General features: G+C 62.5%; 56 protein-coding genes and 1 tRNA gene (2 of these 57 running past the window's edge). 16 read left to right on the top strand and 41 right to left on the bottom strand.

All coding sequences use genetic code 11. From position 1 onward, the window contains the following. Together BLW55_RS11935 and BLW55_RS11930 are read left to right on the top strand one after the other, a co-directional pair. Nucleotides 1-134, top strand: partial view of a hypothetical protein gene (locus BLW55_RS11935; protein WP_007009074.1) — the 3' portion only. It extends 91 nt beyond the left edge of the window; the window shows 134 of its 225 coding nt (coding positions 92-225); the start codon falls outside the window, past its left edge; the stop codon is at nt 132-134. Between the two features lie 10 nt (nt 135-144). Then, complete coding sequence (locus BLW55_RS11930; protein WP_090328950.1) at nt 145-588, top strand: DUF1801 domain-containing protein; 444 nt, start codon at nt 145-147, stop codon at nt 586-588. Nucleotides 589-768: 180 nt separating this feature from the next. Here the strand turns inward: BLW55_RS11930 and BLW55_RS11925 are convergent, their stop codons facing one another. The 3 genes from BLW55_RS11925 to gshB form a co-directional block, all read right to left on the bottom strand. Next, nucleotides 769-1392, bottom strand: coding sequence for a LysE family translocator (locus tag BLW55_RS11925; protein ID WP_090329980.1), 624 nt, complete (start codon nt 1390-1392; stop codon nt 769-771). 185 nt (nt 1393-1577) lie between these two features. Then, nucleotides 1578-3113 carry a YifB family Mg chelatase-like AAA ATPase gene (locus tag BLW55_RS11920; RefSeq protein WP_090328949.1) on the bottom strand — a complete coding sequence of 512 codons (1536 nt, stop codon included), beginning with the start codon at nt 3111-3113 and terminating at the stop codon, nt 1578-1580. 389 nt (nt 3114-3502) lie between these two features. Further along, nucleotides 3503-4450 carry a glutathione synthase gene (gshB, locus tag BLW55_RS11915; RefSeq protein WP_090328948.1) on the bottom strand — a complete coding sequence of 316 codons (948 nt, stop codon included), beginning with the start codon at nt 4448-4450 and terminating at the stop codon, nt 3503-3505. Between the two features lie 385 nt (nt 4451-4835). Here gshB and BLW55_RS11910 point away from each other — a divergent pair, with 385 nt between their 5' ends. Then, on the top strand, nt 4836-6191 hold the full coding sequence (locus tag BLW55_RS11910) for a putative bifunctional diguanylate cyclase/phosphodiesterase (RefSeq protein ID WP_090328947.1): 1356 nt from the start codon (nt 4836-4838) through the stop codon (nt 6189-6191). A 19-nt stretch (nt 6192-6210) separates the two neighbouring features. Here BLW55_RS11910 and BLW55_RS11905 read toward each other — a convergent pair whose 3' ends face one another. Next, nucleotides 6211-6567 carry a septal ring lytic transglycosylase RlpA family protein gene (locus BLW55_RS11905; RefSeq protein WP_090328946.1) on the bottom strand — a complete coding sequence of 119 codons (357 nt, stop codon included), beginning with the start codon at nt 6565-6567 and terminating at the stop codon, nt 6211-6213. Nucleotides 6568-6695: 128 nt separating this feature from the next. Here BLW55_RS11905 and BLW55_RS11900 point away from each other — a divergent pair, with 128 nt between their 5' ends. Further along, the gene (locus tag BLW55_RS11900; RefSeq protein WP_090328945.1) at nt 6696-7475 is read left to right on the top strand and encodes a GGDEF domain-containing protein; all 780 of its coding nucleotides are present in this window, start codon (nt 6696-6698) and stop codon (nt 7473-7475) included. A gap of 83 nt (nt 7476-7558) precedes the next feature. Here the strand turns inward: BLW55_RS11900 and BLW55_RS11895 are convergent. From BLW55_RS11895 to BLW55_RS11855, 9 genes are all read right to left on the bottom strand, one after another. Then, nucleotides 7559-7643, bottom strand: a tRNA-Leu gene (locus BLW55_RS11895). Between the two features lie 141 nt (nt 7644-7784). Then, nucleotides 7785-8405, bottom strand: coding sequence for a 2,3-bisphosphoglycerate-dependent phosphoglycerate mutase (locus BLW55_RS11890; RefSeq protein WP_007009082.1), 621 nt, complete (start codon nt 8403-8405; stop codon nt 7785-7787). Nucleotides 8406-8437: 32 nt separating this feature from the next. Then, nucleotides 8438-9250, bottom strand: a complete 813-nt coding sequence (gene dapB / locus BLW55_RS11885; RefSeq protein WP_090328944.1) for a 4-hydroxy-tetrahydrodipicolinate reductase — start codon at nt 9248-9250, stop codon at nt 8438-8440. Further along, nucleotides 9247-11064, bottom strand: coding sequence for an ABC transporter ATP-binding protein (locus BLW55_RS11880; protein ID WP_090328943.1), 1818 nt, complete (start codon nt 11062-11064; stop codon nt 9247-9249). Before BLW55_RS11880 ends, dapB begins: the two co-directional genes overlap by 4 nt. A 118-nt stretch (nt 11065-11182) precedes the next feature. Further along, a complete protein-coding gene (locus BLW55_RS11875; protein WP_007009086.1) occupies nt 11183-12211 on the bottom strand; it encodes a glucokinase in 1029 nt (342 codons plus the stop codon). Between the two features lie 126 nt (nt 12212-12337). After that, a complete protein-coding gene (gene mepA, locus BLW55_RS11870; RefSeq protein ID WP_040665226.1) occupies nt 12338-13381 on the bottom strand; it encodes a penicillin-insensitive murein endopeptidase in 1044 nt (347 codons plus the stop codon). Nucleotides 13382-13455: 74 nt separating this feature from the next. Further along, a complete protein-coding gene (locus BLW55_RS11865; RefSeq protein ID WP_177175067.1) occupies nt 13456-14340 on the bottom strand; it encodes an SDR family oxidoreductase in 885 nt (294 codons plus the stop codon). Beyond that, nucleotides 14337-15467: a tRNA epoxyqueuosine(34) reductase QueG gene (queG, locus tag BLW55_RS11860; RefSeq protein ID WP_090328941.1), complete on the bottom strand. Its 1131-nt coding sequence runs from the start codon at nt 15465-15467 to the stop codon at nt 14337-14339. Before queG ends, BLW55_RS11865 begins: the two co-directional genes overlap by 4 nt. Beyond that, a complete protein-coding gene (locus BLW55_RS11855; RefSeq protein ID WP_007009090.1) occupies nt 15467-16159 on the bottom strand; it encodes a glutathione S-transferase family protein in 693 nt (230 codons plus the stop codon). The genes queG and BLW55_RS11855 overlap by 1 nt, the downstream gene beginning before the upstream one ends. A 139-nt stretch (nt 16160-16298) precedes the next feature. Here BLW55_RS11855 and BLW55_RS11850 point away from each other — a divergent pair, with 139 nt between their 5' ends. Beyond that, nucleotides 16299-17105 (top strand): undecaprenyl-diphosphate phosphatase, encoded by an 807-nt coding sequence (locus BLW55_RS11850; RefSeq protein WP_090328940.1) that lies wholly within the window; start codon nt 16299-16301, stop codon nt 17103-17105. A 252-nt stretch (nt 17106-17357) separates the two neighbouring features. Here the strand turns inward: BLW55_RS11850 and trxA are convergent, their stop codons facing one another. The 12 genes from trxA to BLW55_RS11790 all read right to left on the bottom strand — a co-directional run bounded on the left by trxA (nt 17358) and on the right by BLW55_RS11790 (nt 34995). Beyond that, complete coding sequence (trxA, locus tag BLW55_RS11845) at nt 17358-17681, bottom strand: thioredoxin (protein ID WP_007009092.1); 324 nt, start codon at nt 17679-17681, stop codon at nt 17358-17360. A 74-nt stretch (nt 17682-17755) separates the two neighbouring features. Next, nucleotides 17756-21280: a double-strand break repair helicase AddA gene (gene addA, locus BLW55_RS11840; protein WP_090328939.1), complete on the bottom strand. Its 3525-nt coding sequence runs from the start codon at nt 21278-21280 to the stop codon at nt 17756-17758. Beyond that, nucleotides 21277-24402: a double-strand break repair protein AddB gene (addB, locus tag BLW55_RS11835; protein WP_090328938.1), complete on the bottom strand. Its 3126-nt coding sequence runs from the start codon at nt 24400-24402 to the stop codon at nt 21277-21279. The genes addA and addB overlap by 4 nt, the downstream gene beginning before the upstream one ends. Next, on the bottom strand, nt 24392-25129 hold the full coding sequence (locus BLW55_RS11830) for a nucleotidyltransferase family protein (RefSeq protein ID WP_090328937.1): 738 nt from the start codon (nt 25127-25129) through the stop codon (nt 24392-24394). Before BLW55_RS11830 ends, addB begins: the two co-directional genes overlap by 11 nt. Beyond that, a complete protein-coding gene (tsaE, locus tag BLW55_RS11825; protein WP_090328936.1) occupies nt 25126-26634 on the bottom strand; it encodes a tRNA (adenosine(37)-N6)-threonylcarbamoyltransferase complex ATPase subunit type 1 TsaE in 1509 nt (502 codons plus the stop codon). Before tsaE ends, BLW55_RS11830 begins: the two co-directional genes overlap by 4 nt. A gap of 9 nt (nt 26635-26643) precedes the next feature. Continuing rightward, nucleotides 26644-29178 carry a sensor histidine kinase gene (locus tag BLW55_RS11820; protein ID WP_177175130.1) on the bottom strand — a complete coding sequence of 845 codons (2535 nt, stop codon included), beginning with the start codon at nt 29176-29178 and terminating at the stop codon, nt 26644-26646. Nucleotides 29179-29381: 203 nt separating this feature from the next. Further along, nucleotides 29382-30782 (bottom strand): adenosylhomocysteinase, encoded by a 1401-nt coding sequence (ahcY, locus tag BLW55_RS11815; RefSeq protein WP_007009098.1) that lies wholly within the window; start codon nt 30780-30782, stop codon nt 29382-29384. A 146-nt stretch (nt 30783-30928) separates the two neighbouring features. After that, complete coding sequence (locus tag BLW55_RS11810) at nt 30929-31249, bottom strand: HPr family phosphocarrier protein (protein ID WP_177175066.1); 321 nt, start codon at nt 31247-31249, stop codon at nt 30929-30931. Continuing rightward, complete coding sequence (locus BLW55_RS11805; protein ID WP_007009100.1) at nt 31246-31647, bottom strand: PTS sugar transporter subunit IIA; 402 nt, start codon at nt 31645-31647, stop codon at nt 31246-31248. Before BLW55_RS11805 ends, BLW55_RS11810 begins: the two co-directional genes overlap by 4 nt. A gap of 247 nt (nt 31648-31894) precedes the next feature. After that, nucleotides 31895-32353, bottom strand: a complete 459-nt coding sequence (locus BLW55_RS11800) for an HPr kinase/phosphorylase (RefSeq protein ID WP_007009101.1) — start codon at nt 32351-32353, stop codon at nt 31895-31897. Nucleotides 32354-32358: 5 nt separating this feature from the next. Further along, on the bottom strand, nt 32359-34131 hold the full coding sequence (locus BLW55_RS11795; RefSeq protein ID WP_007009102.1) for a stimulus-sensing domain-containing protein: 1773 nt from the start codon (nt 34129-34131) through the stop codon (nt 32359-32361). Nucleotides 34132-34293: 162 nt separating this feature from the next. Then, the gene (locus BLW55_RS11790; protein WP_090329978.1) at nt 34294-34995 is read right to left on the bottom strand and encodes a response regulator transcription factor; all 702 of its coding nucleotides are present in this window, start codon (nt 34993-34995) and stop codon (nt 34294-34296) included. 301 nt (nt 34996-35296) lie between these two features. On the opposite strand from BLW55_RS11790, the gene BLW55_RS11785 reads away from it, so the two are divergent. The 4 genes from BLW55_RS11785 to BLW55_RS11770 all read left to right on the top strand — a co-directional run bounded on the left by BLW55_RS11785 (nt 35297) and on the right by BLW55_RS11770 (nt 38880). After that, nucleotides 35297-36907, top strand: a complete 1611-nt coding sequence (locus BLW55_RS11785) for a phosphoenolpyruvate carboxykinase (RefSeq protein WP_090329977.1) — start codon at nt 35297-35299, stop codon at nt 36905-36907. A gap of 84 nt (nt 36908-36991) precedes the next feature. Continuing rightward, a complete protein-coding gene (gene arfB, locus BLW55_RS11780) occupies nt 36992-37426 on the top strand; it encodes an alternative ribosome rescue aminoacyl-tRNA hydrolase ArfB (protein ID WP_007009104.1) in 435 nt (144 codons plus the stop codon). A 118-nt stretch (nt 37427-37544) separates the two neighbouring features. After that, complete coding sequence (gene lysM, locus BLW55_RS11775) at nt 37545-38000, top strand: peptidoglycan-binding protein LysM (protein WP_090328934.1); 456 nt, start codon at nt 37545-37547, stop codon at nt 37998-38000. A gap of 265 nt (nt 38001-38265) precedes the next feature. Further along, nucleotides 38266-38880 (top strand): alpha-ketoglutarate-dependent dioxygenase AlkB family protein, encoded by a 615-nt coding sequence (locus tag BLW55_RS11770; protein ID WP_025029299.1) that lies wholly within the window; start codon nt 38266-38268, stop codon nt 38878-38880. Here the strand turns inward: BLW55_RS11770 and coaA are convergent. From coaA to hisF, 3 genes are all read right to left on the bottom strand, one after another. After that, nucleotides 38867-39826 (bottom strand): type I pantothenate kinase, encoded by a 960-nt coding sequence (gene coaA / locus BLW55_RS11765; RefSeq protein ID WP_244509167.1) that lies wholly within the window; start codon nt 39824-39826, stop codon nt 38867-38869. The genes BLW55_RS11770 and coaA overlap by 14 nt on opposite strands. A gap of 87 nt (nt 39827-39913) precedes the next feature. Then, entirely contained in the window at nt 39914-40234 is a 321-nt protein-coding gene (locus tag BLW55_RS11760; protein WP_090328933.1) for a phosphoribosyl-ATP diphosphatase, read from the bottom strand. Further along, nucleotides 40231-41031 (bottom strand): imidazole glycerol phosphate synthase subunit HisF, encoded by an 801-nt coding sequence (hisF, locus tag BLW55_RS11755; RefSeq protein ID WP_090328932.1) that lies wholly within the window; start codon nt 41029-41031, stop codon nt 40231-40233. Before hisF ends, BLW55_RS11760 begins: the two co-directional genes overlap by 4 nt. 44 nt (nt 41032-41075) lie before the next feature. On the opposite strand from hisF, the gene BLW55_RS21100 reads away from it, so the two are divergent. Continuing rightward, nucleotides 41076-41822, top strand: coding sequence for a DUF3800 domain-containing protein (locus BLW55_RS21100; protein WP_090328931.1), 747 nt, complete (start codon nt 41076-41078; stop codon nt 41820-41822). 164 nt (nt 41823-41986) lie between these two features. Here the strand turns inward: BLW55_RS21100 and hisA are convergent, their stop codons facing one another. Genes hisA through hisB form a run of 5 tightly spaced genes read right to left on the bottom strand, consistent with a single transcriptional unit; the run spans nt 41987 to nt 44772 of the window. After that, nucleotides 41987-42718, bottom strand: coding sequence for a 1-(5-phosphoribosyl)-5-[(5-phosphoribosylamino)methylideneamino]imidazole-4-carboxamide isomerase (hisA, locus tag BLW55_RS11745; RefSeq protein ID WP_090328930.1), 732 nt, complete (start codon nt 42716-42718; stop codon nt 41987-41989). A 3-nt stretch (nt 42719-42721) separates the two neighbouring features. Continuing rightward, on the bottom strand, nt 42722-43021 hold the full coding sequence (locus BLW55_RS11740; RefSeq protein WP_090328929.1) for a DUF1330 domain-containing protein: 300 nt from the start codon (nt 43019-43021) through the stop codon (nt 42722-42724). Next, on the bottom strand, nt 43021-43671 hold the full coding sequence (gene hisH / locus BLW55_RS11735) for an imidazole glycerol phosphate synthase subunit HisH (protein WP_090328928.1): 651 nt from the start codon (nt 43669-43671) through the stop codon (nt 43021-43023). Before hisH ends, BLW55_RS11740 begins: the two co-directional genes overlap by 1 nt. 2 nt (nt 43672-43673) lie before the next feature. After that, nucleotides 43674-44159 (bottom strand): DUF2628 domain-containing protein, encoded by a 486-nt coding sequence (locus BLW55_RS11730; RefSeq protein WP_090328927.1) that lies wholly within the window; start codon nt 44157-44159, stop codon nt 43674-43676. Between the two features lie 4 nt (nt 44160-44163). Beyond that, nucleotides 44164-44772, bottom strand: a complete 609-nt coding sequence (gene hisB, locus BLW55_RS11725) for an imidazoleglycerol-phosphate dehydratase HisB (protein ID WP_007009115.1) — start codon at nt 44770-44772, stop codon at nt 44164-44166. Between the two features lie 168 nt (nt 44773-44940). On the opposite strand from hisB, the gene hslV reads away from it, so the two are divergent. The 4 genes from hslV (at nt 44941) to BLW55_RS11705 (ending at nt 48500) form a co-directional block, all read left to right on the top strand. Then, nucleotides 44941-45489: an ATP-dependent protease subunit HslV gene (hslV, locus tag BLW55_RS11720; protein WP_007009116.1), complete on the top strand. Its 549-nt coding sequence runs from the start codon at nt 44941-44943 to the stop codon at nt 45487-45489. Then, a complete protein-coding gene (locus BLW55_RS11715) occupies nt 45479-46018 on the top strand; it encodes a GNAT family N-acetyltransferase (RefSeq protein WP_025029306.1) in 540 nt (179 codons plus the stop codon). Before hslV ends, BLW55_RS11715 begins: the two co-directional genes overlap by 11 nt. Next, nucleotides 46015-47325 carry an ATP-dependent protease ATPase subunit HslU gene (gene hslU, locus BLW55_RS11710; protein WP_025029307.1) on the top strand — a complete coding sequence of 437 codons (1311 nt, stop codon included), beginning with the start codon at nt 46015-46017 and terminating at the stop codon, nt 47323-47325. The genes BLW55_RS11715 and hslU overlap by 4 nt, the downstream gene beginning before the upstream one ends. A 197-nt stretch (nt 47326-47522) precedes the next feature. Continuing rightward, nucleotides 47523-48500, top strand: a complete 978-nt coding sequence (locus BLW55_RS11705; RefSeq protein WP_090328926.1) for a DUF1402 family protein — start codon at nt 47523-47525, stop codon at nt 48498-48500. Between the two features lie 20 nt (nt 48501-48520). On the opposite strand, the gene BLW55_RS11700 is transcribed toward BLW55_RS11705, so the two are convergent. From BLW55_RS11700 to BLW55_RS11685, 4 genes are read right to left on the bottom strand one after another with little or no spacing between them, the layout of a single operon-like run. Beyond that, on the bottom strand, nt 48521-48901 hold the full coding sequence (locus BLW55_RS11700) for a helix-turn-helix domain-containing protein (RefSeq protein ID WP_007009120.1): 381 nt from the start codon (nt 48899-48901) through the stop codon (nt 48521-48523). Next, entirely contained in the window at nt 48898-49464 is a 567-nt protein-coding gene (locus BLW55_RS11695; RefSeq protein ID WP_007009121.1) for a Smr/MutS family protein, read from the bottom strand. The genes BLW55_RS11700 and BLW55_RS11695 overlap by 4 nt, the downstream gene beginning before the upstream one ends. A gap of 3 nt (nt 49465-49467) precedes the next feature. After that, a complete protein-coding gene (mltA, locus tag BLW55_RS11690; protein ID WP_090328925.1) occupies nt 49468-50601 on the bottom strand; it encodes a murein transglycosylase A in 1134 nt (377 codons plus the stop codon). Nucleotides 50602-50604: 3 nt separating this feature from the next. Continuing rightward, nucleotides 50605-51312, bottom strand: coding sequence for a Tim44/TimA family putative adaptor protein (locus tag BLW55_RS11685; protein ID WP_007009125.1), 708 nt, complete (start codon nt 51310-51312; stop codon nt 50605-50607). Nucleotides 51313-51519: 207 nt separating this feature from the next. Here BLW55_RS11685 and BLW55_RS11680 point away from each other — a divergent pair, with 207 nt between their 5' ends. Beyond that, a complete protein-coding gene (locus BLW55_RS11680; protein ID WP_007009126.1) occupies nt 51520-52020 on the top strand; it encodes an FxsA family protein in 501 nt (166 codons plus the stop codon). A gap of 208 nt (nt 52021-52228) precedes the next feature. Beyond that, nucleotides 52229-52726 carry a protein-export chaperone SecB gene (gene secB, locus BLW55_RS11675; RefSeq protein ID WP_007009127.1) on the top strand — a complete coding sequence of 166 codons (498 nt, stop codon included), beginning with the start codon at nt 52229-52231 and terminating at the stop codon, nt 52724-52726. A 93-nt stretch (nt 52727-52819) separates the two neighbouring features. On the opposite strand, the gene dnaQ is transcribed toward secB, so the two are convergent. From dnaQ to BLW55_RS11655, 4 genes are all read right to left on the bottom strand, one after another. Continuing rightward, nucleotides 52820-53521, bottom strand: a complete 702-nt coding sequence (dnaQ, locus tag BLW55_RS11670; protein ID WP_090328924.1) for a DNA polymerase III subunit epsilon — start codon at nt 53519-53521, stop codon at nt 52820-52822. A 66-nt stretch (nt 53522-53587) separates the two neighbouring features. Further along, nucleotides 53588-54190 carry a dephospho-CoA kinase gene (gene coaE, locus BLW55_RS11665; protein WP_090328923.1) on the bottom strand — a complete coding sequence of 201 codons (603 nt, stop codon included), beginning with the start codon at nt 54188-54190 and terminating at the stop codon, nt 53588-53590. Further along, entirely contained in the window at nt 54187-55020 is an 834-nt protein-coding gene (locus BLW55_RS11660) for a shikimate dehydrogenase (protein WP_090328922.1), read from the bottom strand. The genes coaE and BLW55_RS11660 overlap by 4 nt, the downstream gene beginning before the upstream one ends. Beyond that, nucleotides 55013-55191, bottom strand: partial view of a Maf-like protein gene (locus tag BLW55_RS11655; protein ID WP_090328921.1) — the 3' end only. Its footprint extends 427 nt past the window's final position; only the last 179 of its 606 coding nucleotides appear in the window; the start codon falls outside the window, past its right edge — the gene reads right to left on this strand; the stop codon is at nt 55013-55015. The genes BLW55_RS11660 and BLW55_RS11655 overlap by 8 nt, the downstream gene beginning before the upstream one ends.

Below are 55191 nucleotides of genomic sequence, written 5' to 3'. Positions count from 1 at the left end.
GCGGCCAGGAACCGCCCGTCTGGGTTTACTTTCTGGCCGGTGGTCCGCTTATCCTGCTGCTGATCACCGGACTTTATCTTTTTGCGCTTCCCTATGTGACGCGCCGCCGCGCGCATGGAAGAGCGAGCGCATAGGAGGCAGCAAATGCCTGCGAAGCCTTCCGGGAAAGCACAGGGCAAGAAGGAACCGCCACGCCTCCTCTCCGGCGGAAACCCGCAGATACCCAAGGGCGATGGGGATGCGCCCGTTCAGGCCTACATCGCGGCGATGCCAGGCTGGAAACGTGAGGCCGGTCGCCTGATCGACCGGTTGATCGTGCGCGAGCTTCCCCAGGTTCGCAAGGCGGTGAAGTGGAACTCACCGCTCTATGGGATCGAGGGCCAGGGCTGGTTTCTCGGGCTGCACTGCTACACGCGCTATATCAAAATGGCGTTCTTTCACGGCGTCGCGCTTGAACCGCTGCCGCCCGTGGCATCCAAAGACGCCAACACGCGCTATTTTCATCTTCATGAGGATGAAGTGCTCGACGAAGCCCGCTTCGCCTCATGGGTGCGGCAGGCATCCGCCCTGCCCGGCTGGGTGCCCTAGATCGCCGTGCGTCCATCCGGACGCACGGCGATCTAAGCTATGAATGGAGCATCGGAATAGCCCGAAAACCAGTTTCCACTTTTCGGTCCGATGCTCTGGAACAGTTCACCGTTTCATGATCCAACCCCGACGCCCTGGCGCGGTGCATTAATTAGCCAGCTTTATTCCTCGTCAGAGCCATCATCTTTCCTGCAGGGCAAGCCGTGCGCCGAGAGCCAGATAGATGGTGCCGACGACGCGCCCCTGCCAGCGTGCGACCGCAGGGTTGCGCCGCAGCCACGCACCGACCGAGCCGGCGCCGATCGCAATCAGCGAGGTGAAGGCCGCGCTCATCACGACAAAGACAAATCCCAGTGTCGCGAGCTGGAGGACGGCCGAGCCTCCCGGCTGAACGAACTGCGGCAGAAAGGCAAGGAAGAACAAAGCCGTCTTCGGGTTGAGCACCTCGGCAAACAGTGCCTGCCGAAAGGCCGGCGCCGCCGTCAGCGGCCGCACGACGGGCAGATCAAACCGATCCGTCTTCTCCAGAAAAGCGCTGATGCCGAGGTAGATCAGATAAGCGACACCGATATACTTGACGATGGTGAAGGCCAGCGCCGAGGTCATGAGGATCGCGGACAGACCGACTGTCGCCATGATCGTGTGAACAAGATCGCCCGCCGCGATGCCGAGCCCCGTGGCGATGCCGATCCGCCGACCGCCGCTGGCGGCACGGGCAAGTGTCATCAGCACTGCAGGACCGGGGATCAGAAACAGTCCCAGGACAACGAGTACGTAGGTCAACAGGGTTCCGGTCTCGACCATTTCATCCTCTCTGTGAAGCGCCATGCGCCCTTGCGGGCACTTGAAAGACGTTCAATCTCTGCACTCTTCCCCATCGATGCGGACGCCAGATGATCCCATCTGACCGCAAAATGCTCCAGAGCCACCAGCGCAACTATGCGGTGCTTTTCAGGTTGCAGCAACCTCGAACCCGGCGCACAAGAGATTCAGGCAATCTCCGCCCTTGCCTGCCCGGCCACGCGATAGGAAATCGCTTCGGCGATATGCGGTCGCGCAACGGCATCGGCACCGTCGAGATCCGCCAGCGTGCGCGCGACCTTGAGCACGCGATGATAGGCGCGGGCAGAGAAGCCAAGTTTCTCGCTCGCCTGACGGATCAGGGCCGTGCAATCGGCATCGAGAGAAACGACGCCTTCGATGAGTGCTGCGGAACAGGATGCATTCGTGGTCCACGCCGGCAGGCCATGCGCCGCGTAGCGTGCCTGCTGCTTTTGCCGGGCAAAGGCGACACGCTTGGCCACGGCAGCGCTCGTTTCAGCCCGCCCTGCCCCGCCGATGAGATCTCCGGCAGAAACCGCCGGAACATCGATGCGAAGATCGATGCGGTCGAGCAGCGGACCTGAAATGCGCGCCTGATAATCCGTCACGCAGCGCGGCCCGCGCCGGCAACGATGGCCGGGCTCCCCCGCCATGCCGCAGCGACACGGGTTCATGGCAGCGACAAGCTGGATGCGCGCCGGGTAGCTGACCCGGTGATTGGCACGGGCGATCACGCATTCGGCGGTCTCGAGTGGCTGGCGCAGGGAATCGAGAACCTGCGGGGAGAACTCCGGCAATTCATCGAGAAACAGAACGCCATGATGGGACAGCGAGGCCTCACCGGGCCGGGCCTTCAACCCGCCGCCCACGATGGCCGCCATGGATGCGGAATGGTGCGGCGCGCGAAAGGGGCGACGGTCCGACAGTTTCCCATCCGCCAGTTCGCCGGCGATGGAGGCGATCATCGAAACCTCCAGAAGCTCGCGCGGCGAGAGCGGCGGCAGGATGGACGGCAGGCGCTGCGCCAGCATGGACTTGCCGGCGCCCGGTGGCCCGACCATCAGAAGATTGTGACCACCGGCAGCCGCCACTTCGAGCGTTCGCTTGGCGGCTTCCTGCCCGCGAATATCGGCAAGGTCCGGCACCGTGGACGGTGGCGGATAGAGCGCCGGCTCCGGCCGGCTCATGACCTGGCTACCCCGGAAATGATTGGCCAGCGCGATGAGGCTGCGCGGGGCGAGAATATCTATATCCGCGCCGGCCCATGCCGCTTCCGCGCCACAGGCGTGAGGACAGATCAGGCCGCGTTCCATGGCGTTTGCGCCAATGGCAGCCGGCAAAACACCATTGACCGCAGCAACCGTGCCATCGAGCGACAGCTCGCCGAGGACGACGTAGCCCGCCAGCGCATCTGAAGGGACAGCGCCGAGCGCCGCCATGAGGCCGAGGGCAATGGGGAGATCATAATGGCTTCCCTCCTTCGGCAGATCGGCGGGGGCGAGATTGACCGTCACCTTCTTCGGCGGCATGGACAGGCCGGAGGCATGAAGTGCGGCCTGCACCCGCTCCCGGCTTTCCGCCACCGCCTTGTCGGCGAGCCCGACGATCTGCATTCCCATCTTGCCGGGGGCAACCATGACCTGCACGTCGACGGGAACGGCCTCCACCCCCTGAAAGGCCACAGTGCGGACATGCGAAACCATGTGTTATCCCCCCAGCCACGCCCGAACCGGCTGTTTCTGGATCGCCATGCGCCCATTCGGGCGCAAAAGGGCGATCCAGGTCTTTGAAAGGGCATCGGAACAACCCGAAAACCGGCGCCCACTTTTCGGTCCGATGCCATAGACGCGGGCATCGGATAGTCCGAAAACCGGTATCCACTTTTCGGTCCGATGCCCCGGCATCCACAAGACGCAGGCAGGCCTGCATCCCGGCAAGACGCATCAGAAATACAGCCAGAACAAGAAATCTCATCGCCCTGCAACTTCATTGAAGCAGGTTCCAGCGATCAGATCAAGAACGTTTCGGGAACAGGGATGCGCATGGGTTGTTTTCAGGTTGCAGGCGGTTGTGCCGGCGGAACAGGGCCATATCAGCCGCCGGCCCGACGCGCCTCAACGGCCTCCCAGAACAGGGCGGCAATGTCGGCTCCGCCGAACCTCTTCACCTCCCGGATGCCCGTTGGCGAGGTCACGTTGATTTCCGTCAGCCAGTCGCCGATGACATCGATGCCGACCAGGGTGAAGCCGCGTTCGCGCAGGGACGGGCCGATGCGCGCGCAGATCTCGCGCTCGCAGTCGGTCAGTTCCGCATGTTCCGCTCGGCCGCCGACATGCATGTTGGAGCGGGAATCATGCTCGGCGGGAACCCGGTTGATGGCACCGACGGGCTCGCCCTCGATGAGGATGATGCGCTTGTCGCCACCCCGCACCTCTTTCAGATAGCGCTGCACGATGAAAGGCTCGCGGAAGGCGCCCATGAACATTTCCAGCAGCGAGGCGAGATTGCGGTCGCCCTCCCTCAAATGGAAGATGCCCGCACCGCCATTGCCGTAGAGCGGCTTGACGATGATGTCGCCATGCTTTTTCCGGAAATCGTCGACCTCGCGCGTGTCGCGCGTGATGAGGGTTTCGGGCATCAGGTCCGCAAACTCGGTGACGAAGATCTTTTCGGGACTGTTTCGCACCCAGGACGGATCGTTGACAACCAGTGTCTTCGGGTGGATGCGGTCGAGGATGTGGGTGGTGGTGATGTAATTCATGTCGAAGGGCGGGTCCTGGCGCAGAAGCACCACGTCCATCTCCGACAGATCGAGCCGCTGCGGCGCGCCCAGCGTGAAGTGATTGCCCTCTTCGTCCCGCACTTCCAGCGTCTCGGCCCAGGCAATGACCTTTCCATCGACCATGGAGAGCCTGTCCGGCGTGTAATGCCAGAGCGCATGGTCCCTCGCCTGCGCTTCCAGAGCGAGCGCAAAGCTCGTGTCGCCGGCAATCGAGACGGTGGAAATGTGGTCCATCTGGACCGCGACTTTAAGGGACATGGAATAAACTCCGGAGGGAAACTGGCAGCTCACTTCCAACATTCGCATCCCATCCGCTTCGACGGCGAGAGCAAAGGCCGGAAACTACGGTGCCACTGGCCGCTTTATATTTCCTGGGTCGGGACCCTGATGGAATTTATGAATTCGACATTCGATCTCAAGGTGGGACCACGCAAATATCGGTGTCAAATTCACTCCAATGGCGGCAGCAGATGACGGCGCGAGCGCGCCCGTGTCAAGCCGGTGGAGCGGTCCGCGCGCGGTGCCGCGCCGGATCGGCGACAATCAGGTGCGCTTTATCCGAATATTGGATACGATTCCTAAACAATTTAGGTCCATGGTTCGGCGCATGTGATCAAAAAATCGCCAGAGCAACGGAGTTTCGATGCAGCCGGCGCCCGCACAAGAACGGACGATAACGGCGGACCAGTCCGACTTTGCCTTCACCGATGCGTTGACGGGCCTTGGAAACATGCGTCGGTTCTTTGACAAGATAAACCGACTGATCGAAGAACGCGCCGACGACCCCGCCCCCTTTGCCATTGGCGTTCTCGACCTTGACGGTTTCAAGCCGATCAACGACCTCTTCGGCCGCGCTGCCGGCGACGAAATCCTGCAACAGGTTGCCATGCGGCTTCGGGCGGCGATGGATGCGCACTCCACCGTGACGCGGATCGGTGCCGACGAGTTTGCGTTTCTGTTTCCTCTCGTCTTCAGCGAGGAGGCGGCGCGCGAGAAAACCAGGCTCCTGATCGAAATCCTTTCCGCCCCCTATGATGTGGGGCAGCGCACGGCCAGGCTTTCGGCTTCGGCCGGCTGCTCGCTCTATTATTCGGAAGAGGAAACGAGCGAGGTTCTGCTCAACAAGGCGGAAACCGCGCTCTACCAGGCCAAGCGCACCGGCCGCGGGGCCGTGGTGGTCTACACACGCGAAATGGAAGAAGCCGCCAAGCGCGTGACCCATATCGAACAGGCGCTGAGACGTGCCGTGGCCGCAGGCGAGGTGGAGCCGCATTTCCAGCCGATCGTGGACCTGAACACACGCCATACGGTGGGTTTCGAGACGCTCGCCCGCTGGACAGACAGGGATCTCGGGCCGGTTTCCCCCGGCATCTTCATTCCCATCGCCGAAGAACGCGGCATTATCGGCCAGCTTTCGCAGCTCGTTCTGCGCAAGGCCACGGAGGCCGCGCGCGACTGGCCCAAGGACCTGTTCCTGTCGTTCAATCTCTCGCCATCGCAGCTCGTCGACCACAATACCGGCCTGCAGATCCTCTCCATTCTGGAACGGACGGGCTTCGACCCGCGCCGGCTGGAGATCGAGATCACCGAAACCGGCCTGATGAACGACCCCGCCTCGGCGCGCCGCATCGTGGAAGATCTGCGCCGTGTCGGCATCCGCGTATCGCTGGATGATTTCGGCACCGGCCAGTCCAGCCTCGGGCGGCTGCGCGAGTTCCATTTCGACAAGCTGAAGATCGACCGAGCCTTCGTGGCGTCGATCCTCGACGACAGGCCGTCGGAACACATCATCCGGGCCATTCTTGCCATGTGCGAAGGGCTGGGCATGGATGTTGTCGCAGAAGGCATCGAGGCCGAAGCACAGGCCGACCGGCTGGTGCAGTTTGGCTGCGCGGGCGGGCAGGGCTATCTCTTCGGCCGCCCCTGCAACGCCGATGCGACGCTTGGCTATCTTCGCCAGAACAACGAGGCGCCGGCGCAGCGCAAAGCCGTCATCTGACCGGGTCGCGCGCAGGGCGTCACTGTGTCTTGAGACAAACCCTGGTATGCCCGGCCCGGATGAAGCCGAGCCTTGCGGCGGCGGCTTTCGACAGATCCAGTATCCTGCCACGCACGAAGGGGCCGCGATCGTTGATCCGCACCACCACGCTGCGGCCATTGTGCTTGTTGGTCACACGCAGCTTCGTGCCGAAGGGAAGGGTGCGATGCGCCGCTGTCATCGCCGCGGGGTTCATTCGCTCGCCGGAAGCGGTCATGGAGGTCAGCGCGTACCATGATGCGCTACCGCACTGCGCGAAGGCCGGCGCAGAAAGCACGGTGACGAACAGGGCGGCTGCGGGCGCGATCTTCGCGCCGCGGGAAAGTCGCTTGTGCATTTTTTCGTCCTGGATTGTCGTTGCCGGGGGCCTAACGGCCAAATGAGGCGAGGACGGGGCACTTTCCCCAACGGCAGATTCTAACGCCCTTAACGTTGGGGTAAGGGGCGGCTGATATCCGGCAGATCATGAAACTGGTTGTCCTCAAAGCTGTCATTGCAACGCTGTTGTCCATCATCGCCTCTCTGGCGATATGCTGGATTGCCATCCATCTGACCGGCGGCTCCATGAACTGGTTTGCGGCGCTGCTGAGCGCGCTCTGCCCGCTGCTCATCGCTTTTCCTGCCAGCATGTACACATTTTACCAGAACCACAGGATCGCGCTGGCGCATCAGGAGCTGGAGGCGACCCATCGCGAGCTCGCCGGCGTCTATCGCAGACTTGCCGCGGCGGCGCGCATCGACGAGATGACAGGGCTGCTCAATCGCAGCACGTTCATCGCGGAACTGAACCAGGCCGGGCAGCGGGGCGCCGGTGGCGTTCTGCTCGTCATTGACGCGGACGACTTCAAAGGGATCAACGACACCCACGGGCATCTGACCGGGGACCGCGCACTGGCAACCATCGCAGATGTCATCCGGGACGTGTTTTGCGGAGGCGGTCTTGCCGGCCGCATCGGCGGCGAGGAATTCGGCGTGTTTCTCGAAGCGGCCACACTTTCAAAAGGCGAAGCGCTTGCCGAACGGCTGCGGCGCGGCGTCGAGCGCATCGAGCTTCACACGGAACGGAACGGGCTCGCCCGGCTCAGCGTGAGCATCGGAATCGCCTTTGTCGAGGAAGCCGCAGACTTTTCCACCCTGATGGCGACCGCCGACGAGCAGCTCTATGTGGCGAAGCGGCGCGGCCGAAACCAGGTTTCCGTACCGGAGATGCAGAGCGCGACCGTGCAGCTGCGCACGGCTTCGTGAAGCGGCCATCCTGATCGACATACAAAAAACGCTGCGGGAGCAAACGCGCAGCGCCGGGAAATGCTCGTATCGAACTGGAAGAATGGTGCCCAGGAGAGGACTCGAACCTCCACGCCTCGCGGCACACGGACCTGAACCGTGCGCGTCTACCAATTCCGCCACCTGGGCAGGTGTGCGATGCCGATGTAAGGGCCAAGCCGGTCCGTGTCAACGCGGATTCTTGCTGTTTGTCAGGAAAATGACAAAAGCCCCGCGCGGGCCTCGCGCAAAAGCGGGCGGGGGCGCATTTGGACGCCCCCGGAAAGGCGTTCAGTCGTCCAGAACCTCTTTCGAGGCTACGGTCGAATCGGCGTTGAGCTTGTAGACGATGGGAACGCCGGTGGCGATTTCCATCTTCACGATCTCCTCGCCCGAAAGGCCGTCGAGCGCCATCACGAGAGAGCGCAGCGAATTGCCGTGCGCGGCCACCAGAACCGTCTCGCCGCGCAGCACATGCGGCAAAATCTCATGCAGGAAGTAGGGCCACACGCGCGCGCCCGTGTCCTTCAGGCTCTCGCCGCCGGGGGGCGGGGTGTCGTAGGAACGGCGCCAGATATGCACCTGCTCCTCGCCCCATTTTTCGCGCGCATCGTCCTTGTTGAGGCCCGATAGGTCGCCATAGTCGCGCTCGTTGAGCGCCTGGTCGCGGATGGTTTCCAGATCCTCCATCCCGAGCTCCTTCAGGATGTGATCATTGGTGACCTGCGCGCGGGAGAGGACCGACGTGTAGGCGATGTCCGGCTTGAAGCCGCGCGCCTTCAGCCGGCGGCCGGCATCCTTTGCCTCTTCGTGCCCCTTTTCGGTGAGGCCCGGATCGCGCCAGCCGGTGAACAGGTTCTTCAGGTTCCATTCGCTCTGGCCGTGGCGAACGAGAATAAGGGTGCCGGACATGGTGCGTTCCTTGTTGCTTCGTGGTGGAAGGTTCAGTTGAGCCCGAGCACATCGAGCATGGAATAGAGGCCGGGCTTGCGACCATGCGCCCAAAGGGCCGCCTTCGCCGCGCCATGGGCGAAGATGCCGCGATCCTCTGCCTGATGCGACAGCGTGATGCGCTCGCCGGAACCGGCGAGAATGACGGAATGCTCGCCAACGACCGAACCGCCGCGCAGCGTGGCAAAGCCTATCGTGCCCTCCTCGCGCGGGCCGGTATGGCCGTCGCGTACGCGCACACTTCGTTCCGCCAGCGCGATCTCACGGCCCTTTGCAGCGGCCTCCCCCAGAAGCAGCGCGGTGCCAGAGGGGGCATCGACCTTGTGACGGTGGTGCATTTCCAGCACCTCGATATCGAAATCGGACGCCTCCAGCGCGCGGGCGGCCTTTTCGACCAGCACGGCAAGCAGGTTCACGCCAAGGCTCATATTGCCCGACTTGACGATGGTGGCGTGATGCGCGGCGGCCCTGATTTTCGCCTCGTGTTCCGGAGCAAGACCGGTGGTGCCGATTACGTGGACGATCTGCGCCTGCGCGGCGTAGCCGGCAAACTCAACGCTGGAGTCCGGCGAGGTGAAGTCCAGCACGCCATCGGCCTTTGCGAAGGCGGCGAGCGGGTCGTCGGTGATGGAGACATTGATCGTGCCGATGCCGGCAAGCTCGCCCGCATCGCGCCCCAGGAAGGAGGAACCAGGCCGTTCCACGGCTGCGGCGACGCGCAGCCCGTCCATCGTGTGCACGGTGCGGATCAGCGTCTGGCCCATGCGACCAGCCGCCCCAACGATGACAAGCCCCATATCGCTCATGTGTTCTGCTCCTGCGGCTCGGCTGTGGTGTTGGCGAGCAGGTTCTCGCCCTTCTGGCTCTGCATGCGGTGGAAACGCGCATAGATGCCGTGCGGTTTGGCAAGAAGGCTCTCATGCGTGCCTTCTTCCACCAGATGGCCTTCTTCAAGCACGACGATGCGGTCGGAATTGACAACGGTGGAAAGCCGGTGCGCGATGACGAGCGTGGTGCGGGTTTCCATAATGCCTTCCAGCGCCTGCTGGACACGCGCCTCAGACTCGTTGTCGAGCGCGGACGTCGCCTCGTCCAGCAGCAGGATCGGCGCGTCGCGCACAATGGCGCGGGCAATGGAAATGCGCTGGCGCTGGCCTCCGGAGAGGTTTGCGCCGTTCTCGCCCACCAGAGTGTCGTAACCCTCTGCCTGCTGGCGGATGAAATCGTCGGCGAAGGCAAGCCTTGCCGCTTCCTCGACCTCGGCATCGGTCGCATCGGGGCGGCCATAGCGGATGTTGTCGCGAATCGTGCCTTCAAAGAGATAGGGCTGCTGCGACACATAGGCGATGGCATTGCGCAGCGAGCTCTTGGTGACGGTGGATATGTCCTGCCCGTCGATTTCGATCCTGCCGCCATCGAGATCGTAAAAGCGCTGGAGAAGCGCGAAGAGCGTGGACTTGCCGGCGCCGGACGGGCCGACAATGGCCGTGGTCTCGCCTGCCCTGGCGACAAAGCTGATGCCGTGCAGCACCGGCAGATCGTCACCATAGGAGAAGGCCACTTTGTCGAAGGTGACAGTGCCCTTTTTTACGGCCAGCGTGCCGGCATCCGCCGCATCGCGCTGCTGGGGCTCGGTGTCGAGAATCTCGTAGATCATGCGGGCATTGACCAGCGCGCGTTCGAGATTGACCTGCACGCGGGCGAGCTTGCGCACCGGATCGTAGGCCAGAAGAAGCGCGGTGATGAAGGCGAAGACGGAACCCGGCGGCTGCGCGCTGACGGAGGCGCGCCACGCCGCATAGCCGATCACGCCGGCAATCGCGAGGCCGGCCAGAAGCTCGGTGATCGGCCCAAGGCGCTCGGAGACACGGGCGATCTTGTTGGAACGGTCCTCTGCATAGGAGATCAGCCCGGACATCTTGCCCGAAAGCTGGTCTTCCATGGTGAAGGCCTTGATGATGGCGATGCCCTGCACCGATTCCTGCATTGCGCCCAGAAGACGCGAGTTCACATCGACCGCCTCGCGGGTGACGCGGCGCAGCCGGCGCATCAGATAGTTGACCGAATAGATGAGCGGCGGGCCGATGACCAGCGCGATGACGGAGAGCAGGGGATCCTGCATCACCATGACGGCGACGAGGCCGATGAGCGTGACGAGATCGCGGGCGATGGAGGCGACCGTCATGTTGAGCAGGTCGCGGATGCCGGTCACGTTCTGACTGATCTGGGCGGCGAGCTGGCCAGAACGGGTGGTCGTAAAATAGTCGATGCCGAGCCGCATCAGATGGTCGAACATGCGCTGCTGATAGCGGGCGACGATATTGTTGCCGATCTTTGCCAGCATGACCGACTGGCCATAGGTGGCGAAGCCGCGAATGGCGAAGGCGGCAACAATGGCGCCGCAAATCCAGCCAACCAGCTCCCAGCGCTGGCGATAGAAGACCTCGTCGATGATGTCGCGCATGATCCACGCGCTGAAGGCGGTGGTGGCGGCAATGGCCAGCATGCAGGCAATCGCGATCAGATAGTGGCCGATATAGTCGCGGCCGTTTTCCGCGAAGATGCGGCGAATGACCGGGAGAACCTCTCCCACATCCGCCTTGTTCTTTCCAAGCTTCAAAACATCCGTTCCTGTTCAGCCGGGCGACCGGGCGTTGAGCAGCCGCGCTTTCCAGCAACAGGCTATGCCCGTTCGACTGCGCTCATGCAACGGTGAATCCGGCTCTGGCCGGCGCTTTTCATGCGGCCTTCCAGCGCCGCCCCTGGGTTTCGATGCCGAAACGGACCGGTGTGCGCGCATAGGCGGCGAGGCCGACAAGGGCAGCTTTTGGATGGGTGATGACATAAACGGGGATGTCTTTCACCAGAGCGCTGTGGGGCGCCTTGTCTTCGAATGCCGCCCGGAAATGGCCATTCTTGAGCGTTGGAACGATCTTCTGCGCAATGCCGCCACTCAGATAGACACCGCCGCGCGCCATGAAAATGAGCGCCATGTCACCAGCCAGCCGCCCCAGATAGGTGACGAAGAGATCGAGTGTTTCGACGGCTACGGGATCGGACCCGTCGAGCCCGGCGCTGCTGATCTCCGCCGGCGTCTCGTGAACGGGTTTGTTGCCGTCGGCTGCGTTGATCGCGCGGTAAAGATTGACCATGCCGCGCCCGCACAGGATCTGCTCGGCGGCGACACGGCCCTCGATCCGCTCCAGATGCGGGAAGATTTCCAGATCGCGCTCGGTGCGCGGGCCCAGATCCACATGCCCGCCTTCGCCCGGCACGGGAAACCAGGTGTGCTGCGCGTGAACAAGCCCGGCCATGCCGAGCCCCGTTCCGGGCCCAAGCACCACGCGGCTGCCCGTGGGCTGCGATGTGCCGGGGCAGACCATCTCCAGATTGTCGTCGTCGAGCGCCACCACAGCCAGCGCCTGCGCCTCGAAATCATTGATGACGACGATGTCGCTAAAGCCCATCGTCTCCATCATCTTCCGGGGGCGCACCACCCAGTCGCAATTCGTGAGGTCGATCTCGTCGCCCTCCACCGGACCAGCCACCGCCAGCACCGCCGATTGCGGGATGATGGAGGTGCGGTCGAGGATGGCGCTCTGGATCGCTTCGTCGATAGTGGCGTAGTCCGCAGTCTGCACCACGGGAAAGGCTTTGGGCTCGGCGTTGGAGTCCACCAGGATGGCGAAGCGCGCATTGGTGCCGCCGATGTCGCCGATCAGGACGGGAAATCGCAGGGCTGTATCGTTCTCATTCTTGAAATGCATGGCACAGACTCTGACGATTTGCCGCTCCAAAGACCAGGTTAAAGCGGATTAAATCGGTTGAAGACGGAAGGCAAGCGCATCGGCGGCAAAAAGTCGATGCGCCCACCACTTCAACGCCGGGCGGTTTTACTGAAATCCGGGCCGGCTGCTCGGCCTCGGCACCTGAGCCGGCGGCATCGCGGACAGGACATTTGCAGGGCTGACCGCCTGATAGCCGAGTGCCGGCAGATCCGCTGCGGCGGCCTGCGGAACACCGCCCTGGCCGGCGACAGTGACGGCGGCTTCCGAAGCGGGATTCGGCGCATTGAGCACGGCGCGGCACGCGGAGGGCAGGGCCGCCATGGTCATCACGTCGCGGGCTTTCGGCTTGGCCGGGCCCTTTGCCGGCTTCCACGGCTCGTCGGTAAACCACCAGGCAAGTGAATCATCGCACCCCTCGCTGCGCGGTGGCGGGCTTTGCGGCTTGCAGCCGGTGGAGCCGGCGGGGCAGCCAATGCGGACATGAAAATGATAGTGATGGCCCCAGAAGGGACGCACCTTGCTCAGCCATGAGCGATCGCCGCGCACCGTGTCGCAGAGCTTTTTCTTGATGCCGGGATGCACCAGAATGCGCTCCACCTCCGGATAGTTCGCCGCACGCCGCAGGACCCCCTCATGAGCCGGGGTCCATTTGCGGTCATCCACGTAGAGCGAATCCTTTTTCAGCATCGAGATGGCGCTGATGCGTTCGCGGTCGGCCACGCTCATGCGCTGCGCCGGCATCGGCGTGAACCAGATGTCGGCGTCAAGGCCGATCTGGTGCGAGGCGTGACCCGTGAGCATGGGGCCGCCACGCGGCTGCGAAATATCTCCGACGAGAAGGCCGCGCCAGCCATCCTGCGCGGCTTCCCGCGACAGGCGCTCGATCAGGGAGATGAGGACCGGGTGCCCCCAGCGACGATTGCGCGAGAGGCGCATGGCCTGCCAGTGCGGCCCGTCGCGCGCGATGGCGACACCGCCGGAAAAACACCCCTTCGAATAGAAGCCATAGGCTGCCGGCCTGGTGGCGGCGGGGAGCTTTTTGGCTCCGAACAGCTCCTTGGCGAGAGGTTCGGCCTGAACGGCGGCAACCGTGGTGGAAAGTCCCAGCAGGGCCATGGCCACCAGTTTCAGAGTCCGTTGGAATCGCATCGCTTCCTCGTTGTGAGCCTACCCCCGCGATTATCGAATCATAGCATAGCTTGCGATTCGCTTACCGCTGTCGTTTACGATTCTTCTGCGCGCCAGCTTTCATCCGCCCACATGGTTTCGAGCGCTGCGCGATAATCCGGATGCCGCATCCGGTAGCCCGTGCTTTTGAGGCGCGCATTCGAGACACGTTTGCATTCGCCGTAAAACGACCGACCCATGGGGGAGAGACCGGCATCTTCGAAGGCAACTTCAGGCGGGGCGGCCTGTCCGGCCAGTGCGGCCGCATATGCCACCACGTCCTGCGGGGGCGAGGGAGCATCATCGGTCACATTGAAAATGCCCGTTTCGAAACAGCGCGCGAGATGGGCCGTCGCGCCCGCGATGTCGTCGACATGAATGCGGTTGAACACCTGGCCCGGCTTGACGATGCGCCGCGCCTTGCCGGCCTCGAGATTGCAGAAGGGGTTGCGGCCCGGACCGTAGATGCCGGACAGACGGATGATGGCTACGGGAAGGCCGAGCTCCTCGCCAAGCTGAAGCCAGTCGTTCTCCGCAACGAGCCTCTGCTTTGAGCGATCCGAGACCGGATCGCAGGGCGCTGTTTCATCCACCCAGGCACCGCCGTGATCGCCGTAAACGCCAACGGTGGAGAGATAGCCGATCCATTTGAGCGCGGGCATGGCGCCGGAAATGATCTCACGGGCGGCGATCAATACGGGATCGCCCGCCGCATCCGGTGCGACGCTGACGATGAGATGCGTGGTGGTGGCCAGCGCTTCCTTCGCATCGGGAGAAACGGTGTCCTGAAACAGAAAGGGCACAATGCCTGCGTGCTTCAGTCTTTCGGCCTTCCCTGCGCTGCGCGTGGTGCCGGCCACCAGGGCGGCTTCGCCGGCGACCTCACGGGCGATGGCCCGGCCCGAATAGCCTGCGCCAAAGATGAAAAATTTATTGGTCATGATCGCCCGTCCCATTCAGTCTGCACCTGTGCGTCCGTTTCCTGCGGGCGCAGCCGGGTTTCGATTGCCCGGAAGGCCTTGTCGTCCAGAAGTCGGGAAAGCGCCCAGACGGCCGCGCCGCGCACGAGCGGCGCATCATCTTCGGCGAGGCGCCTGCACGGGTCAACCAGGCTGGCTTCGCCGGAATTGCCCGCCGCAATCAGCACATTTCGGATGAAACGGTCGCGGCCAATGCGCTTGACCGGTGAGCCGGAAAACAATGCGCGAAAACCGGCATCGTCCAGTTCCAGAAGCGCGGACAGCGGCGGTTCCTTCAGATCCTCGCGCGCCTGAAGCTTCGCCTCGGCGGCGCCTTGAGCAAACTTGTTCCACGGGCAGGCGGCGAGGCAGTCGTCACAGCCATAGATGCGATTTCCCATGGGCACGCGGAACTCACGCGGGATCGGCCCCTTGTTTTCGATGGTGAGGTAGGAGATGCAGCGCCGTGCGTCGATCTGATAGGGGGCCGGAAAGGCCCTGGTCGGGCAGATGTCGAGGCAGGCGCGGCAGGACCCGCAATGGTCGTGCTCGGGCGCATCCGGGGCAAGCTCTGCGGTGGTGAAGACGGAACCGAGAAACAGCCAGGAACCGTATTCGCGGCTCACCAGGTTTGTGTGTTTGCCCTGCCAGCCGAGGCCGGCCTCGCGGGCCAACGGTTTTTCCATCACCGGCGCGGTGTCGACAAAAACTTTCACATCCTCGCCGGTGCGGGCGGCGAGTTTGCCGGCAAGCTGTTTCAGCCGGCCTTTGATGACATCGTGGTAATCGCGGTTGCGCGCATAAACGGAGATTGCCGCCCGGTCCCGACGCTCCAGAATCTCCAGCGGGTTTTCGTCCGGGCCGTAGTTCATGCCCAGCATGATGACAGAGCGCGCCTGCGGCCACAGATCGCGCGGATGGGCGCGGCGGTCCGCCGTTTCCTCCATCCATTGCATGCTGCCGTGCCGGCCTTCCTTCAGAAAATGGCCAAGCTCGACCGCGCGCGAGGGCGCGCGCTCCGCCGAGGCCACGGCCACGGCATCGAAGCCCAGCGCGCGCGCCTCCTTTTCGACGAACGCGCGAAGCCTGTCGGCCTGCGCGCTTTTCATCAGAAATCCAAATCCGCGTAATGGGAAACGGGGGAAAGCCCGCGCACGCGGTCAGCCAGAATGGAGCGGAAAGAGGGGCGCGATTTCATGCGGGTGTACCAGTCGCGCGCTGCCGGATAGTCGCGCCACTCGATCTCGCCCAGATAGTCGAGCACCGAGAGCGTGGCCGCGGCAGCGAGATCCGCATAGGAAAGCCTTTTGCCGGCCATCCAGTCGCGCGTGCCGGCAAGCCAGTTCGTGTATTTCATGTGCTGGCGCACATTGGTTCGCGCGGCGCGGATGGCTGCCGAATCCGGCGAACCGCCACCTTCCGACCCCGCCATCTGCGGCTTCAGGGCCCTCTCACGCACCAGATGCCGGGTAACATCGGCATCGGCCTTGAGAAGATACCATTCGACAAGCCGGCGAATTTCCGCGCGGTCGACGGAATCCTCGGCCATCAGACGTTTGTCGCGTTTCAGCGCGCCACGCGTCTCATCGAGATATTCCGCGATAACGGTTGCACCGACAATGGGATGGTCGCCCTCGGCAAGCAGGACGGGGATCGTGCCCGCCGGATTGAGCGTGAGAAACTCCTCGCGGCGCGCCCAGGGGCGCTCCTCAATCAGGGCGAGTTCCTCGCCATATTCGCCAAAGGAAAGCCGCACGAAACGGCAGGAAGCATAGAGGGGATGGTGAAAGAGCGTCAGCATGCGTCTGCTTCTAGAGGAAGGCTCTGGCCATTTCATGGCCGTGACGGTAATCCTTCGATTACCTGATTCTGCGAGTTCTTCCCTCAGCTATAGGGGGAGACGTATCTGCTGACAAGCAAGCCTTGATTGAGGAGCGAACATGACGGATCAGACCATCGTGGGGGCGCTCCTCCTTGGCATTCTCGAAGGACTAACGGAGTTCATCCCTGTCTCCTCGACCGGGCACATCCTGCTCGCCGGCCATTTCCTCGGTTTTGAATCCACCGGCAAGGCCTTTGAGGTTCTGATTCAGCTGGGCGCCATTCTGGCGATCCTCAGCGTCTATGCCGCACGGCTCTGGCAGATGCTGATCGACCTGCCGCGCGACCCGGCAACGCGGCGCTTCGTGATCGGCATTCTGATCGCTTTTTTGCCGGCTGCGGTGATTGGCGTTCTGGCCTACAAGATCATCAAGACCGTGTTCTTTGAAACACCGCTTCTGATCTGCGTGATGCTCATTCTGGGCGGCTTCGTGCTCTTGTGGGTGGATCGCCGGGCAACGAAACCGCGCTATCACGACATCACGAAGTTCCCGCTCTCCATGTATCTTGGCATCGGTCTGTTCCAGTGCCTTTCAATGATCCCGGGCACCTCGCGCTCCGGTGCGACGATCGTCGGCGGGCTGCTTATGGGAGCGGACAAGCGGTCGGCGGCGGAGTTTTCCTTCTTCCTCGCCATGCCGACCATGACCGGCGCCTTCGCCTATGACCTCTACAAGAATTACGATCTCCTCACGGCAGCGGATGTGAAGATCATCGCCATCGGTTTCATCGCCGCCTTCTTCGCCGCGCTTATGGTCGTGCGCTGGCTGCTGGGATATGTGTCGCGGCGCGGGTATGCGCTGTTTGGCTGGTGGCGGCTGCTCGTGGGCAGCATCGGGCTGATCGCCCTGCTTGTGTGGGGATGAGGACCGAATGCAGTACCGTGGTGCGTGGTTCGACAAGCTCACCATGAGGGATGTAGAGCCTTGCAGAAATGCCTGTCTCCACGGTGTTTCAGCTGGTCTGGTGTTGCAGTCATACACCCTCCCTCATGGTGAGCTTGTCGAACCACGCACCCCATCAATGCCATGGTGGCGCGTCCACACGAACACAGACTCACCCAGCCAACAAAAAACCCGGCGCGAGGCCGGGTTTTTCATGTCTGTGCAGCCGGCGTATTAAGCAACGGCACCGTTGATCCAGGCCGAAAGCGCCGTCTTGGGTGCGGCGCCGACCTTCATGTCGGCCACTTCGCCACCCTTGAACATCATGAGCGTCGGGATCGAGCGAACGCCATACTGCGCGGCGAGTTCCGGGTTCTCGTCAATGTTCACCTTGGCGATCTTGACCTTGCCACCCAGCTCGGCGGCGATCTCGTCCAGCGCGGGCGCGATCATCTTGCACGGGCCACACCACTCGGCCCAGAAGTCGACAACCACGGGCTCGGATGCCTGCAGCACGTCGGACTGGAAATTGTTCTTGTCCGCCTTCACGGTGGCCATGGGAATTCTCCTTATCGGCAAATCGGTCACACCACATGTGGTGGTGGCGCGGGGTCGCGTCAAGCTCTGTTGTGTCACGCCCGCGTGAGTCGTTCAAGCGCGTCTGCCAGACGTTCGGCGGGAACCGGCAGCAGCACTGGCGTTTCCGTGAACAGAAGCGCAGCCTCGATCCTGCGACCGGGATAAAGCGGTTTCAGAAGCTCCGCATAGAGCGCAAGCTGCGCCACATAGGCTGCGGGTGCTTCTTCCAGCGATTTTGGCGCGGGCCGGTTGGTCTTGTAATCGACGATCAGCACGGCATCGTCGGTGACGGCCAAGCGGTCGATCTTGCCGGAGACGGCGTGGCGGCGTTTGCCAAGCGCGAGCTCGCCCATGACGGAAACTTCGGCGCGGGACCCGGGCGCGAAGATGGGCGCGAAGCGCGTGTCCTCAAGGATCGCGCGCACCGAACGCCAGACAGCCTGCCGCTCTTCGCTGCTCCAGGTGCCGCCCACACGATCGAGATAGCGGCCCGTTGCGGCCTCACGCTCTTCCTGCGGGCATTCGGGCAACAATTGCAAAAGCTTGTGAACCGCCAGACCGCGCTGGATGGCAAAGCCCGGCTTGCGCGCCTCGTCGAGAACCGGGGAGAGGGGAGAGGGGACCGGCTCGTAATCAGCTTCGATCAGGGCGCCAGCACGCGACGGCGAGAGCGGGCGCGGCAGGTCGACCGGCATGGGCGGCAGCGTGAGCAGGGCTTCGGGAAGCGCGGTTTCGGAACGGGTTTCTGCGGGCCGCTCCGCTTCGGGCTTTACCGCCGGAGCATCGCTCACACGATAGCGATAGACCGGTGCGCAGATGGCGGGGCTCGTCCGCTCCTCCACCCGATCGGCCCCGGAAAGTGCGGCGCGCACCACGTTGAGCCAAGTGAGACCCTGCGGCTCGCGCTGACCGTGATAGCCGCAGACGATGAGGCGGTCCTCGGCCCGCGTCATGCCCACATAGAGAAGGCGGCGATATTCTTCCTCCGCCTTGATCTTTGCATCGGCTTCAAAGGTGGAGGCCACCGTGTTGAAAACATCCTTGCCGGCGCGCCAGAGGAAACCCTTGCCCTGCCAACCTTCGCCGCGCGGCGCGAAGGGCATCAGCTTGGGCAGATGCTGCGAGACGAAGGGCGCGCTGCCCGGATCGACCAGAAACACCACCGGCGCTTCGAGCCCTTTGGCGGCGTGCACCGTCATGATGCGCAGCTCGTCTCGCGTCTGGTCCATCTCGCGCTTGATTTCCGGCGCCTGCCCTTCAAGCGCCGAAAGCAGCGCTTCGAGCCCGTTCAGCCCCGCGCGCTCGCCGGCCAGCGCAAAGGACAGGAACTCGTCGAGAATGTCGTTTGCCTCATGGCCGAGCCGGGCAACGAAAAGCCGACGCGCGCCCTCCCGCTCGCGGGTGCCCGTGAGAAGGCTGGCATAAAACTCGAAAGCCGGCTTGAACGCCGCTTCGTTCTGCCAGTTCTGCAGGGTCTCGACCATGCCGGCCACGGCCGGATCTTCCAGCGCCTGCGCGCGCATGGCATCGAACAGCGGCACGGCGCGCCCGCGGTTCCAGGCAAGGCGGAAGAGGCGTTCCTCATCCATGCCGAAGAGGGGGCTTTTCAGCACCGCTGCCAGCGAGAGGTCGTCATGCGGCTGGAGCAGGAAGCGGCCAAGCGCGATCAGATCCTGCACGGCGATGTGTGCCGTGAGCCGCAGGCGGTCCGCACCGGCCACATCGATATGACGGTTTTTCAGGCTGCGCGAGAGCGCGTGCACGAAGCGGTCGCGCTTGCGCACGAGCACCAGAACATCGCCCGCCGTGAGGCGTTTGCCCGTGCCTTCGATGATCTCGCCATTGCGGATCCAGTCCTCGACGGTTTGCGCGATGGTTTCAGCCAGCCGCACGGCGGGCGCGGAGGCGTGGTCGATGGCTTCCGTCCAGTCCTCCGGCTCGTCCACCGCGACCGGCGCGATGGGCGACCAGACTTCCACATAGCCGGGCTGGCCCGCGCGAACGGCCAGATGCTCGATCGGCTCGGGGTCATGCGTCAGCCCCTGCGCCACATCGGCTTTCGAGAACACGAGATCGGCGGCGCGCAGCACATCCTCCGTAGAGCGGAAGGAATAGCGCAGGCGCAGCCGCTCGAAACGGCGCTCGACCTCGCGCACCTTTTTTTCAAACGCGCGGCCGCTTTCGCCGAAGGCAGCCGGCTCCGCACCCTGAAACGAATAGATGGACTGCTTTTCGTCGCCCACGGCGAAGATGGTGCGCAGGAGGCCCTCGCGCGCACTTTCGCCGGCAAAGAACTCTTCCGCCAAAAGGCGCACGATCTGCCACTGCTCGGGGCTCGTGTCCTGCGCTTCGTCTATCAGCACATGGTCGATGCCCTTGTCGAGCTTGTACTGCACCCATGGCCCGGCATCGGTACGGTCCAGAAGCCGGATGGTGCGCATGATGAGATCGTTGAAATCGAGAAAGCCGCGCGCGCGTTTCAGACGCTCATAGCGGGCGATCATGCCATCGGCGATGACAAGGGCCGCACGCGTTGCCTCCAGCATGCGGAAGAGCGCCACGCGGTCGGCGGCATTGCTGATTGCCTCCGCCGCCTCGCCATAGCGCTCTACAATGTCGGGCAGGGCAGTGCGCAGCGCCTTTTTGAACGTGGTCTCGCCATAGACGCCGCCATCGGCCTTCAAAAAGCCCTTGCGCAGATGGTCGAGCCGGCGCAGCGGGTCCGCCTCCTCGAAGGCGCGGCTGGCATCGGGCACGATGCTCTTCAGAACCGTTTTGGCGTCGACGGCCTCCGCCTCGGCCACGAAGGCACGAAACGCGCCGGCATCGAAGCCCGGAAGCGGCCAGATGGAGGCGGCAATCGATGCTGCCGTGTCACCGGCTGCGAAATCGAATTCCTCGAAAAGGGCGCTGTAGGGCACCGGGTCGTTGCCGATTTCATCAATGAAGGCGCGCAAGCCATCGCGGCGGGCGATGATCTCGGACAGGAGCTCCTGCAAGCCGCTCTCGCCGCCGCGCTCCAGCACCTCGGCAAAGGCTTCGGCCAGCGCGCCATCCTCGCCGGCGGCACCGGAGAGGAGATCGCGCCGCGCCTCGGCAAGCAGGGCCTCCTCCATCTGCGTGTCGAGCAGCTCGAAATGGCCGGCAATATTTGCCTCCAGCGGGAACTGGTGCAGGATCGCCTCGCAGAAGGCGTGGATCGTCTGGATTTTCAGACCGCCCGGCGTTTCCAGCGCGCGGGCGAAAAGCCGCCGCGCGCGGGCGAGCTTTTCACGGTTGGGCGCCTTGCCTTCCATCTTTGCGATCACATCGGACAGCGCTTCGTCGGGCAGGAGGCTCCAGCCGGCGAGATCGCGGAACACGCGGTTGGCCATGTTGGCGGCGGCAGCGCGCGTGTAGGTGAGGCAGAGGATTTTCGAAGGATCGGCACCCTGCAAGAGAAGCCGGATCACGCGCTGGGCAAGGACGTGGGTCTTGCCGGAGCCGGCATTGGCCGAGACCCAGGCCGATGTGGCGGGGTCGGCTGCAAGCGACTGCGCCTTGACCGTGTCCTCGGGGATCACGGGAAACTTTTTCATTCGTCCCCTCCGCCTTCGCCCGCATCGCCGCCGGCAGACCATTCGAGCACGCGCGCCAGATGGTCGTAATCGCCATCCACATCGCCCTCGCGGAAGGGCAGGACACGCGAGCGATAGCCCGTCTCGGGCTTGTGATAATGGGCGAGAAGTTGACCCAGCCGTTCCCATGCCTCTTCGGCCATGCCGGGCGCGGTCTTGTCGCTGTCCTTCATGCGCAGGATGGATTCAGGCACCACCTCGCCATTGGCCTTGAGCCGCACATAGGCGAGGTCGCCGGGCTCGGCGGGACCGATATCGGCGAAGGCACCGCGCTGAAGCAGCGCCGCTTCCAGCGCAAGCTGTGGCGAGAGAAGCGTGTGCGCCTGCCGGCGCGACGGCGAGGCGCCGGTCTTGTAGTCGAGGATTTCGGCGCTGCCATCGGCGCGGATGTCGATGCGGTCGGCCCGGCCTGAAAGGGTGAGCCCGAGCTTCGCCACCTCGGTGGCCGAGGCGCGAATTTCTGCATGGCGCCTTGCGATGCCCTCGGCGCGACCGCGCTCCCACTCGATGACAGAAGCCGCCGTGCGCTCGAAGCGCGGCCACCAGACCGTTGCCACATCCTGCGGGAGACCGGCTTCGGCAAAAAGCTCGCGGCCAATGGCGATCAGCCTGTCGAGCGCGTCGGGGGCCGTCGGGTCTTCCACCTCCTTGATGAAGCGCTCTAGAACATCGTGGAAGAGATTGCCGCGTTCGGCGGCACCCGGATCGCGGATCAGCGGGTCGAGCGCGACAAGCGCCAGAATGCGTTTGGCATAGACGGCATAGGGGTCGCGCCGCAACGTCTCGATCTCGGTGATGGAGAAGCGCGTGGGACGCGCCTCGACCGGCGGCGCAGGCTCGGGCCGGGGGGCGAAATCTTCGTCCGGCCTGTCGTCCAGAAGGCGTGCCCAGGCGATCAGCTCCCGGCCGCGGGCGCGCATGGTTTCGGCGACATCTTTGCCGGCAAATGCCGTGAGGCGCTGCAGCCAGCGCGAAGCGACAGCCGGCGCATCGCCGGCGCGGGCGGCGCGCGTCAGCACCACATTCTTTGTGCCCATCGCCATCATGAAATCATGCGCGGCCTGGCCGATGCGGCGCTCCGGCGGCTCCAGCGAAAGCTCGGCCTTCATCAGGCGCGACATGAAGCGGTCGGAGGAGGGAATGGCAGGCCAGGTGCCCTCGTTCATGCCGCCCAGAACCATCGTGTCGACATGCAGAAGCCGCGCTTCGAGCGTGCCCCAGATGGCCACGCGCCTGTCGGCGCCCATGGTGGGTTTGACCACCTCGGTGGCGATGAGCGCGGCAAAGACCGCCGGCCATTCGCCCGCATCGAAGGGCAGGGTGGTTTGCGAACCCACCAGACCGCGCAGGAAGGCAGCCATGGCCTGTCCGCGCTCGCCGTCATAGTAATTTGTCAGACTGCCATCTTCGGAACGGCCCAGCGCTTCCAGTACTTCCACCGTTGCGCGCGCCATTTCAGGCATGCCGATGCCAGATTGCCCGCGAAGCGCAGCCAGTGGGCGCAGCGCCTCGACCAGGGCACCGAGCACGGCGCGCGCTTCGGCCAGTGCGGCATCGTTGACACGCGGGAACCAGAAGGGTTTGCGTGTGTCGCGCTCAATCGCTTCCCAGCGTGTTTCAAAGAGCGCATCGAGCGTGGCGATGTCTGGCCGGCCCGTGCCACCGCGCAGCGCCACGAGCTCGATGGTCTCGGCGGCGCGGCGCACGCTGGCGCGTTTCAGCCCGAGCCGCAGCATTGGGTGCTTGAGCAATGCCACCATGGCGATGGGCTCGCCGGGGCGGAACACGGTTTCGAGCAGCAGTCGCGCGAACGTTGCCGGCGGCGTGTCGGTGAGCGGTGTGCCGCCGGAATCATCCGCCTCGATACCGAAGCGACGCAGCTCCACCGCGACACGCCGCGCCAGACCGCGATCGGGTGTGACGAGTGCCGCCGTTGCGTTCTCGTCGGTCAAGGCCAGGCGCAGCGCAACGGCTATCGACAGCGCTTCCTCACGCTCGTTTGCGGTCTCGACCAAAGTCACGCCGGAAAGTGCATCCCCTTCTGTCGCATCGGCTGCAAGCGCCTGATTTTCCAGCCAGGCATCCGTGGTTTCGGCAGGGCGCAGGGTTTCGCTGACCAGTGCACGGCGCAGGGCAAGCGGTGGGGCAGGCTCGCCAAGCTCGACCACCTCTTCGCGCGTGATGCCGATGGCCGAAAGCAGTTTCTTCAGCCCTGCCTGCGGATGGCCGAAGGCGGACGGCTCGTCTGCATCGCCCACCGCCTCCCAGGCCCGTGCGTCGAGCCGCGTGTCGAGGCCCGGTAAAACCACGGCACCGTTTTCCAACCCGGCGATTGTCGCCAGAAGCCGCGCTGTCGCCGGAATGGAGCCGGTGGAGCCGGCGGCGATGACCGGGCCCTTGTGTGCGTGGGCCTTGAGGCGTGCCGCTTCTGCCGCCAGCATGGCATTGCGGTGTGCGGCGGGGTTGGAACGGTCGAGCTCTTCGAGCAGCTTTGGCCAATGGGCGGTGACGATCTGCAGGAATTCGAGCGTCACCTGCCACCAATGCGCCAGCGCATCGGGCGCGAGGCTGGCGAGTTTCGTCCAGTCGGCTTCCTCGGTTTCGATCTCGTCCATCAAACCGGCGAGATCACGCGCGAGCCAGATGGAATCCGACGCCGAAGCCGGCACCACGACGCCTTCCTCGAAGAGAGCGGCCACGTGGCCGGGCAGCCGCGCCTTCCACGCCTGCACCAGCGGTGCCAGCAACAGGATGCGATCCAGCGCCTCTATCGGCGGGGCGTGATCGAGCGCGGAGGCACCTTCCGTATCGAACAGTGCCGCCTCCTCATCGAACTCGCCCAGCGGGCGAATGACGGGGAGGATGGCCGATTGTCCATCGAGCTTTCGCAGAAGGACATCGCGCAGGGCGCGGGCGGCACGGCGGGTTGGCAGATAGATGGTGACATCGGCCAGCGTCAGCGGATCGCCCGTGTGCCGAAAACCCGACACGAGCCTGCCTTCAAACAGGGCTTCGACAAGCGTCTCCAGAAAGCCGACGCCGGGGGGAATAGAAAAGACGCACCGCTTCTCTTTAGCCGGCATCGCTTTTCTCGGCGTGCTTTGCCACCACCGCTTCGGCGGGCGTGATGGCATCCGGCGTGCCGACGGTGATCCACGCGCCATCCATTCTCATGCCGAAAAGCCGGCCTTTGGCTTCGGCAGCATCGAAATAGGCGTTGAGAGACTGCGGCTCGTTGCCGGCACCGGCAAAGATGCGCGGGTGGAGGACGATCGCGCCGGCATAGATGACGCCGCCCTCCACACCGCGATCACGGGTGAGGCGGCCTTGTGCATCCATGCTGTAATCGGTCGAGCCGGAATGGCCCGTGGCCTGTTCGGTGTCTGCAACCATGAGGAGAATATCCATGGTGTCGGCATCCCAGGCAAGGGCCATGCGCTCGAGATTGGACGTGCCAGCCTCGAGCCAGAACGTATCGGCATTGAGAATGAAGAAGGGCGCGTTTCCCAGATGCGGCAGGGCGCGAATGATGCCACCGGCCGAATCCAGAAGCTGTGCGCGCTCATCGGAAATGACGATCTTCGGCGCGGTGCGACCCGCCAGATGCGCTTCCATCTGGTCAGCGAGGTAATGCACATTCACCACGGCCGTCTCGACCCCGACACGCTCCAGCATGTCGAGCGCCCGGTCGATCAGCGTGCGTCCGGCGATCTTCACCAGCGGTTTGGGCATGGTGTCGGTGATAGGCCGCATGCGCTTGCCGAGCCCGGCCGCCAGCACCATCGCCATTGTCGGGACCGTTCCGCTCATGCCTCGTCTCCGCTCAGGAACCCGGCTTCTTCGTAGAACACGCGCAGCTCATCCAGCACAGGATGACGCATTGCGCGGCGGAGATAGGCGCGGATGCGCGGCAGGTGCTTGATGTAGAAAGGCTTATGGTCGCGCTGCTCCAGCCGCACGAAGGTGCCAAGCAGCTTTGAATTGCGTTGCGTGGCGCAGATCGCATAGGCCTCGTCGAACGCTTCGCGATCGAACGGTCCCTGTTCGGCGCGGGCGGCGCAATAGGCTTCCACGACGGCGCGTTCCAGCGCTTCGGACATGGTCACGCGGGCATCGAGCGCAAGCGAGGCGACGTCATAGGCCGCTGGCCCACACACCGCATCCTGTAAATCGATCAGCCCCAGCCGGTCGAACCCTTCGCGCTCGGCCCGCCAGATCAGGTTTGGCGAATGAAAATCGCGCAGGACGAGATTTTTTTCGAAATGCTCAAGGCGCGCGAAGAGCCGGTTCCAGTGCTCCATATAGCCCGCGCGTTCCGCATCGTTTGCGGGGCGCCCGGCCATGAAGGGCATGTACCAGTCGGTCAGGAGACTCACCTCAATGCCGAGCGCCTCGCGATCATAAGGCGGCAGTTCGTGAATGAGCTGATCGTTGACGGGCATCTCTTTTGGCCATGCGTCGCGGTGAAGGGCGGCGAGGAGACGCGCAGCCTCCACATAGCGCTCAGTGACCGGCTCGCCTTCGGGCGAAAGAAACGGTGTCTCGCCGAGATGTTCGGTCAGGAGAAGCCCGGTTTCCAGATCCTGCGCATAGACCTGATAGGCCGCGAAACCGCGCGCGCGAATGGCATTTGCTGTGGCCACGGAAGCGGCGACCGACTGCGCCAGATGCGCGACCTGGCTATAGGGCCGCCCGCAGGCAAGCAGCGGCTCGTCGCGCCGCTCGGGCGCGTTCATCAGGATACGGCGGGCGCCAAGCCGCGTGGTCAGGGTCTCATAGGCACGCAGCGAGGCATCGCCCAGAAGGAAGGCGCGATGGGCGCGCAGTTCTCCAGCGTTGTTGAGGAAATCACGGATGGCGAAGCTGCGCTCCAGCCGAAGCATGGCTTCCTCCGGCCCGGAGATCACCGCAAGCCGGCCTTCACCACTGTCGTGAAGCTCAAGGCGGATCGCACCGGCGAGCCGGTCGCCTGCACGTTCCGGCCACTCCACGAGCGCAACACCCTCTTCGGTCGCCTCGAAAAGTCCAAGCTCTTCCAGCTCGTCGGGCTCACCCAGCCGGTAGAGATCGAAATGATGAACGGGAATACGCGCTTCGTAGCTCTGCACCAGCGTGAAGGTGGGGCTTGGAACATCGAGTTCCGCATCGCCGGCGAGGGCGCGGATGATGGAGCGGGCAAGGGTTGTCTTGCCGGCACCGAGATCGCCCTTCAGGGCCAGAACATCGCCGGGCCGCAACGCCACGGCGATATCCTCGCCGAAAAGCGTGGTTGCGTCTTCATCCGGCAGGAAGCGTTCCAGAACGCGTGCTGTCATACGGTTTGGCTACTCTGCGGCGACCCGCGCCTGTGTCGGCGCGGAGGGGAAACGGCAGGTTACCGTGGTTCCGCGCCCTTCGCCCGTGTCGATGTGAACCGAGCCTCCATGCAGCTCGACGAAACTCTTGACGATGGAGAGGCCAAGCCCCGCACCACGCCTGCGCCCGCCATTAACATGCGGCTCGAAGCGTTTGAAGATCGTTTCGAGCACATCAGGCGCCATGCCGGGTCCGTCATCGTGGACGCAGAATTCGACCGCATCGTCATATTGGCGCGCGGAGAGGCGGATCGTGCCGTTCTCGGGTGCGTAATTGGCTGCGTTGGAGAGCAGGTTGAACAGAACCTGCCGCACACGGTTTTCGTCCGCATGGAAGACGAGCGTGGCATCGTCCATCTGCACATCGAGGCGAATCTGGTGCTCGCGCAGACGTTCCGAGATCAACCCGGCCGCGGTCTCGACCATGTCGCCGACCCGCACCTCGCCGATCTCCAGTTCCATGATGCCGGCATCGACCGTCGCCAGATCGAGAATGTCGTTCACCACGGTGAGAAGCACGGAAGAAGACGACCCGATGTGGTCCACATATTCGCGCTGCTTCTGATTCAGCGGTCCCGTCTCCGGCAGGTTCAGGAGTTCGGTAAAGCCGATGATGTTGGTCAGAGGCGAACGCAGCTCGTAGGAGACGTGCTGGACAAAATCGTTCTTCAGCTTGTCGGCCTTCTGCAGCGCGTCGTTCTTTTCCTTCAGGGCGCGTTCCACGTTCACGCTGTCGGTCATGTCGACAAAGGTGATCATCACCTGGCCGTTGGGCAGCGGGATTGTGGCGTGGCTCAATACCGAGCCATTCGAAAGCTCCACCTGGCCATGCTGGCTGCGCCGCTCGTCATCGAAACCCGTGACGGAGGCAACGAAGCTGCGCCATGGGCTGTCCGTGGGGCTGTCCTTGGCGAGCGGATCGCACACCGCGCGGATATCGGCAATATGCGCTTCGGGCGTGACGAGCTGATCCGGCAGGTTCCAGATGCGCTGGAACGCCGGATTGGACAGGCGCAGGCGTCCATCCGGGCCGAACACCGCAACACCTTCGGTGAGGTTGTCGAGCGTTTCGCCTTGCACCCGCATCGCCGCATTGTAGCGGCTTTCCAGATCGAATTTCTCCGTCAGGTTCTCGAAGACCCAGGTCACGCCGCCCTTGGGCTGCGGATTGGCGATCACGCGGATGGTGCGTCCGTCGGGTAGGTGCCACCAGTGTTCCTGCGGCTTCATGCTGCGATAGGCGGACAGGAGCCCTTCCTTCCAGCGCCGCCACTCGGGCTGTTCGGCCAACGTGCCTTCGCTGCGCAGCCGGTCGAGCAGCAGGGCATTGTCGGGTCTGCTTTCCAGGAACGGGGTGTCGAGATCCCACAGTTTCTGGAACGACTGGTTGAAGAAGCGCAGCTTCTGGTTCTCGTCGAAGATCGCCACCGCCGTGGTGAGCTGGTCGAGCGTGTCGGAGTGGCTCTGGACCGTGCTCTCAAACTCCCGGCGGATCGTTTCCACTTCGCTGACATCCGCCGCGATGCCCGCAGACCCATGCAGGCCTGCATAGTCCGTGACCGCAAAAACCCGCCGCTCGCCCTGAACGACCGCCGAAAGCGATTGCCGGAAAACCTCATTGGCTTCCCGATGCCGGTTTGTGATTTCCTCGCGCGCCGACATGGGCAGGAATTCGAGCTGTTCGCGCAGAACCGCATCGCCGGTGGGCGCATCCACCGCGCCCGTGAACGCACGGTTCACCCATGCGAGCTGGCCGGCCCTGTCGCGTAGCCAGAACGGCATGTCGAGCGCGTCGATCAACCCGAGGAGCGTCGCACGTTCCGACAGAAGATTGCCCTGCTCGAGCTGAAGCCGCGCATGCTCTTCACGCACGCCGGCGAGCGAAACGAAGCGCAGAACCGTATGCTGGGCGGATTTTCGTCCCTGTGCCTCAAGCATCGTGCCGGAACGGGTTTCGATGGTCAGATCGAAATTCTCGCCGGTTTCGCGCAGCGTGGCGAGTGCGCGGTCAAGCGCCGAAGCCGAGCGCGGCATCATCCAGCGCCCGAAGGCGAGAAATGCCGAGCGTTCGTCCGGGGCGCCGCAGCCGGGTGGAAGGTCGCCGACAATCGCCGGCCTGTCCGATCCGCCGTCCCAGACAACGGCCCGCTGATCCCTGAGGTTGAGAAGGGCCTCGGAGCGGCCAAGAGCGCCGCTCAGCTCGGCGATGCGCGCGCGCAGTTCGAGATTTTCAGAAGCGATCCGGCCGCGCTGCCGGATCAGCCAGATGGCGGAAAGAAAGGCGGCGCCCATGACACCTGCAAAGACCGCGAGCTGGATGACATCGACAGCCGTGACGGAAATGCCTGGTGCAAGCTGTGCAGTGGTCTGCGCGGCCGCCACGGATGGCACTGCCACGCTCGTCGTCAGCGTCAGAAACCGCACCAGTCCCCGCATGATGCCCGCTTTGCGCTGTCGGCCCCAAGGGCCCGAAGATCCGCCGCTCAGCGGGTCCAGCCCCGGCATGTCCTGTTCCTTCTCCGCCGCATGATCTGGCAAGACCGCCCCTTCCTTTCGCCAGGCTCACAGCCCGGAAGGTCAGCCGCCTCGCGAATCACAGCACTGTACCGCGTGAGCGAATCGCCGTGAAGAAGGACGCGTGACAAAAATAATACCGGGCCAAAAGTCAATGGCCCGGTATCAATATCTTGTGTCTTGGTTAATTCTGCTTAATAGCGGTAGTGTTCCGGCTTGAACGGTCCCTGCGGCGTGACGCCGATATAAGAGGCCTGTTCTTCCGACAGGGTGGTCAGTTGAGCGCCCAGCTTGTCGAGATGCAGGCGCGCGACCTTCTCGTCGAGATGCTTGGGCAGGACATAGACCTCGTTCTTGTACTCCTCACCACGCACGAAAAGCTCGATCTGCGCCAGAACCTGGTTGGTGAAGGAAGCAGACATCACGAAGCTCGGGTGGCCCGTAGCGTTGCCGAGATTGAGGAGACGCCCTTCGGACAGCAGGATCATCCGCTTGTTGTCCGGGAAGGTGATCATGTCCACCTGCGGCTTGATGTTCGTCCATTTGAGATTGCGCAGCGCGGCGACCTGAATCTCATTGTCGAAATGGCCGATATTGCCGACGATCGCCATGTCTTTCATCTTGCGCATGTGATCGAGGGTGATGACATCCTTGTTGCCCGTGGTGGTGATCACGATATCGGCAGCCGGGGCGGCATCGTCCAGCGTAACGACCTCAAACCCGTCCATGGCAGCCTGCAGGGCGCAGATCGGATCGACTTCGGTCACCTTAACGCGGGCACCGGCACCGGCGAGCGACTGGGCCGAGCCCTTGCCTACATCGCCATAGCCGCAGACCACGGCCACCTTGCCGGCCATCATCACGTCGGTGGCGCGGCGGATGCCATCGACCAGCGATTCCTTGCAGCCATATTTGTTGTCGAATTTCGACTTGGTGACGGAATCGTTGACGTTGATTGCCGGGAAGGGGAGAAGGCCCTTCTTCTGAAGCTGGTAAAGACGGTTCACACCGGTGGTGGTCTCTTCCGTCACGCCCTTGATGGCTGCCTTCTGGCGCGCGAAGAAGCCCGGCGTCGCCGCCATGCGCTTCTTGATCTGTGCAAACAGGACTTCCTCTTCCTCGCTGCCCGGATTGGACAGGACATCCTCGCCGGCCTCGGCGCGGGCACCGATGAGGATATACATGGTGGCGTCGCCGCCATCGTCGAGGATCATGTTGGAGGGTTCGCCATCCGTCCACTGGAATATCTGGTCCGTGTAGGTCCAGTACTCTTCAAGCGTCTCACCCTTAACGGCGAAGACCGGCGTGCCGCTCTCGGCGATGGCCGCAGCGGCGTGGTCCTGCGTGGAGAAGATGTTGCAGGAGGCCCAGCGCACATCCGCGCCGAGCGCCTTCAGCGTCTCGATAAGAACGGCGGTCTGGATCGTCATGTGCAGCGAGCCGGAGATGCGCGCGCCCTTGAGCGGCTGCTCGCTGCCAAACTCCTCGCGGCAGGCCATCAGGCCCGGCATTTCCGTTTCGGCGATCTCGATTTCCTTGCGTCCCCAGTCGGCCAGGGAAATGTCGGCGACCACAAAATCCTTGTCAGCGCTCATTGGCGTACTCTCCGATTTTCATGAATTCGGGCGCCACAGGCAGCAGGCCGGGCGCGAAGGCTGGCATCTGACTACCAGATCATGGCGCAGCTCACAATGGATATAAAGAAATCTTTATTCGTGCATGTGAAGCGGCGGGGGTGGCCTCAGCACTCTTCACCGAAGCGATCGGCAATCAGGGTCTGCAACGCATCGAGAAGCGCTTCTGCTTCCGGCCCGCTGGCGCTCACGCAGATCTTGCAGCCGGGGCTGGCGGCAAGCATCATCAGACCCATGATGGAGGTTCCGCCGACGGTGATACCGTCCTTCTCGACCTCGACATCGGCGTCGTGATTTTCCACCGTCTGCACAAACTTGGCAGAGGCGCGCGCATGCAGGCCGCGCTGGTTGACGATGCTGAACTCGCGCTTCAGCTCCTCGGGAGCGGGTGTGCTGGCTGAGACTTCGTTTGCCTGGGCCTCACTCATTTTCCGCTCAGAACCTGACTTGCGACATTGATGTATTTGCGGCCGGCCGCCTGTGCCTCCTCCAGCGCCTGCGCCATGTCGTCATTGGCGCGTGCGGAAGACAGCTTGATCAGCATGGGCAGGTTGACCCCCGCAATGACCTCGACACGGCCCGCATCCATCACCGATATGGCGAGGTTCGACGGCGTGCCACCAAACATGTCGGTGAGAATGATCACGCCAGCGCCGGTGTCGGCCCGGGCCACTGCATCGACGATATCGCGGCGGCGCTGCTCCATATCGTCTTCGGCGCCGATGGAAACCGTTTCCAGGTTTTCCTGATGGCCCACCACATGTTCCACGGCATGGCGGAACTCTTCGGCCAGCTGGCCATGCGTCACCAAGACGAGCCCGATCATCGGCACATCATCCGAAGGCTTGGTTTTTCGCTCGAGCCTGTCACGCTTTCACTCCATCCACTGGCTTCACGGGTCTGTCCGCTTATCCGGTTTTTCTTCAATTAGCGTTCGAACCCTTCTGGTCCACCCTTGCTTTGACGGTTCCGAAGACGCCCCAGTCCCGTCCCGCCCCGCGGCAAGAGCGCTATCTTGTCAAGGCACAGGCCGTTGACAAGCCCAAAACTGCGGCGATTCGCCTAAATAAAGTTCAAACGGGGGTGCGGGCGGGTCCAAAAGGCGGCAATTGAAGGGTTGCAGCGATGGCATGGACCGCCCTTCGTGCCTGTCGTTGCGGCAATACCACGCACGGAATCGCAATGCCCTCGTGTTCGATCTCCGTCCCTTCGGAGAAGCGCGGCGCCTCTTCTTCGTCGACCAGACGTATGGTGAGGTCGATGACGGCGGCGGGCACGTGTTCGAGCTTCGCCGGCCCGAGACCGCGCGCTTCTGCCAATCCCGCGATGGGATTGGGTGTGCGCACGATGAGACGCCCGCTGCGTGCGGAGAGGTATACCTGATCGTCTGACACGAAAGCGGTGAAGACGCCTGCCGCCCGGAAGAAGGCGAGCGCCTCAAACGCGAGCATCGTCTTGCCGGTGCCCGATTCGCCCTCGATCAGAATGCCGGTGCCCGCAACAACAATAGCAGTGGCATGGCGGTTGTGCATGGCGGTCAGGCCTCGGCCGGCAACGAGACGATGAAGCGGGCACCCTTGAGGTCACCGGGCTTCGCTCCGGCAATGTTCTCCGCTGTCAACGTGCCACCATGGGCCTCGATGATCTGGCGGCTGATGGAGAGGCCAAGGCCGGAATTCTGGCCAAACGCCTCGCCGGCCGGACGATCCGTGTAGAAGCGTTCGAAGATGCGATCGATGTTTTCCACGCGGATTCCGGGCCCATTGTCCTCAACCGTGAGGATGACGCGCTTGCCGGCGCGCGCGAGGCGCACATCGATCCGTCCGGTCTTCTCCGGCACGAAGGAGCGGGCGTTCTCGATCAGATTGGTGATCACCTGCCCCAGCCGCAGGTCATGGCCCTGAATGAAGTAGGCCATGTCCGCTTCGTCTTTTCCGCCGGCTGTGAACGTGATCTCAACCGGCTTCTTGGACGAACCGGCCTCGCGGATAGCACCCACCAGATCGCCGACGAACTGCTTCAGCTCCACGCGGCCCGCATCCTCGCGCGAAAGCTCCGCGTCGAGGCGCGATGCATCGGAAATGTCGGTGATCAGGCGGTCTAGGCGCCTGACATCGTGCTGGATGATTTCCAGAAGCCGCTCGCGCGAGCGCTCATCTTTGGCGAGTGGCAGGGTTTCCACGGCGCTGCCGAGGGAGGTCAGCGGATTCTTCAGCTCATGCGCCACATCGGCAGCAAAGCTCTCAATGGCGTCGATGCGTGCATAAAGCGCCTTCGTCATGTCGCGCAGGGCAGCCGACAGATTGCCGATCTCGTCCTGTCGGTGGGAGAAGTCGGGGATCTCCTCACGCGAACGCGCGCCACGGCGAACGCGCACCGCCGCTGCCGAGAGGCGCCGCAACGGATTGGCGATCGTCGAGGCAAGCAGCAGCGAAAGAATGGCCGTCACCAGCGCTGCGACGGCAAACACGCGCAGAATCGCCTTGCGCTCGGCTGCAACGATCTTGTCGATGTCACCGCCCTGAGTCGAAAGGAGAAGCACGCCGAGCACCGCGCGGAAGCGCTGGACGGGCACGGCGACGGAAACGATCTGCTCGCCCTGCTCACTGATGCGCACCACATAATTGGTCGTGCCGGTGAGCGCCTTCATCACTTCCGGATAGGCCACACCGCTGCCTCCCGGCTGCTCCCGGTAGACAGGCAGGTCCCGGCGACGAAAAATTTCCCTCAACCGCCGCCAAACCTGATCGAAAAGGCTCGCATCTTCATCCTCGATGGAGGGCAGTTCATAGCGGAGCACCTGCCCCAGATACTGGGAATCAAGCAGAAGGTTGGCGTCTGGATCATAGATGCGGGCGCGTGTCCGGGTCTGCGGTATGAGCCTTCGCAGGAGGGGAGCCACGCGCTCGGGGTTGATCGGAAAGTCGAGGCTTTCCAGCTGGTCGCCCCGCGGCGGCAGGCTCTGCCCCGCCTGCAGCTCTAGCAGCTTGTCGGGATCCACAAGGATGGAGTCGGTCTCCACCTCGGCGGAGCTGGCAATGGCGCCGGCAATGATCTCGCCCTGTGTCATCAGGCTTTCCACGCGGGCGCTGATCAGCTCTTCGCGGAACTCATTCAGATAAAGAACGCCGACAACCAGAACGCCGAGACCGGCGAGGTTGAGAAAAAGGATACGCCGCGTCAGGCTGGAAAAGACATAATGGCCGAAAAGACGGCGCAGGGGCACGGCAAGCCGACCCAGAAAGGGCTGGCCCGCTGAACGCGCGGCCCTCGCGGACCGCCGCTCCGTCTTTTCCGTTTCTGCACTCATCGCTACTGTCTTGCCGGCACACGCGCCGGGCTACTGCAATTCCGGGACGACCCCAGGGTCCTGACCCAAGAGCGGTTCACCGTTTCATGGAAACGCCGCTCCACTCTATCTGTCTTTCCGCATTTATGCGGACGTCAGGTGACTCCACCTGACTGCAAAATGCTAGATCTCTCGGAAGCGATAGCCGACGCCATACAGCGTTTCGATCATGTCGAATTCGCCGTCAACCGCCTTGAACTTCTTGCGCAGGCGCTTAATGTGACTGTCGATCGTACGGTCGTCCACATAGACCTGCTCGTCATAGGCCGAATCCATCAGCGCATCGCGGCTTTTGACCACGCCCGGACGCTGCGCCAGCGAATGCAGGATCAGGAATTCCGTGACGGTGAGCGTCACCGGCTGCCCCTTCCAGGTGCAGGTGTGGCGCTCCTGATCCATCACAAGCTGCCCGCGCTCCAGCGACTGCGACTGCTTGCCCGGCGTCTTGGCAGCGATCTCGCGATTGCTCGCGCGGCGCAGAACCGCGCGGACACGCTCGACCAGAAGGCGCTGCGAGAAGGGTTTGCGCACAAAATCGTCAGCCCCCATCTTGAGGCCGAAGAGTTCGTCGATCTCATCGTCCTTGGAGGTCAGGAAGATGACCGGCACATCGCTCTTCTGGCGCAGCCGGCGCAAGAGTTCCATGCCATCCATGCGCGGCATCTTGATGTCCAGGATCGCCAGGTTCGGCGGCCGCGCACCCAACCCTTCGAGCGCCGAAACGCCGTCGGTGTAGGTCTCGACCCGATAGCCTTCCGACTCCAGTGCGATGGAAACGGAGGTGAGAATGTTGCGGTCGTCATCGACAAGCGCGATTGTTGCCATATCCAGCGGCTCCCTCATGGGCATGTCGTCCCTATCTGCATCGATCGGCTGCGCAGTTGCAGGACAAATTGGGTACAAAATGTGGCATATAAAGCAGCCTGTGTCACACAGGCGCAGTCTCGTGACACCTCCGGACGCAGCGAAGGTGTGCAAATCTGCGATGAATCCAGGTCGATTTAAACGATTTAAACGATTTTAAAAAATTTAAATCGATTAATGGTTTGAAATCCCTCGCTTATCTGTGTTTTCAGCTGAGATCGCCTGCGGAGACAGGCATCTCAAGGGAAATCTGGTGGTTACGATGAACGAAACCGGCATGCGCAACCCGGCTTGCGGAATCGACAGCAATGGTCTGAAAACGACGGGTGCCGTCTTTTATAATTTTCAGCCGGCTGCGCTCTATGAGGAGGCGGTGCGCCGCGGAGAGGCAAAACTCACCGCCGACGGCGCGCTGGTGGCCGAGACCGGCCAGCACACGGGCCGCTCCGCCAGGGACAAGTTCGTCGTGCGCACCACCGACACCGAGGATGCCGTCTGGTGGGACAACAACAAGCCCATGTCGGCTGAACATTTCGACGCACTCTATGCAGATTTCGTCAAGCAGGCCGCTGACCGCGATCTTTTCGTGCAGGACCTTGTGGGCGGGGCGGATCCCGAAAACAGCCTGCCCGTGCGCGTCGTCACGGAATATGCATGGCATTCGCTGTTCATCCGCAACCTGCTCCTGCGTCCCGAGGTCGAGGCGCTCGCCTCCTTCGTGCCGGAGATGACGATCATCGACCTGCCGTCCTTCCGCGCCGACCCTGAGCGCCATGGCTGCCGCACCGAGACCGTCATCGCCGTGGACCTGACCCGCAAGATCGTTCTGATCGGGGGCACCTCCTATGCGGGCGAGATGAAAAAGTCGGTCTTCACCGCGCTAAACTACATTCTGCCGGCAAAGGGCGTGATGCCGATGCACTGCTCGGCCAATGTCGGACCGGATGGCGATGCCGCCGTCTTCTTCGGCCTGTCGGGCACCGGCAAGACCACGCTTTCTGCCGATCCGTCGCGCACGCTCATCGGCGACGACGAGCATGGCTGGGGCGAGACCGGTCTCTTCAACTTCGAGGGCGGTTGCTACGCCAAGACGATCCGGCTGTCTGAAGAGGCCGAGCCGGAAATCTTTGCCACCACGCGCCGTTTCGGCACGGTGCTGGAGAATGTTGTACTCGATGACCAGCGCCGCCCCGATTTCGACGATGGCAGCCTGACCGAGAACACGCGCTGCGCCTATCCCCTGCACTTCATCCCGAATGCAAGCGAGACCGGCCGCAGCGGCCATCCCAGCAACATCATCATGCTGACGGCCGATGCCTTCGGCGTTCTGCCGCCGATCGCCAGGCTTACGCCGGCGCAGGCCATGTATCACTTCCTGTCGGGCTACACCGCCAAGGTGGCCGGCACCGAAAAGGGCGTGACAGAACCGGAAGCGACCTTCTCCACCTGCTTCGGCGCACCCTTCATGCCGCGCCATCCCTCGGAATACGGAAACCTGCTGCGCGACCTTATCGCCCGTCACGGTGTCGATTGCTGGCTGGTGAACACCGGCTGGACCGGTGGGGCCTATGGTGTCGGCAATCGCATGCCCATCAAGGTGACGCGCGGCCTTCTGAACGCGGCGCTGAGCGGCGGGCTCAACGATGTGGAGTTCCGCACGGACCCGCATTTCGGCTTTGCCGTTCCCGTTGCGGTGCCGGGCATTGATGCAGGCGTGCTTGACCCGCGCTCCACCTGGGCCGACAAGGCCGCCTATGACGCTCAGGCCCGCCGTCTCGTCGGCATGTTCGTCGACAATTTCGAAAAATTCGAAACGCATGTGGATGCCAGCGTCCGCGCAGCAGCGCCACATATGGCGGAAGCGGCCGAGTGACATCAGGCTTGCATCCCTGCCGCTGAATGCGCATTTTCAGGCCCGGTTCACGACCGGGCCTTTTCATGTGAACGGACAGGAGCAATGGCCGAGGGCGACCTCAACATCAGGAATGGCGTTACCGTCTTCGAGGACGAGTTGCAGGAACAGTTCATCCGTTCCTCCGGTCCCGGCGGGCAGAACGTCAACAAGGTGGCGACCGCCGTGCAACTGCGTTTCAATGCGCGGGGGGCACGCGGACTGCCCGAACGTGTGCGCGAAAGAGCGCTTGCCCTGGCAGGCAGCCGCGCCACCAAGGACGGCGATATCGTGATCGAGGCCGGGCGTTTCCGCACTCAGGAGATGAACCGCGCCGACGCCCGAGACCGGCTTGCCGAACTGCTTTCGCGCGCTGCCGAACCGCCACCCAAGCCACGCAGGAAGACAAAGCCGTCCCGCTCCGCGATTGAGCGGCGGCTGAAAGCAAAGGCCGGTCGCTCATCCGTTAAGAAGATGCGCGGCAAGGTCAGCTTCGACTGAGGCGGGCATCGTCAGGGGACGCACCCGCTACGGTAACTTATGCCCAGCAACTGTTTTGCGGTTGAAATCCTGAGGCGTTACACGTCAAATATCCCAATTCTAACTGGAGACCTTACCCATGGGCATTTTCGATTTCGTCAAATCCGTCGGCAAGAAGCTCGGCGTGGTGGACGAGGAACCCCCGGCAGCGGACGAACTGAAGAAGGAGCTCGATTCCCACAAGCTCGGAACCGACAAGGTTGATGTGGTCGTGGAAGGTGACAAGGTCGTTCTCAGGGGCGAAGTCGCTGACCAGTCGGCTTTCGAAAAGGCCGTTGTTGCCGTCGGCAACACGCTCGGCATCTCCAAGGTGGAGGCCGGCGAGCTGAAGGTCGCTGCGGCGGCAGCGAAGGCGCCAGTTTTCTATACCGTGAAAAAGGGTGACAATCTCTGGAAGATCGCCGAGGCCAATTACGGCAAGGGCAAGGGTGCGAAATACACCGTGATCTTCGAAGCCAACAAGCCGATGCTCGACGATCCGGACAAGATTTACCCCGGCCAGGTGCTGCGCATTCCCGATCTCGCCGAGGCGTGATCGCAATTGTCATGATCTGACAGGAGACGGCGGCTTTCGGGTCGCCGTTTTCTTTTTTGCGGGTGTAAGCTTTCTGCGCGAGGCTGTCGGCGTGGTGCGTGGTTCGACAAGCTCACGATGAGGAAGGTGGTATCGGGCAAGCCTGTTCATGAACATGACGGAGGGGTTTGCAGCCAATCCCGCCCCTCATGGTGAGCTTGTCGAACCACGCACTCCATCAATGCAACGGCGCATCATGCGCCGTGTTCGACGCAAGGAGACCCTGTTGCCAACCCTGACCGAAGGCGTGCGCCATCTACCGGGTTATCTCGACCGCGCAGCCCAGGAGGCGCTGGTGGCGGACATTCGCGCCGTGGTGCGCGAGGCACCGCTGTTTGTGCCTGCAATGCCCCGCACCGGCAGGGAGATGAGCGTGCGCATGACCAATTGCGGCGCGCTCGGCTGGGTTACGGACAAGGAGCGCGGCTACCGCTATCAGGCGATGCATCCCGTGACCGGAAAACCCTGGCCGCCCATTCCGGCACGGCTGCTCGCGCTTTGGGACGAGGTGGCGGATTTTCCCGCTCCGCCCGAAGCCTGCCTTGTCAATCACTACACCGAAGCGGCCAAAATGGGCCTTCACCAGGACCGCGACGAAGAAGCCTTCGCAGCACCGGTGGTTTCCGTATCGCTTGGCGACACATGCCTCTTTCGCGTCGGCGGCACAACACGCGGCGACAGAACCGTTTCCGTCAAGCTTCAGTCCGGCGATGTGGTGGTGCTCGGCGGGGCAGGGCGGCTGGCCTTTCACGGTGTTGACCGCATTTATCCGGGCACGTCGACACTGCTTTCAGCGCCCGGACGCATCAATCTCACGCTGCGCCGGGTTACAGCTTCCTGAGCGCGACCTCTTCTGTCAGATGGTTGGCGCCCTTGCGCAGGATCAGATCGGCGCGCGGTCTGGTCGGCAGGATGTTTTCGCGCAGGTTCTTCAGATTGATGTTCTCCCAGAGCTGCTCGGCAATGGCGAGCGCGGCGTTGGGCTTCAGCGCGGCATAGCGGTGGAAAAAGGACTCCGGATTCTGGAACGCCGTTTCGCGCAGCCGCATGAAACGGTCGACATACCATTGATGGATCAGATCTTCCGGTGCGTCGATATAGATGGAGAAATCGAAGAAATCCGACACCACGGGGACGGCTGCCCCATCCTGCGGAAGATCGCGTGTCTGCAGGACATTGATGCCCTCGAAGATCAGAATATCCGGCCGGTCTATGGTTCGGAATTCGCCCGGCAGAACATCGTAGGTCAAGTGCGAGTAAAGCGGCGCCTGGACATTTGGCAGGCCGGCCTTGATGGCCGAAAGAAACCGCAGGACCGCCCCGACATCGTAGCTTTCGGGAAAGCCCTTCCGTTCCATCAGATTTTCGCGGCGCAGGATCTCGTTCGGATAGAGGAAACCATCGGTCGTCACCAGATCGACCTTGGGGCTGGATGGCCAGCGGGTGAGGAGTTCCTGCAAAACGCGCGCCGTGGTCGATTTGCCGACGGCCACCGAACCGGCGATGCCAATGATGAAGGGGGATTTGACCACGTCTTCCGAATCGAAAAACACCTGCCTCTGCCGGAACAGGAGTTGCGTGGCTTCCACGTGGGCCGAGAGCAGGCGCGACATGGAAAGATAGATCCGGCGCACCTCCTCCAGATCGACCGGGTCGTTCAGCGAACGCAGCCGCCGAACCTCGTCCTCGGTCAGCGTGAGCGGCGTATCGGCGTGAAACTTCGCCCATTTCTCGGCGCTGAAAATGCGATAGGGGGAGTACTTCTCCCCTGAGACAAGCTGGTCCATGAAGTTCGCGGCCCCCTTCCTTGCCGCCATGGCTGTCTTTGTGCTCTCGGTCATGCGTCGAATGATGCCATCCCGCGCAGAAACGATCTATCCCTTTCGGGATGCCTTCTCCTCAACGCCCGAACGTGCGGTGCGGCGCTCGAGCTCTTCCATTACCTCATTGAGCGAAACGCCTTCCAGCGCCAGGACCACGAGCCAATGATAAAGAAGATCGGCACTTTCGGAAATCAGCTCCCGCCTGTCACGCGAGACGGCGGCGATCACCGTTTCAACGGCTTCTTCGCCCAGCTTCTGCGCTGCTTTGGGCGTGCCCTTTGCAAACAGTCTGGCGGTCCAGGAGTTTTCATCGCCCGAGCGAGCGCGCTCGGCGATGATGGCTTCCAGACGGGTGAGGTCGAACTGGCTCATGCCTGCTCCGGGGTCTGTGCGGGATCGAGCCGCATGGGAATGCCCGCCGAGGCCATATATGCCTTGGCCTCGCCGATCGTGTAGGTGCCGAAATGAAAGATCGAAGCGGCCAGCACGGCACTGGCATGGCCCTCGCGTACGCCTTCGACGAGGTGATCGAGCGTACCGACGCCGCCGGAAGCGATCACCGGCGCACGCACCGCATCGGCTACAGCGCGGGTCAGCGGAATGTTGTAGCCCGCTTTGGTGCCGTCGCGGTCCATGGAGGTGAGCAGGATCTCGCCGGCACCGAGATCCACCACCTTTCGCGCGAACTCCACCGCATCGATGCCGGTCGGTGTGCGCCCGCCATGGGTGAATATCTCCCAGCGCAGCGGTTCGCCTTCGCCAGAGACCTGCTTGGCGTCTATCGCCACGACAATGCACTGATCGCCGAACTTGTCGGCAGCGCGGGCCACGAGTTCCGGGTCCTTCACGGCCGCCGTGTTGATCGAAACCTTGTCGGCTCCGGCGAGCAGAAGCCTGCGAATGTCCGCAACCTCGCGCACGCCACCGCCCACCGTCAGCGGCATGAAGCACTGCTCGGCGGTGCGCGCCACCACGTCGAAGATCGTTTCGCGGTTGTCGCTGGAGGCGGTGATGTCAAGGAAGCAGAGTTCGTCCGCGCCGGCGGCATCATAGGCCTTGGCCGCTTCCACCGGATCGCCGGCATCGATCAGATCGACGAAATTAACACCTTTGACGACGCGACCGCCCTTCACATCGAGACAGGGGATAACGCGGGCTTTGAGGGTCATTTGTTCACTTTACACACAACTTTAAGTTCCATTAGCCTTGCCAGATGGATTCTCGATCTGCTGACAGCGAATACATATTCTATGCCGATGAGAGTGGCGATCACTCACTGAGATCCATCGATCCAGCCTATCCCGTATTTTCTTTGTCTCTTTGCGGTTTCAAGAAAACCACCTATTGCAGCCGCATCGTTCCCCGGTTTCAGGCCCTGAAATTCCGATATTTCGGGCACGATGCAATCATTCTTCACGAGCACGACATCCGCAAACAGAATGGCGCTTTCCGGATATTGACCGACCGTGTTGTCAGGGAAAGTTTTCTCGACGATCTTTCCGATTGCCTCACCAATGCGCGGTTCAAAATCTTCAGCACCGTGATTTACAAGCCGGACCTGAAGCTGGATCTCTTTCCCGAGAATCCCTACGCCATCTCCCTTCGCATCAGTCTCCAGCATGTGTGCGGTTTTCTGAAACGAAATGGACAATTTGGCAAGCGAACCTACTTCATTTTCGAGAAGCGCGGCACCAAGGAAGACGGAGAACTGGAGCTCGAGTTTCGCCGGATCGTGTCTGGCCAAAACGATCTTTCCCTTCCACTGGACCGATTTGAGATTGTCTTTTGCGACAAGAAGGCCAATTCGACGGGAATGCAGATCGCCGATCTCACAGCGCGCCCGATTGGATTAAGCGTTTTCAGGAAAAATCAGACAAACCGGGCGTTTGAACTGATCCGCGGCAAACTCCATCGAGGTCGACGTTACAGTCGACCGAACCAGGGCATCATCGTGCCATAAAAGCGAAAGGCCTCGGATTACTCCAAGGCCCGACGCCGACCGGGAAACCCCAATCCATTTAACTTCAATATAGGGCATCGCCCAAAAATGTCAAGAAAACAGAAGTGATTCCAACCGGTTATGGAAATCGAAGCAAGTGATTCTTTTTGCTGAGAAAATGACTTCTATCCGTTTTTCTGCAGAATTCTCAACGCCTCCGCCGGATCGATCCGCCCGTCATAAAGCGCGCGGCCGGAGATTGCGCCTTCGAGCTTCGCCGCGTCGGGCATGGTCATGCGCACGATATCGGCTATGGAGGCGAGGCCGCCCGAGGCGATCACGGGGATGGAGACCGCATCGGCAAGCTCGATGGTCGATTCCCAGTTGATGCCGGTCAGAACACCGTCCCGGTCGATATCCGTGTAGATGATGGCGGCGACGCCCGCGCCCTCGAACCGGCGGGCCAGTTCGATGGCTGAAAGATCGGAGGTTTCCGCCCAGCCTTCCACTGCCACCTTGCCGCCGCGCGCATCGATGCCGACGGCGATCCTGCCCGGAAACGCCCTGCAGGCTTCCTTCACCAGATCGGGATCGCGCACCGCCACGGTACCGAGGATCACGCGTGACAGGCCCTTATCGAGCCAGGCCTCGATATGGGCGAGCGTGCGGATGCCGCCACCGAGCTGCACCGGGTTTTTCGTCGCTTTCAGGATCGCCTCGACGGCATCGCCATTGACGCTCGCGCCGGCGAAAGCGCCATTCAGGTCAACCACATGCAGCCATTCGAAGCCCTGCTCTTCAAAGCTGCGGGCCTGCGCGGCGGGGTCGGTGTTGTAGACCGTCGCCTCGTCCATGTCGCCCAGTTTGAGCCGAACGCACTGGCCGTCTTTCAGGTCGATGGCGGGAAAAAGGATCATGTGTCAGACGCCTTCGATGATGCTGAGCCTGGCTTTTGAAACGGGTTGCCGGAATGTGATCGCATGCTGGTATTCCGGCGAGTGGTAGCAGGCGAGCGCCTGCTCATAGGACGCGAACTCGATGACCACCTGACGGTCGCCCGTCGGTTCCTCCGGCGCGACCGACTGCCCGCCCCGCACCAGAAATTTTGCGCCGTACCTCTCGAAGGCCGCAGCGTTGGCTTCGATATATTTCCTGTAGCCCTCGAGGTCGGCGATCTCGACCTGCGCGACCCAGTAACCTTTTTTGTCCGCTCCACTCATCATGGCCTCCAGCGCAGGAAATTGGCGATCAGGGCCAGGCCAAGCGCCTGGCTCTTTTCCGGGTGGAACTGCGTGCCCACCAGATTGTCCCGCGCGACCGTTGCGGTGATCGGCCCGCCATAGTCAGCGGTGGCGAGAATCTCGGCCTCTTTGCGCGCGTCGAGGTGATAGGAATGCACGAAATAGGCGTGCAGACCGTCGGCTCCGGTGGGGATGCCATCGAAGACCGGGTGCGAATGTTTCACGTGAATCGTGTTCCAGCCGATCTGCGGGATCTTCAGTTTCGGGTCGGACGGGGTCATCTCGACCACATCTCCGGCAATCCAGCCGAGCCCTTCTGTGACCGTCTTCTCCAGCCCGCGTTCGCTCATAAGCTGCATACCGACGCAGATGCCGAGAAAGGGCCGCGCCTGATGGATGGCGACATCCGTGATCGCCTCGACCATGCCCGGCACCGCATCGAGCCCCCGCCGGCAGTCGGCATAGGCACCCACGCCCGGTAGAACGATGCGGTCCGCAGTGCGGACGGCATCGGCATCCGCCGTCACGGCGATCTCGGCCGCGATGCCGTTTTCACGTGCGGCACGCTCGAAGGCCTTGGCGGCCGAGCGCAGATTGCCCGAACCGTAATCGATGATCGCAACCTTCATGGTCAGCGCGCTCCGGGATATGTAAAGAGACCGAGTGCGGGTTCGCTGGCACGGCCCGGGCCTCTCGCCGGTGCCGGCCTTTCGCTCAGGGCAGGGGGCGACGGCTCGTTCCGGGCTTCCGCCTTGTCGGAGAGAAGGCCGGCCATGAACCGGGTTTCGGCCTCGTTGCGGCCTGCTGCATCGACAACACCCCATTCGCGCCAGCCGCGCCTCTCAAGCATGGCAACACGCAGATTGCGTGCCTCCAGCGCGAGGAAGAACGACAGACAGAGCGATGCCACCGTTGCCGTTACGGACCAGCCTTCCAGTGTCCCAAGCGCGCCGATGACGAGCGCAGCAGCAAGGGCAGCCAGCGCTTCCAGCCACATGCGATGCCAGAGAAACCACAGAAACGGCATGATGAAAGCCAGAAACGCAAAGCCGTCGCGTATGAGGACTGCCTGTTCCAGATCACCCTCGGGCGGCTCCATCACCACATAGCTTGCCATCGGCCTATCCCTTCAGGCTGCCCTTGGTGGAGGGCACCGCGTTGCCCTGGCGCGGGTCGGCCTCGCAGGCCGTGCGCAACACACGCGCCACCGCCTTGAAGCAGGTCTCGGCGATGTGGTGGCTGTTGGCGCCGTAATGGTTGGTCACGTGCAGGGTGATGCCGGCATTCTGCGCCAGCGCCTGAAAGAATTCGCGCACCAGCTCGGTGTCGAACGTGCCGATCTTCTGGGTCGGAAAATCCACGTCCCAGACGAGAAAGGGGCGGCCTGAAACATCAATTGCGGCGCGCGTCAGGCATTCGTCCATGGCAAGATCGAGTGAGGCATAGCGCGTGATGCCGCGCCGCTCGCCCAGCGCCTCCGAAATGGCCTTGCCCAGAGCAATACCGCAATCCTCGACCGTGTGGTGATCGTCGATGTGCAGATCGCCATCGGCCTTTACCGTCATGTCGATCAGCGAATGGCGGGAAAGCTGCTCCAGCATATGGTCGAAAAAGCCCACGCCGGTGGCCACCTCAAAGCGGCCTTCGCCGTCGATATCCACTTTGACGACAATGGCCGTCTCGTTGGTCTTGCGGCTGATTTCGGCGGTGCGCGTCTTGCTGGAAGCCATGGTCTTTCCCTTTGCGCTGCGTGAAGGCCAGCCTTCTAGCAGCATGTTCGGGCAGCGCCAAGCACTCTCACCAATCTCGTCTCTCGCGTTTGCATTCCACGTTGTTCAACTTACATATTCGCTCTGACGGTGCCGTGCCTTATCGGGCGGCGCGAAAAGGAGTGTGCGATGAGCGACGAAAAATCCATGCACGCCACGACAATCGTCACTGTGCGCAAAGGCGGCAGGGTGGTGATTGCCGGAGACGGGCAGGTCAGCCTGGGCAATACCGTGATGAAGGGCAATGCACGCAAGGTGCGGCGCATCGGCAAGGGCAATGTGATTGCCGGCTTTGCCGGGGCGACGGCCGATGCCTTCACCCTTCTGGAGCGGCTGGAGGCCAAGCTGGAACAGTATCCCGAGCAGCTGATGCGCGCCTGTGTCGAGCTGGCCAAGGACTGGCGCACCGACCGCTATCTGCGCCGGCTCGAGGCGATGATGCTGGTCGCCGACAAGAACATCACCCTGGCGCTGACGGGCAATGGCGACGTTCTGGAGCCAGAAGGGGGCATCATGGCCATCGGTTCCGGCGGCAATTTTGCACTCGCTGCGGCGCGTGCGCTCGCCGACACCGACAAGGACGCCGAAGAGATCGCCCGCAGGGCGATGGAGATCGCCGCATCCATCTGCATCTACACCAATGACAATGTCGTGGTGGAAACGCTCGATGCCGAGTGAACCGGACCAGATAGATATTATCCCGGTCACGGCCGGGCACTATCCGCTCCTTCTCGACTGGCTCCACCAGCCGCATGTGCGCGAATGGTGGGGCGATCCCGACACGGAGCTGGCCCATATCCGCGACATGGTGGAAGGCCGGGACACGACACGGCCTTTCGTGATCCGTCTCGACGGAAAGCCCATCGGTTACATCCAGTACTGGTTCGTTGCCGACAACAGGAGCCCGGATATCCTTGAAAAGGACCCATGGGTGAGCGAACTGCCGGAAGATGCCGTGGGCGTGGATCTGACCATCGGCGAGGCGGAACTTCTTTCCAGGGGCGTTGGCAGCCGCGCCGTCAGGCTGATGGTCCGACGGCTGCTCGATGCAGGCCACGCCAGCATCATCATCGATCCGGATCGTGAAAACCGCCGCGCCGTGCGCGCCTATGAGAAGGCGGGCTTTCGCCCGATCCCTCATCTTGAAGGCCGCACCGGGAGCGTGCTCATCATGCAATACGACAAGAACAACGAGACGAACACATGACCACATTTTCCCCGCGCGAGATCGTCTCCGAACTCGATCGCTACATCATCGGCCAGAAAGACGCCAAGCGCGCCGTGGCCATTGCGCTGCGTAACCGCTGGCGACGCCAGCAGCTCGAGCCGGAGCTGCGCGAAGAGGTGATGCCGAAAAACATCCTCATGATCGGCCCCACCGGCGTCGGCAAGACCGAGATTTCCAGGCGTCTGGCCAAGCTCGCCGGCGCGCCCTTCGTCAAAGTCGAGGCTACGAAATTCACCGAGGTCGGCTATGTGGGCCGCGATGTGGAGCAGATCATCCGTGATCTGGTCGAGGTGTCGATCGGTCTGACCCGCGAGAAGATGCGCGAGAATGTCAGGGCCCGCGCCCACATGAACGCCGAAGAGCGCGTGCTTGAGGCGCTGGTGGGCAAAACTGCCAGCCCTGCCACCAAAGACAGCTTTCGCCAGAAGCTGCGCAACGGGGAGCTGGACGACAAGGAAATCGAGGTGGAGGTCTCCGATTCAGGAGGCGGCATGCCCGGTTTCGAGCTTCCCGGCATGCCAGGCGCCAATATCGGCGTTCTGAACATCAATGACATGCTGCAGAAGGCCATGGGCGGCCAGCAGACCAAAAAACGCAAGACGACCGTCAAGGAATCCTACGAGTTGTTGATTGCCGACGAATCCGACAAGCTGCTCGACCAGGACGAAGTGACCCACCGGGCGCTGGAATCGGCGCAGAATGACGGCATCGTCTTCCTCGACGAGATCGACAAGATCGCCACCCGCGAGGGCGGCGTGGGGGCCGGCGTCTCGCGCGAAGGCGTGCAGCGCGACCTGCTTCCATTGGTGGAGGGTACCACCGTCGCCACGAAATACGGGCCGGTGAAAACCGACCATATTCTCTTTATCGCCTCAGGTGCGTTCCACGTTTCCAAGCCGTCGGACCTTCTGCCCGAGCTTCAGGGCCGTCTGCCGATCCGCGTTGAACTGCGGGCACTGGAGAAAGACGATTTCCGCCGCATCCTGACGGAAACCGAGGCGAGCCTCATCAAACAGTATGTGGCCCTGATGGAAACGGAGGGCGTGATGCTCGAATTCACCGATGACGCCATCGACCGGCTGGCGGCCATTGCCGTCGATCTCAATGCGACGGTCGAGAACATCGGCGCACGCAGACTGCAGACGGTGATGGAGCGAGTTCTCGACGACATTTCGTTCGATGCGCCGGACCGCTCCGGCAGCGCCTTAAAAATCGATGCAGGCTATGTCGATGAAAATGTCGGCGACCTGGCCAGGAACACGGACCTTTCGCGCTTCATTCTTTAGTCGCGGACTGAATTCATTGCCCTGCCATCCCCGCACCGGCAGGGCAATGAAGCCGGCTTTTCAAGTGTGACATCTCTGCCGCGGTCACGGCGTCATCGCGCTCTGGCCGCGAATGTCTCTCGACTTGGTGCCAGGCTTTGCCTAATTTGCCCGCAATCCAGAAAAAAAGAACGACTCGGGGGCGCAAGCAGCGCGACATGGCATCACGGGCTCGATTGGTTATCGGCATTTGTGTCGGCTTGCTCGGCGCGGGTTCCCTGCCCGTGGCGGCGGCAAAGCTTGTGCCCGAGGGCAACCGCAATGCCGAGCAGCCGCCCATACCCGGTGTTTCGGCCAAGCGCACCAGATCCGCGCAGACCACCTATGACGCCAAATATGGCAAGGTCTATCAGCTTCTGAAAAACGACAGCGGGCTGGTTTCCAAGATCCGTTCCATTTCCGCCAGCTATCAGATCGATCCCGTGCATATGGTGGGGGCCATCGTTGGCGAACATACTTACAATGTGGACGCCTATGACCGGCTGCAAACCTACTATGTGAAAGCGGTCTCCTACCTGAAGAGCGATTTTTCCTTCTCCCATGCCGGTGAGACCGTCGGTCAGTTCATCGAACGGCCGGAATTCGCCGAGTGCGAAAAGGAGAAGGGCAGCTACGATCTGTGGTCTTGCCGTGAAGCGGTGTGGGACAAGGCGTTTCGCGGCAAGAGCGTGGACGGGACGAAATGGCCGAACGACCGCTTCGGTGCCGTGTTCTTCCAGCCCTTCTACGCCGGCCAGACCTTCGGCATCGGTCAGCTCAACCCGCTGACCGCGCTCAAGATGACCGACATGGTGCACAAGGTGTCCGGTTTCAGGCGGATCAGCCATGACAATCCGCAGGAAGTCTACCAGACGATCATGGACCCGGATAAGTCACTCGCCTATGTCGCGGCGACGGTAAAAAAATCGATCAGCGCCTATAAGCGCATTGCGGATTTCGACATTTCCGGAAACCCCGGCATCACCGCAACGCTATACAATCTCGGTAATCCCGAAGCGCGTGCTGCACGGCTTGCAGCCGAAAACCGCATTCTCCGGGCAAAGGGCCAGCGGGTAAAGCTTCCCGAAGAGAACTATTACGGCTGGCTGGTGAACGACAAACTGGATGAGCTGAAGGCGCTGTTCCAGGACTCCTGAGCTAACACCGGCAGGATTTTCTACTTTTTTCCGGTCGCACGGTCGCCGGTAATGGCGCGGAGTTGCTTCAGAAGCAGGGTGACCTCGGCGTTCTTCATAGAAGCGATATGCGCCGCCAGAAGATTGGCGAGTTCGGTTGCCTCGGGTGCGAGCCTGGCCGTGTCCACGACAACGCGCGGATGGGAAAGCTCGGCAATGCGCTGCATCTCATCCGCCTCGTCCCAGATCACATTGAAGTAACCGATGATCTTCTGGATCATCGCCCAGTTGGGCGGGCTCGCACGACCATGTTCCAGCGAAGAAAGATAGGCTGCGCTCACACCGATGGACGCCGCCATCTCCTTCTGGCTGACACCGCGCTCCCTGCGGAGCTGGCGGATTTTCTCACCGAGCGGCGTCACATCCCGCTCCCGTGCCTGCGCTTCAGGCGAATATAGAATGCACCGCCGCCGCCATGCCGGCGGCTGGCCTGATCGATCCCGCTGACAAGCGGCGAAAACGGCGGCGTCGCAAGCCATTGCGGAAGGGCGCGCCGCAACACGCCATCGCTGCCGAAGGAAGCTCCCTTGCCGGTGATCACGAGCACATGACGCACGCCATCGGCATGGGCGCGGCTCAGGAATGAGAGGAGGAGACTGTGCGCCTCGGACTGGGTCAGCCCGTGCAGGTCCACGCGCCCCTCCAGAGCGAGCCGGCCGCGCGCGAGCTTGGTGTGCGTGGGTTTATCTATCCGCCGCGTCGGATGCGCTTTCGCCGGGGGCGCGTTGTTCTGCTGCGAAGCGCCTGCCGGAGCCTTGCTGCCGGTGTCCTGCGCAACGAGGCGGGTCAACTCGGCCATGGTGTCATCGGTCGGTTCCGGCGGGTCCTCGAGCACCTTGCCCTTTAGCGGCTCGGTTGTGCGCGCCACTCGGTTCCACAGGATGCGGTCTTCCATGCTCAGCCGTTTCGGTGTGTGGCTGGTCATCGATCAGCCTCCCAGAAGCCCGCGCGGAACCAGCGCATAGAAATCCGCTTTGTGGCGGATCACGCCGGCGATCTCGCCTGCTGCTGCGCCACTGCCAATGAAGAGATCGGCCCGCGCGGGCCCCGTGATCGCCGAGCCCGTATCCTGTGCGATCATCAGGCGCCGGAAGGGCTGACCATCGACCGCATCGAGTTCGGGCGCGTCGATGAAGAACGGAGTCCCGAATGTGTGCAAAAGCCGGTCGACCGCTATGGAGCGTCCCGCTGCAAGCTGCACCTTGGCGGCGGCTACGGGTCCGAGTTCGGGGGCCCCGGCATCGCTCTCACGAAAAAAGATAAATGAGCGATTTTGCCACAGAATCTCGTCAATCCGGCCCGGATTTTCCGAAAACCAGGCGCGAATGCTCTGCATTGTGACCGTTTCAGGCGCAAGCTCGCCACGGTCGATCAGAACCCTGCCAGCGCCGGTGAAAGGGTGGCCCGATTTGGCGGCATAAGTCACACGCATGGCCGAACCGTCGTCAAGCCGCAGCCGTGCCGCGCCCTGGACGTGGATGAAATAGGCATCCACCCTGTTGTCGAGCCAGACAAGCTCCAGCCCCTGGCCCGCCAGTGCTCCGCGGTCGATAGCGCCGCGGTCGTGATACGCCACGAGGCCGGCATCCGTCTTTCTGGCGAAGGCGAAATAAGGGTCAAGACCGGGAGGTCGATTGTCTTCATCGACATCAACCAGATCGTCGGGGCGCTTATAAAGCGGGACGCAGAATCGCTCCGTCCTGATGCGCGAGGCTTCCACTTCCGGTTCATAATACCCGGTCACGAAGCCGGGCCCGCCATCCTCCGCCCGTATGCGGCAGGGGATGAAATGATTTTCGAAGAAGGCGCGGGCCGCCCGCTCATCGGCATCCGGCATGGCGCGGGCTGCCCTGTGCGCCGGGGCAAATGCGGAAAGGGCGATGCCAAGAGCGCCCGAGCGATAGGGCTTTATCTCAACTCGTTCGGCCGAGCGGGCAAAGGCATGAAAGGCGGACAGGACCGAATCCTGCCGCCAGCCCGGAATTTTATCGAACGAAACCCGCTCGAGGGTTGGCGAAAGCGCCGCAGGCGGCGCGGCCGTGCACGACGCTCCGCCAGACAAGGATCAATCCTCGGCTTCCGTGGCGACGAGCTTCCAGTTGGGATCGCGGGAGCGCGTATCGCGCGCGAAAGTCCAGACATCCTTGACTTCAGCGACGGTTTCCGGATCGCCATCGATCACCTCGCCGGCGCTGTCGCGCGTGGCGGAAATCAGCTCACTGACGATGCGCAGTGTGACATGTGCCTCAGAGCCCTTCATCTCGGCTGCAATGATCGTCATGTCGTCAATGCCGACAAAGGAGGATTCAATCTTTTCGCTGCGCTTTTCACGCTCGTCGATGGCAGCGACGAAACCCTCATAGACCTCGCGGGAGAGCAGGTTCTTCAGCGTGCGGCGGTCGCCATCGGCATAGGCCATCACGATCATCTCGTAGGCCATCTTCGCGCCCTCGACAAAACTCTTGGGAGCGAAGGATGCGTCGGCATCCCGGATGGCGCGCATGCCCTTGTTCAGATCGGTGCCGGGCTTCGCCGCCTTGTCGATGTCGGCATAGGTCTGGTCCGGTTCCGCTGCGCCCTTGCGGCGCGGGAGGGACACCACGTTTTCACCATTGGAGGACTGTTCCTTACGGGACGCATTGCGCCCGGCCGTATAGGGGTCGAACGGCGGACGCTCATTGCCCGTGCGCCGGCCCAGCACGTTGCGCAACTGGAAAAAGATCACCACAGCGGCAATCAGAAAGAAAATTGTGCCGAAATCGAAGAATTCCATAACGTCCAGCCAAACGAGCCACTGTGTTCCACAGCGCCTGCCGGCTCAGGGCAGGCGCAGAGGCGACGGCATCCCGTCCCTACCGGAAATCATATAGAACGCAGGGAGCCATCATTCAAATTATCGGTCAGAATACCTATGTTTTCCCAACTGGCCAGCATGGAACGGCCAGAAACAGCTTAAACACGCAACAAGGCTAACAGGTTCGTGCGCTTTTCCATTGTTCCCTTCCTGCTCCTCGCCATTCCGCTTGCCGAGATCGCCATGTTTGTGGTGGTCGGCAGCCAGATCGGCGTGTTTCCCACACTGGGCCTCGTGCTGGTAACAGCCATCGCCGGCTCCATACTCCTGAGAATCCAGGGGTTCGGGGTTGTGCGCCGCATTCAGGAAACCATGAATGAGGGCGGTGTGCCCGGCCGTGACCTGGTGCATGGCATGATGATCATGGTGGCCGGCGTGCTGCTTCTCACGCCCGGTTTCATCACCGATACGCTCGGTTTTCTCCTCTTCGTGCCAGCCATCCGCGATGCAGGCTGGAAATTTCTTCGCAGCCGGATCGTCATCCTCGGCGGCCCGGCACCAGCCGGAGGCCGGCACGCAAACCCTCATGGGCGCGATACCGGGCCGCAGACCATCGATCTTTCTGCAGACGATTACAGCGAATCCGGCGACGAGAATTCGCCCTGGCGCAAACCGGACCGCGAATAGAGCATCGGACCGAAAAGTGGAATCCGGTTTTCGGTTTATTCCGATGCTCCACTTATAATTTAGATCGTCCTTTGTGCGTCCGGATGGACGCACGGCGATCCAGGGGCTACCCCGCCGCGCCTTGTCATGCGCCGAAGCCCATGCTAGCGAGCAGGCAAATCTTAAAGGGGAGCCGCGCGGCTGCCAAACCACGCTCGAGGAAAAACGCATGGCCAAGAAACCAGAAGAAAAGACCGAAGCTGCAAAGGCCGGCAACGGCGCCCAGCCCTCTCTGAACGTGCTGACCCAGTATGTGAAGGATCTTTCCTTTGAAAGCCCGGGTGCACCGCAGTCGCTGCGCGGCCGTTCCGAAGCACCGGCGATCAACATCAATGTCAACGTCAACGCCAATCCGCTCGGCGATACGGACTACGACGTTGTTTTGACGCTCAATGCCAAGGCTGAGGCCGAGGGCAAGGTTCTTTTCAACGTCGAGCTGGTCTATGGCGGCGTTTTCCGCGTTGCCGGTTTCCCGCAGGAGCACATGCTGCCGGTTCTCTTCATCGAGTGCCCGCGTCTGCTCTTCCCGTTTGCCCGCCAGGTCATTGCCGATACGACGCGCGCCGGCGGCTTCCCTCCGCTGATGATCGATCCAATCGATTTTGCCCGCATGTTCCAGCAGCGCGTTGCCGAGGAACAGGCAAAGGGTCAGGTTCAGGTTTCCTGAACCAGCGATTTTTCAGGATTTTTGGGCGGGGCGGTGCTTTCGGGCGCCGCCCTGTTTCATTTGAGCCGAATCTCTCCTGCCGCGTCCATGTTTTCAGGCGCGAAAAGTATGCCAGAGTGCCTTTTCGCCAAGCTTCTCCACCAGCGCTTCATGCGCTGCGCGCTCGGCTTCGCTGATCCGTGGAGGCAAGGGGGTCGGCCTTGCTGACACGGTCATGGAAGCCCGGTCCGTATCGCCCCTCGCATCGTCACCGCCGGTGGAAATTTCAAGACCGAGAGCCGCCTGTTTTCCGCCGATCAGCTCAATATAGACTTCGGCAAGAAGTTCGGCATCGAGCAGGGCGCCGTGCTTGGTGCGGTGGCTGTTGTCGATCCCGTAGCGGCGGCAGAGCGCATCGAGCGAATTCGGGCCCATCGGGTGTTTGCGCCGGGCGATCGCCAGTGTGTCGACGACCAGACCCGGATCCACCGGCGGCACGCCGAGCCGGTCGAATTCTGCGTTGATGAAGCCAATGTCGAAATTGGCGTTGTGCGCAACGAGCTTTGCGCCATCGATGAATTCGAGGAATTCTTCGAGAATTGCTCCAAACACCGGTTTGTCTGCCAGATCGGCATCGGAAATGCCGTGAACCGCCTGGGCTTCAGGGTGAACGGAGCGCCCCTGCGCATTGATGAAATGGTGCAGCGTGCGGCCGGTGGGAAAGCGGTTGTCCAGCTCGACACAGCCAAGCTCGATCACCCGGTCTTCGTTGGAATCTAGGCCTGTGGTTTCCGTATCAAAAACGATTTCGCGCATTCTTCCGCTCCGAAGGTCGGGTCAAATCCAACATGCTCGCCCGGGATCGGCGACGCAAGGATACCGTCAGGGGGTGTCCGTTTCGGCTGGGGAAAGTTCGTCGATCACGGCTCTCACCGCCTTTCGCGCAGCCTCCATGCCTTTGCCGGTGTCGATGATGAAGTCCGCGCCCCGGCGTTTTTCGGCATCGGGCACCTGACGCGCGAGAATCCCGGCGAACTTCTCCTCCGTCATGCCGGGACGCGACAGGACCCGTTTGCGCTGCTCTTCCACCGGCGCGGTCACGACGACAATGCGATCGACGCGATCTTCCCCGCCGGTCTCAAAAAGAAGCGGGATGTCGAGCACGACAATGGGGGTGCCTTTTTTCCGGTGTTCGGCGACGAACACGTCGGCATCCTGCCGCACCAGCGGATGGACGATTTCCTCCAGTGCCCTGAAAGCTTCGGGTTTCCCCAGCACCGCCTCGGCGAGGCGCGCCCTGTCCACCGTGCCGTCCGTCACCGTTCCGGGAAAGCGCGCCGCAATCAAGGGGGCAGCTGCACCCGAATAGAGGCGATGGACCGCAGCATCGGAATCGTGAACCGGCACACCTGCATCCATGAACATTCTGCCGGTGGTGGACTTTCCCATGCCGATGGAGCCGGTCAGGCCAAGAACAATGGTCATGACGCGTCCCCACCCGCGAGCACATGATCCCGCAGTGCGCCCGTTACCACCGGCCGGACACCGAACCAGCGCTCGAAGCCGGGCACGGCCTGATGCAGCAACATGCCGAGGCCATCAACCGGTGTGAGCCCCCGGGCTTCGGCGGCGGCGAGAAGATCCGTCTTGAGCGGGGCATAGACAATGTCGCTGACAATTGCGTGCCCGGGCAGGGGATCGAGCGAGATTTCCAGCGGCGGCTGGCCGGTCATGCCGAGCGCGCTCGTGTTGACCAGAAGATCGGCATTGCCGAGGAGCGCGGGCAGATCTTCCCAGCCGTGGGCGCTGACGCCGGTGCCGAAACGCACCGCCAATTCCTGCGCGCGCGCAAGCGTACGGTTGACCACGCGTATATTTTTATAGCCGGCTTTTTGAATGGCATGGATGATGGCCCGCGCCGCGCCGCCGGCGCCGAGGACAACCGCCGTTTCACCATTGGTCCAGTTTGGAGCACCCGCGCTCAGATGTGCGGCAAAACCGTAGGCATCCGTGTTTCCGCCAATCAGTTTGCCGGATTCAAACCACAGCGTGTTGACCGCGCCGATCATCTCCGCCGCTTCATCACGCCGGTGAACCGCGGCAAAGGCCGCTTCCTTGTGGGGCAGCGTGACATTGCCGCCGGCATACCCAGTAGTTGGCAAATCACCAAGAAAGGCGTCGAAATCGAGCGGGGCGACGTCCAGCTTTTCATAGCTGCCGTCGATGCCATGCTCGGCAAGCCAGAACCCGTGAATGAGCGGCGAACGGGAATGGGCGATCGGGTGCCCGCAGACGAAAGCGCGAATCTCAGCCATCGATGGCCCCCAGCCTGCGGAGCTCGGCAAGGAGCGGCAGAAGAGGCAGGCCGACAATGGTGAATGTATCACCTTCGATCTTCTCAAAGAGCTGAATGCCTTCGCCCTCGATCTGGTAAGCGCCGACGCTCGCAAGTGCCTTTTCGCCCACATTGGAGAGGTGCCGCCCGA

The organism is Nitratireductor aquibiodomus (assembly GCF_900105565.1).
Lineage (GTDB): Bacteria > Pseudomonadota > Alphaproteobacteria > Rhizobiales > Rhizobiaceae > Nitratireductor > Nitratireductor aquibiodomus.
This window is presented reverse-complemented; position numbering and strand designations above follow the sequence as displayed.

Bases quoted from the DNA above. Each gene is read 5' to 3' on its own strand.
- BLW55_RS11930 (WP_090328950.1), top strand. From the start codon at position 145: ATGCCTGCGAAGCCTTCCGGGAAAGCACAGGGCAAGAAGGAACCGCCA.
- BLW55_RS11925 (WP_090329980.1), bottom strand. From the start codon at position 1,392: ATGGTCGAGACCGGAACCCTGTTGACCTACGTACTCGTTGTCCTGGGA.
- BLW55_RS11920 (WP_090328949.1), bottom strand. From the start codon at position 3,113: ATGGTTTCGCATGTCCGCACTGTGGCCTTTCAGGGGGTGGAGGCCGTT.
- gshB (WP_090328948.1), bottom strand. From the start codon at position 4,450: ATGTCCCTTAAAGTCGCGGTCCAGATGGACCACATTTCCACCGTCTCG.
- BLW55_RS11910 (WP_090328947.1), top strand. From the start codon at position 4,836: ATGCAGCCGGCGCCCGCACAAGAACGGACGATAACGGCGGACCAGTCC.
- BLW55_RS11905 (WP_090328946.1), bottom strand. From the start codon at position 6,567: ATGCACAAGCGACTTTCCCGCGGCGCGAAGATCGCGCCCGCAGCCGCC.
- BLW55_RS11900 (WP_090328945.1), top strand. From the start codon at position 6,696: ATGAAACTGGTTGTCCTCAAAGCTGTCATTGCAACGCTGTTGTCCATC.
- BLW55_RS11890 (WP_007009082.1), bottom strand. From the start codon at position 8,405: ATGTCCGGCACCCTTATTCTCGTTCGCCACGGCCAGAGCGAATGGAAC.
- dapB (WP_090328944.1), bottom strand. From the start codon at position 9,250: ATGAGCGATATGGGGCTTGTCATCGTTGGGGCGGCTGGTCGCATGGGC.
- BLW55_RS11875 (WP_007009086.1), bottom strand. From the start codon at position 12,211: ATGCATTTCAAGAATGAGAACGATACAGCCCTGCGATTTCCCGTCCTG.
- mepA (WP_040665226.1), bottom strand. From the start codon at position 13,381: ATGCGATTCCAACGGACTCTGAAACTGGTGGCCATGGCCCTGCTGGGA.
- BLW55_RS11865 (WP_177175067.1), bottom strand. From the start codon at position 14,340: ATGACCAATAAATTTTTCATCTTTGGCGCAGGCTATTCGGGCCGGGCC.
- queG (WP_090328941.1), bottom strand. From the start codon at position 15,467: ATGAAAAGCGCGCAGGCCGACAGGCTTCGCGCGTTCGTCGAAAAGGAG.
- BLW55_RS11855 (WP_007009090.1), bottom strand. From the start codon at position 16,159: ATGCTGACGCTCTTTCACCATCCCCTCTATGCTTCCTGCCGTTTCGTG.
- BLW55_RS11850 (WP_090328940.1), top strand. From the start codon at position 16,299: ATGACGGATCAGACCATCGTGGGGGCGCTCCTCCTTGGCATTCTCGAA.
- trxA (WP_007009092.1), bottom strand. From the start codon at position 17,681: ATGGCCACCGTGAAGGCGGACAAGAACAATTTCCAGTCCGACGTGCTG.
- addA (WP_090328939.1), bottom strand. From the start codon at position 21,280: ATGAAAAAGTTTCCCGTGATCCCCGAGGACACGGTCAAGGCGCAGTCG.
- addB (WP_090328938.1), bottom strand. From the start codon at position 24,402: ATGCCGGCTAAAGAGAAGCGGTGCGTCTTTTCTATTCCCCCCGGCGTC.
- BLW55_RS11830 (WP_090328937.1), bottom strand. From the start codon at position 25,129: ATGAGCGGAACGGTCCCGACAATGGCGATGGTGCTGGCGGCCGGGCTC.
- tsaE (WP_090328936.1), bottom strand. From the start codon at position 26,634: ATGACAGCACGCGTTCTGGAACGCTTCCTGCCGGATGAAGACGCAACC.
- BLW55_RS11820 (WP_177175130.1), bottom strand. From the start codon at position 29,178: ATGCCGGGGCTGGACCCGCTGAGCGGCGGATCTTCGGGCCCTTGGGGC.
- ahcY (WP_007009098.1), bottom strand. From the start codon at position 30,782: ATGAGCGCTGACAAGGATTTTGTGGTCGCCGACATTTCCCTGGCCGAC.
- BLW55_RS11810 (WP_177175066.1), bottom strand. From the start codon at position 31,249: ATGAGTGAGGCCCAGGCAAACGAAGTCTCAGCCAGCACACCCGCTCCC.
- BLW55_RS11805 (WP_007009100.1), bottom strand. From the start codon at position 31,647: ATGATCGGGCTCGTCTTGGTGACGCATGGCCAGCTGGCCGAAGAGTTC.
- BLW55_RS11800 (WP_007009101.1), bottom strand. From the start codon at position 32,353: ATGCACAACCGCCATGCCACTGCTATTGTTGTTGCGGGCACCGGCATT.
- BLW55_RS11795 (WP_007009102.1), bottom strand. From the start codon at position 34,131: ATGAGTGCAGAAACGGAAAAGACGGAGCGGCGGTCCGCGAGGGCCGCG.
- BLW55_RS11790 (WP_090329978.1), bottom strand. From the start codon at position 34,995: ATGGCAACAATCGCGCTTGTCGATGACGACCGCAACATTCTCACCTCC.
- BLW55_RS11785 (WP_090329977.1), top strand. From the start codon at position 35,297: ATGAACGAAACCGGCATGCGCAACCCGGCTTGCGGAATCGACAGCAAT.
- arfB (WP_007009104.1), top strand. From the start codon at position 36,992: ATGGCCGAGGGCGACCTCAACATCAGGAATGGCGTTACCGTCTTCGAG.
- lysM (WP_090328934.1), top strand. From the start codon at position 37,545: ATGGGCATTTTCGATTTCGTCAAATCCGTCGGCAAGAAGCTCGGCGTG.
- coaA (WP_244509167.1), bottom strand. From the start codon at position 39,826: ATGGACCAGCTTGTCTCAGGGGAGAAGTACTCCCCCTATCGCATTTTC.
- BLW55_RS11760 (WP_090328933.1), bottom strand. From the start codon at position 40,234: ATGAGCCAGTTCGACCTCACCCGTCTGGAAGCCATCATCGCCGAGCGC.
- hisF (WP_090328932.1), bottom strand. From the start codon at position 41,031: ATGACCCTCAAAGCCCGCGTTATCCCCTGTCTCGATGTGAAGGGCGGT.
- BLW55_RS21100 (WP_090328931.1), top strand. From the start codon at position 41,076: ATGGATTCTCGATCTGCTGACAGCGAATACATATTCTATGCCGATGAG.
- hisA (WP_090328930.1), bottom strand. From the start codon at position 42,718: ATGATCCTTTTTCCCGCCATCGACCTGAAAGACGGCCAGTGCGTTCGG.
- BLW55_RS11740 (WP_090328929.1), bottom strand. From the start codon at position 43,021: ATGAGTGGAGCGGACAAAAAAGGTTACTGGGTCGCGCAGGTCGAGATC.
- hisH (WP_090328928.1), bottom strand. From the start codon at position 43,671: ATGAAGGTTGCGATCATCGATTACGGTTCGGGCAATCTGCGCTCGGCC.
- BLW55_RS11730 (WP_090328927.1), bottom strand. From the start codon at position 44,159: ATGGCAAGCTATGTGGTGATGGAGCCGCCCGAGGGTGATCTGGAACAG.
- hisB (WP_007009115.1), bottom strand. From the start codon at position 44,772: ATGGCTTCCAGCAAGACGCGCACCGCCGAAATCAGCCGCAAGACCAAC.
- hslV (WP_007009116.1), top strand. From the start codon at position 44,941: ATGAGCGACGAAAAATCCATGCACGCCACGACAATCGTCACTGTGCGC.
- BLW55_RS11715 (WP_025029306.1), top strand. From the start codon at position 45,479: ATGCCGAGTGAACCGGACCAGATAGATATTATCCCGGTCACGGCCGGG.
- hslU (WP_025029307.1), top strand. From the start codon at position 46,015: ATGACCACATTTTCCCCGCGCGAGATCGTCTCCGAACTCGATCGCTAC.
- BLW55_RS11705 (WP_090328926.1), top strand. From the start codon at position 47,523: ATGGCATCACGGGCTCGATTGGTTATCGGCATTTGTGTCGGCTTGCTC.
- BLW55_RS11695 (WP_007009121.1), bottom strand. From the start codon at position 49,464: ATGACCAGCCACACACCGAAACGGCTGAGCATGGAAGACCGCATCCTG.
- BLW55_RS11685 (WP_007009125.1), bottom strand. From the start codon at position 51,312: ATGGAATTCTTCGATTTCGGCACAATTTTCTTTCTGATTGCCGCTGTG.
- secB (WP_007009127.1), top strand. From the start codon at position 52,229: ATGGCCAAGAAACCAGAAGAAAAGACCGAAGCTGCAAAGGCCGGCAAC.
- dnaQ (WP_090328924.1), bottom strand. From the start codon at position 53,521: ATGCGCGAAATCGTTTTTGATACGGAAACCACAGGCCTAGATTCCAAC.
- coaE (WP_090328923.1), bottom strand. From the start codon at position 54,190: ATGACCATTGTTCTTGGCCTGACCGGCTCCATCGGCATGGGAAAGTCC.
- BLW55_RS11660 (WP_090328922.1), bottom strand. From the start codon at position 55,020: ATGGCTGAGATTCGCGCTTTCGTCTGCGGGCACCCGATCGCCCATTCC.